This window comes from Slackia heliotrinireducens DSM 20476 (assembly GCF_000023885.1).
Classification (GTDB): Bacteria; Actinomycetota; Coriobacteriia; order Coriobacteriales; family Eggerthellaceae; genus Slackia; species Slackia heliotrinireducens.
On the sequence record NC_013165.1, the window covers coordinates 1 to 57,671 of the forward strand.

Consider the following 57,671-nt stretch of genomic DNA (forward strand, 5'->3'; position numbering starts at 1 on the left):
TTTTTCACTTCATACAGTGTGGATAGATATGGAAACCGAAGATGGATATTACCGACCTCTACGCAACGTGGAACAGCGTCTGTAACCAAATAAAGACATACGGCGATGTGAATCCGCATCAGGTAGATGCGTATTTCAGCAGGCTGCACCCCCAAGCGATTTCCGAGGGGTTCCTCGTGCTGACTGCCGATACCGCATTCTTCAAGATGCAGGTGGAAAAACGTTATCTGACCCATATCATCCAGGCGTTGAAGGACACCACCGGCATCGACTTCATGGTGGAAATCGAAGTGGACGAAACTGAACCGGCTCCGCAGCCCGTCGTGGTGCAGCAACCAGTCTTCGAACCCCAACAGGATGTCGGCTTGTTCCCAGGACAGCCCATTTCCACCCAGCTGGTTACGGAAACCGAGCCCCAACCCTCGTGTCTGACGGGTGAGGGAAGCGAAGCCATGATGGAAGAGGAAATCGCGCGAAGCAAGGCCGCAACCTTGGCCTCGTCGCTGACTTTCGAAAGTTTCGTCACGGGCAACTCTAACATGTTGGCTTACTCGTTGGCGGTAGCTGTTGCCGAAGCCCCAGGTCAGCCCAATACAAATCCGCTGTTCATCTACGGTAAGTCTGGTCTGGGCAAAACGCATTTGCTGCGCGCTATTCAGAATTATGTGATGGAAACCAATCCCACTATGGACGTCGTGTACATCGACTCCTCGGAGTTTCTGGCCGAGTACACCTCGGCGGTTACCGCCCACGAGCGCGACAGGAAGAGCTTCCAGAACTTCCAGAACCGTTTTTTGGACGCGGACATGCTTCTGATCGACGACGTTCAGTTCTTCCAAGGTAAATCCGCCACGCTGGATATTGTGTTCCAGCTGTTCAACCACCTGGTTGATGCCGGCAAGCAGGTGGTGCTGTCCGCCGACCGCGCCCCGAAGATGATCGACATCGACGAGCGTTACAAGAGCCGCTTCAACCAAGGCGCCACGGTCAACGTCGATCCACCCGAACTGGAAGTGAAGCTGGGCATCATCAAAAACTTCATCAACGAGTATGAAGCCACTTCGGAAAGCGGCCCGCTTAACATCCCCGACGACATCCAAATCTACATCGCGGAAATTTCCAGCTCCAACGTACGCGAGCTGAAGAGCGCCGTAACCAAAGTCATCTTCCAGATCCGCTATTCGGATTCGGGCGAAATAACCTTGTCCGAGGTGAAAACCCTGCTCGAAGACCATTTCTCATCTGGCATCACAAAGCGTTTGAACATCGGCATGATTCAACACGAAGTGGAGCAGTACTACAAGGTGACCCATGCCGAACTGATAGGCGTTAAACGGTCTAGAAACATCGTTTTCGCACGTCAGGTGGCAATTTATCTCTGCCGCAATATGCTTGACATCCCTTACGCCGCCATCGGCAAGAAGTTCGGACAGCGCGACCATTCCACCATCATGCACTCCGTCAAGCTCATCGAGGACCGCATGAGGTCGAGCCGCGAGATGCAGGAAGAGATCGAAATCATCACCAAGATGATTAGGGAAAGCTAGCGGAAAAGCGGTGGCAGCATTGGGGATTGATAATCTTTTCAATAAAAGCTGTGGAAAGCGCCTTACTGTTTCCAATGGAGATTCCACCGGTGTTTTTCGGCATCCATCAGGTGCGGCAATGGTTTTCCACCGTATACACCGTGCTTATTACTACTACTATTCATATTAATTATTAGAAGGGGAAGGGATTAGCTTGAAGTTCAGCATCAACAAGTCGGAATTCCTCAATGCGCTTAATGTTGTAGCCAAGGGGGCCTCCAGTCGTTCCACGCTGCCGGTTCTGGCAGGCGTGAAGATTACCGCACGCTCGGCGTCGCTCGTTCTCGAAACCACGGACTTGGACCGTTCCATTCGCTGCGTCGTAGCCGCGTTGGTTGAAGACGAAGGCATGTGCGTCATTCCTCAGAAGCTGCTGTCCGACATCGTCAAGAACCTTCCCGATGCAGCCATCACTGTGGACGTGGACGATTCGGAAGCCACCGTCTCCTGCGACAAGACGTCCTTCACGCTGCACACCCTGATTCCCGATGACTTCCCCAGCTTCCCCGAGGTGAACATCGACAATCAGATTACCGTTCCGTTCAAGCAGTTCAGCAGCGCCGTCAAGAAGGTGGCCAAAGCCGCGTCCAAGGATCAGTCCCGCGCCGTGCTGACGGGCGTTCTGCTGCGCACCACGCCCGAAGGCATGTCCATCGTGGCTACCGATTCCTATCGTTTGGCTGTGTGCAACCTGAAATTCGACTCCGCCGGCGAGGAATTCGAAGCCCTTGTGACCAGTTCATTCGTACTCGAAGTGGCGTCGTTGCCTGAGGTGCAGGAGACCATCGACATCTGCCTGAGCGCCAATCAGGTCATGTTCCGCTTCGGCGACACCGTGATGGTGAACCGCCGCATTGAGGGCAAATATCCCGCTTACGAGAAGCTGATCGCGGGCTCCTATACCACCAAGACCTGTTACACCACCTCGGCGCTGATCACTGCCGTCAAGCGTGTGGGCCTGATGAGCTCCGCTGCGTCGCCGATCAAGTTCGACATCAACGAAGCTACCAAGAATACGGTGCTTTCCACCAACTCCCAGGAAATCGGCACCGCATCCGAGGTCGTTTCCTGCGAGGTCAACGGCGAAAACGTGGAAATAGCCCTGAACCATCAGTATATCATCGACGGTCTGTCCTCCATTTCCACGGACCACGTGTTCTTCGAGACGCAGGGCTCCATGAAACCCGGCGTGTTCAGGTCCGGCGAGGGGGAAGACTTCCTGTATCTGCTGATGCCTGTCCGCCTGGCTTAGTATGGACATCCGGATCGAGTCGTTCCAGCTGCGGGACTTTCGCAATTACGAGACGTTCCGTCTGGATGGCATTGGGCCGCTGACTATTTTCATCGGTCCGAACGGAATAGGGAAGACAAACGTGCTGGAGGCAATCCAGCTGCTGACGGCCACGCCGTCGTTTCGTCATGCTCACACCCAGGAGCTGATCAGGTGGGATGCGGAAAATTCTTTGCTGAAGGCCCATATGGTGTCGGATGTTCGCGACCTGGAAATAGGCCTTGCCATCGGTCCGACCGGGAAAACCTATAGCATCAACGGCAAGAAACATTCGGGACAGGACGTTCAGACCACGCTGCCTTCCGTCGTGTTCTCGCCTGACGACATGCTGCTCCTGAAAGGCTCGCAGTCCTATCGCCGCGACGAGCTGGATGCGGTGGGATGCCAGCTGTCCAAAAACCACCGCATCCTGAAGCGGGACTACCTTAAACTGATGAAACATAAGAACGCCCTGCTCAAGGACGGGGTGACGGGACCTTACATCGAAAGTGTCAACGATCTGATCGTGCCGACGGCCACGCAGCTTTATCTATATAGAGTTGCGTTGTTTAAAAACATCGCGGCCCGCATGGCGGAGGTATATGCAACCATTTCCGCAGGTGGCGAACGTCTTGAGATGCGCTACATCCCATCGTGGCATCCGATGGAAGTATCGAAGGATGTTATCGAGGACGTCCCATTCGACCTGGGTAAACAGGAGATTTCAACCCGTCTTGAAGAGGCGCTGCACCAGCGTGCCGTCGAAGAGTACGAACGGGGCAGAGGGCTTGTCGGCCCCCATGCGGATAAGATCATGTTCTATCTGAACGGGCGCAACGCGTCTTTGTACGGCTCGCAGGGCCAGCAGCGGTCTATTTCCCTGGCATGGAAGATTGCCGAAGTGGGTCTGATTGAAGAGATCCTCGGCCAGAAACCCGTTCTGCTGCTGGACGATGTGGCCAGCGAATTGGACGCCGCGCGCCGCGGGGCGTTGGTCGAGCTTCTGCATCGTGATATCCAAACCTTCATCACCACTACGGATATCGGCACATTCGAAAGCGAAGTGGTTGACGAAGCCAGCGTGGTGAATATGCTTGAACTCAGGAATAAATAAGGTTCAGGTGAGGAAATGGCAAGGTTGCAACCGTTCAGTCAAACCATGGGAACCACTATGCGCGACCTCATTGGGTCCAGCGAGGCCGCCCGCAAGGCTGCCCGCGCAGCCCAGGTGAAGGAGATGTGGCGCGGTTTGGTGGAGCCGGTGTTCCTGGAGCATACCAATGCCGTTTACATCATCCAGGAGGAAAACGAAAAAGTCCTGGTCGTATACGTGGATTCCAGTATCTTCGCCGCAGAACTCAATGCCCGCCGCGAGCTGATAAAGATGGAACTGGCGGGCAAATACCATGAAGTGGTGGATGAGTTCCGCATCATAATTTCCCGCGGTCCTTATAAGAACAACCATCCTTTTATAGAAGAGAAACCCGAGCTTCCCACCGCCGACGTGGAACCGATTCCCTTGGATGAAACTCAGATCAAAGCAATAGAAAAACAAGCTTCGGTTATAGAAAACGCAAGGCTCAGACAAGCTTTGATTAAGGCCATGATTTCCGATTTAGAACTCAAAAACGGAATCAGGAATCAAAACAACTAAAAATACGGCCTTAAATCGCGTCTGTAGGCTTTATGCCGCTATTTTCAGAGTCGTTATTAAACCTTATTTTATGATAGAATGTACCGACTACAGAGGCGGCTATATTTCCATACCTATCTCTTTAGCAAACCACAACACACGTAGAGTCAAAGGAGCAAGTTAGTGGCAGAGAAGCAATCGAGCCATTACGACGCCGGCGACATTCAAGTCCTCGAAGGGCTCGAAGCGGTACGTAAGCGTCCTGGCATGTACATCGGCTCAACCGGCACGCGCGGCCTGCACCACCTCGTTTACGAGGTTGTCGACAACGCCGTTGACGAGGCTTTGGCCGGATACTGCACGAAAATCGACGTCATCATTCACGAAGACAACTCCATTACGGTCATCGACAACGGCCGCGGCATCCCCGTGGAGAAGCATCCCAAAGAGAAGATTCCTACGGTCGAGGTTGTTTTGACCATCCTGCATGCCGGCGGCAAGTTCGGCGGCGAGGGCTATAAGGTTTCCGGCGGCCTGCACGGCGTCGGCGTCTCCTGCGTGAACGCCCTGTCCACGCGCTTGGAGGTCGAAGTCTGCCGCGACGGCAAGAAATACGGCATCGCCTTCTCCCGCGGCAAGACCGTCGAGAAGCTGCATCAGATCGGCACGTCGAAGACCACCGGCACCACGGTCACCTTCTGGCCCGACCCGGAAATCTTCACGGACACGCTGGTCTACGACTACGAAACCCTGCAGGAGCGCTTCCGCGAGATGGCATTCCTGAACAAAGGTCTGCGCATCGAGCTCACCGACGAGCGCCAGCAGGACGAAGAGGGCAACTTCAAGCATGAGACCTTCAAGTACGACGGCGGCATCGTCGACTTCGTCAAATATTTGAACCAGGGTAAGGAAACTCTCAACAAGCCCATCTACTTCGAGGCGGAAAACGCCGACGGTACGGTGGAAGTCGTCATGCAGTGGTCCACGAGCTACGGCACTAACGGCATTATGGCCTTCGCCAACAACATCAACACCCATGAGGGCGGCACCCATCTGGACGGTTTCAAGAACGCGCTGACCCGTACCATTAACGATTACGCGCGCTCGAAGGGCCTGCTCAAGGAGAAGGATAAGAACCTGACCGGCGACGACGCCCGTGAAGGCCTGGCCGCCATCATCTCCGTCAAGCTGCATGACCCCCAGTTCGAGGGCCAGACGAAGACCAAGCTAGGCAACGTAGAAATCCGCGGCCTGGTGCAGGGCGCCGTCACCAAGGGCTTGTCCGAATATCTGGAAGAGAACCCGACGCCCGCCAAGCGCATCGTCGGCAAGGCTTCCCAGGCCTTGAAGGCCCGCGAAGCAGCCCGCAAGGCCCGCGAAATGACCCGCCGCAAGGGTGTTCTCGACAGCTTCAGCATGCCTGGCAAGCTGGCCGACTGCTCCAGCCGCGAACCGGCCCTGTCCGAAATGTTCATCGTCGAGGGTGACTCGGCAGGCGGCTCCGCCAAGCAGGCTCGCGACCGCAAATACCAGGCAATCCTGCCCCTGCGCGGCAAGATCCTGAACGTGGAGCGCGCCGGTTTGCACCGCGCCCTGTCGAGCGACACCATTTCCAGCCTGATCACGGCCATCGGTACGAACATCGGCGACGATTACAACGGCGACAACGCCCGCTACCATCGCATCATCATCATGACCGATGCTGACGTCGACGGCGCGCATATCCGCTGCCTGCTGCTCACGTTCTTCTACCGTTACATGCCCGACCTGATCAACCGCGGCTACATCTACATCGCGCAGCCGCCGTTGTACGGCCTGAAAAAGAAGAACTCCGCATCCGGCAAGATCCTTAAATACATCTACAACGATGAGGCAAAAGACCAGATCATGGCCCAGCTCGAGGATCCGGACAAGTATGACATCCAGCGCTACAAGGGTCTGGGCGAGATGGACCCCGAGCAGCTGTGGGAAACCACCATGGAGCCCGAAACCCGCACCCTCATCCAGGTGAGCATCGAGGACGCCGCCGCTGCCGAGCGCGCAGTGTCCGACCTGATGGGCGACGATGTGGAACCCCGTAAGGAATTCATCCAGAAGAACGCGCTCGACGTTCGCTTCCTGGACATTTAACGAAGGAGCTATCACGTGTCTGATAAAGAGATTCTAGAGGCGGCGGATTCCGGCAACACCGGTGTTCAGACCGCCGAACTCGGCCGCGAGATGCGCACCTCGTTCCTCGAGTATTCGATGAGCGTTATCGTCTCCCGCGCGCTGCCTGACGTCCGCGACGGCTTGAAGCCTGTTCACCGCCGCATCCTGTACGCCATGTACGACTCCGGCATCACGCCGAACAAGCCTCATAGCAAGTCTGCCCGTACCGTCGGCGACGTCATTGGTAAGTACCACCCGCACGGCGACTCCGCGGTGTACGACGCCATGGTGCGTCTGGCGCAGGACTTCAACATGCGCGTTCCTCTGGTTGACGGCCACGGCAACTTCGGTTCCATCGACGGCGACTCCGCTGCAGCCATGCGTTACACTGAGGCCCGTCTGGCCAAGCCGGCCATGGAGCTTTTGGCCGACCTGGGTAAGGAAACCGTCGATTGGGTTCCCAACTACGACGAAAGCCTGCAGGAACCTTCCGTTCTTCCGGCCCGTTTCCCGAACCTGCTGGTCAACGGCTCGAACGGCATCGCCGTCGGCATGGCTACCAACATTCCGCCCCACAACCTGGGCGAAGCCATCGACGCTACGTGCTTGATGCTCGACAACCCCGACGTGACCACCGAAGAGCTCATGGAGGTCATGCCTGGCCCCGACTTCCCCACGGGCGGCGTGATCCGCGGTCGCGAGGGCATTATCAGCGCGTACGAAACCGGCCGCGGCAGCTTGACCATCCAGTCTTCCTACAAGATTAAAGAAGGCAAGAACGGCAAGACCAGCATCATCATTACCGAGATTCCGTATCAGGTGAACCGTTCCAACCTCATGCAGAAGATCGGCGAGCTGGTCCGCGACAAGAAGCTGCCCGAGATTTCAAACGTGCACGACGGCGCCGACCGCAACAGCCCGGTGGACATCATCATCGAGCTGAAGCAGAACGCCATTCCTCAGGTCGTGCTGAACAAGCTGTTCAAGCACACGCAGCTGCAGGTGGGCTGGGGCGTCATCATGATCGCCCTGGTGGACGGCGTGCCCCGCACCCTTTCCCTTCGCGAGATCCTGCACTACTACATCTTGCATCAGGAAGACGTTATCCGCAGGCGCACCCAGTTCGACTTGGAAAAAGCCGAGGCCCGCGCCCATATCGTCGAAGGCTTGCTGATCGCGCTCGACCACATCGACGAGGTCATTGCCATCATCCGCGGCAGCCGCACCGATAAAGAAGCATCCGACAAACTGTCCGAGCGCTTCGGGCTGTCGGAAGCCCAGTGCACCGCCATCCTGCAGATGCAGCTGCGCCGCCTGACTGGCTTGGAGCGCGAGAAGCTCCAGGAGGAATTGGCCGAGCTGAAAGAGAAGATCGCCTACTACAAGCGAATTCTGGCCGACGAGCATCTCATGCGTCAGGTCATTAAGGAAGAGCTGCAGGAGATCAAGGGCCGTTTCAACACGCCGCGCCGCACCCGCATCGCCGGTCCCGCGAAGGACATCGACGTCGAAGATCTGATCGCCGACGAGGAAATGGTCGTTACCATGACCAACGCCGGCTACATCAAGCGTCTGCCCGTGACCACCTACCGCCAGCAAAAACGCGGCGGCAAGGGCATGCAGGGCGTGAACCTGAAAGAGAACGACTTCGTCGAGCATCTCTTTATTGCGTCCACCCATAACTACATGCTGTTCTTCAGTTCGGCAGGCAAGGTGTACCGCAAGAAGGTGTTCGAAATCCCCGAGGCCGGCCGCCATGCACGCGGTACCGCCGTGGTGAATCTGCTCAAGCTGGACAAAGGGGAATCCATCGTGGCCGCCATCGCCACCAAGGAGTTCCCCGAGGACGAGTTCCTGATGTTCGGCACCAAGGAGGGTATGGTCAAAAAGACCGCCATGTCGCTGTATGACCGCACCCGTCAGGACGGCCTGATTGCCATCAATCTGCGCGAAGGCGACGAGTTGATTGCCGTCAAGCGCGTAAAGCCTGGTGAGAAGGTCGCCATGGTATCCAGCGCCGGCAAGGCCATCTCTTGGGATGAAAGCGAAGTCCGCGCCATGGGCCGTGACACTATGGGTGTCCGCGGCATGACCGTGCCCGACGGCGTGCATGTGCTCGGCCTGGAAATCGCCAGCCCCGGCAAGGAAATCTTCGTGATTACCGAACGCGGCTACGGCAAACGTACCCCCGTTGAGGAGTATCCGCTGCACCACCGCGGCGGCCAGGGCGTGTTCACCATCACGATGACCGCCAAGAAGGGCCAGCTTGCAGCCATGAAGGTCGTGACTTCCGAAGATGCGCTCATGATCATTTCCGAAGAGGGCGTCGTCATGCGGACGAGCGTTTCCGACATCAGCCAGCTGGGCCGCGCGACCCAGGGCGTGAAGGTGATGAATGTCGACGGCAAGGACCGTGTGTCCGCCGTGGCCATCGCGCCGGACGGCAAACGCAAGAAGCGTCCCAAGGACAGCGGAGACATGGAAGTCTCCGAAGCCGATCTGGAAGATTAACTAGGAAGGCAGCCAATGCGGCTGCCTTCTTTCTATCTGAGCCGGGGATGCGGCGATATAGGCTCTTGACCTGCCACAATGCATCCCCTTCATGTTTCCTGCATGTTTGGGCGTTTGATGCGTATTCCTGAAATACCAGTTCAAACGTTGGATTCAAGCTGCATTTGTTAGAAATTTGCAGCAACCGGAAATATTTTCAAAAAACGTTTGACACTTGGTGGGGGCATGGGTATTATGAATGAGCTGCTTTTGACGTGCGCCGTTACCTCAGCTGGATAGAGGGTCTGACTACGAATCAGAACGTCGAGGGTTCGAATCCCCCACGGCGCACCACTTTAACAGCCCAGACGCGTCAGCGTCTTTTTTTATGCCTTGAGATGGGCCAGCCGGATATGTTCCTGCTGGCCCTTTTTGTTTGCACGGGATCTTCCGAAGGCAGCCTTCACGGTTTGACGGCAAGAGTATGCGTCAGGGCGCTTCGGCAGTTCGAGCGCCGCGGTCCCCTTGCGCCGCATCCGATTCTGAAGTTTGCGGAACGACTCCATTCCGGGTTATAGGCCAAAACGTGTTGATGATTTCACGTATCATCCCAGTTCACATACCCTAAAATGAACCCGAAAGTTCATGGCCCCCAACTTTACAGTCGGCCAAAACGTGTTGATGGTTTAGAGGGTAAGCCCAGTTCAAACCGCGTAAAAACGCCCTGAAAGTTCCCTATGCTTCAATTCTGGGCATGAATAATGTCAAATGCCCCGTGTGCGGGGGCAAGATGGTACGGAACGGCAGGACTGCTGCGGGGACGCAGCGATGGCTTTGCAAGTCCTGCAGGGCGACCGCGACGCACAGGATCGACAACGACGCAAAGCTGCTCAAGACCTTCCTGGGCTGGCTGTTCTCATCCAGGACCCAGGACGAGACGAGGTGGAGCGCCCGCACGTTCAGGCGCAAGTGCGCGAAGCTCTGGGAAGTCTGGCCGATACCCCAGCAGACCGGCGAGGTGCACCGCGCGGTGTTCGTCGACGGCCTGCACATCGCGAAGGGCGTCCACGTCCTCATCGCCAGCACCGAGGAGCACGTCATCGGCTGGTACCTGGCGAGATCCGAGAACTCCAGGGCGTGGGCCGCGCTCATGTCGCCGATCCCGCCACCGGACGGCGTCGTGACCGACGGCGGCAGCGGGTTCGGGAAGGCCCGCAAGAAGGTATGGCCCGAAACCAGGGTGCAGCGATGCGTGTTCCACGCCTTCAGCCAGGTCAAGAAGCAGACCACGACGAGGCCGAAGCTGCAGGCCGGCGTCGAGCTCTACGGGCTTGCGAAGGAGCTGCTGCACGCCAAGACGCCCTCGGCGGCGACCGCGTGGCTGCAGGCGTCCAACGACTGGTGCGAGCGCTGGGAGGACTTCCTGGCGGAGAGGACCCCGAACGAGGAGACGGGCAAGCGGGATTGGACGCACGAGCGCCTCGTCACCGCCAGGAACGGCCTGAACGCGCTGATCAGGCGCGGCCGCCTCTTCACGTTCCTCGACCCGGAGTTGACTGCGGAGGGCCCCGTGCCGAGCACCAACAACAGGCACGAGGGAGGCGTCAACGCCCCTCTGCGCGACATGCTGAGGCTGCACCGCGGCATGAGCACCCTGCGCCGCGTCAAGGCGGTGTTCTGGTGGTGCTGCATGCACTCGGATAACCCCCTCCCGGCGGCGGAGATTCTGGCCGCGATGCCGACCGACGAGGACATTGCCGCCCTCTGCAGGAGGATTGTTTACGAGCCGCAGAAGCGGGACGGCCCGGTTGAGTGGGGCGACGGACTGGTGTGGGCCGAATTACACCACTCGACGCCTTGGCGCATCGATTGGGATTGATCATCCATCAACACGTTTTGGCCTATAACCATCCATTCCCGCCTTCCATATCCCGATTTTCTTATCTATATATAGTAGGGCTGAAAATCCTAGACACATATGTTTGATTTCACTGTGGGAGCAAGTGTCTTTTGCTGCGCATATGGTTTCATCTAGGTGCGAATGGGCCTGCGGTGAGCCATCAGCATTCCTTACTCTTTCCCAACAAGAGCGGAGTCTCGTCACCACGGCATATCACGCGAAAAGAACCCGATATGAGCCGTTCGGGCTTCCGCTTTATTCGACTGATTATTCGTTGTATAGATAAATCGACCACTAATCGTCAACAAACGTGAAAAAATTGTTTAGATGCCAATGGGTTAGTCGTATTTTCTAATATCTATAACCACCAGCAATAATGGATAATGCCAGTTCAGCTCAGTGAAATTAAATACATGGGTATGGTTTTATACCAACGCAATACATACAAAATACTTGATAAATAAAAAACTATCTGCGAATATATATAGACTACTATAGGTGTATAGGCTGAAATTACCATGCCTTAATTCAAGCACCTGTAGGAGACGACGGGAAGTCTGTGGGTGTAAGGGAGATAGCGGATGTCGCTGGGTAGGGACATGCTGAAGAAGGGGTACTGCCGGTTTGGCAGTAGCTCTCCTTCGCCATGCTCCGACCAAACCTCTTTCAGGTACGCATCCCGAAAGCTCAAATATCCGCCAGGCTTCGAACGGCCGCCCCTTCGGTGGAGTCCTGGATTGGAGGCGAATTCCTCCTAGGACGAAGCCATTAGGCACGACTGATGCTGCAAACACTACGGCAGCGCAAGGGTACTTCAGTTCGACGGCACAATTAGAAATCAAACGCAGCAGAGTCGTCGACACCTTGAGCTGAGCGTTGAGATAGTTGATAAGAAACGGAAATTAAGGAGGAAGCAATGGTAGGGTTGCTATCCAAATTAAAGCTGAAGAAGAAAGCAGCTGCGATCACAGCAATGATTGCGCTTGCGGTCGCCACTTTGGGCGTCACAGCTTTCACAGCTTTCGGTGCTGCGGGTACTACGCCTCCGCACACGAAGAATCTTACAGACAATCACGATGGCACGTACACCATCTCTCTTGATGTGGTGGGCGAATCGGAGAGGAAGCCGAACCCCGTCAATGTCATCGTGATTCTGGATAACTCGGGATCCATGGATACGAGGACTGGCGGATACGGATCTCAAACGCGTATGGCTGCCGCACAAAACGCGGTTAACAACCTCGCGAGGTCGCTCTACGCATACAATACAACAGAGTTCCCGGACCTGGTTCAAATGGCGCTCGTGGGCTTCTCCACGACTGGCAGTGTTGTCCAAGGTCCGACAAATAGCTACAACACGTTCTCCGGTGCTGTGAACAGATTGGACGCCGACGGCGGCACCAACTGGGAGGACGCCCTCCAGGACGCTGCGGGAATCAACTTCAACGACGACGATCCCACCTACGTGATCTTCGTCTCCGACGGCAACCCTACGTTCCGCAACACGCGCGGCAACTATAACCCCATGGATAATTATTACTACAATACATGGGGTGTCTATGGTAATGGTAGCGATTCGCAGACGGTAGCGGGCATTGCGGCGGCCACGACCATCGCGCGTTGCTACGAGCATGCTGTCGATGATGCAGAGTCACTCGCAACGAGCGTTGGCGCAGACCACTTCTACACTATCGGTGCCTACGGCAACGTTGACCGCATGCGGAGTCTGACCACAGATGCCGGCGCGCCTGCGGGCAACTACTTCTCCGCTGCGAACACGACCGATCTCCAGAATGCTCTGGCTGCGATTCTCGCCCAGATCGAGAAGGCGGGCATCGGCTCCGTCGAGATTGAGGACGGCACCACTAACCAGGTGGCCACCTCCTCAGGTGTTGCCGAGCTGCTCGAGGTCGACACCTCCTCCTTCCAGTACTACAAGGACGGCGTCGAGTGGGCGGATGCCCCTGAGGCAGAGTTCGTGAACGGCGCGGTCGAGTGGGACCTCTCCTCGGTTGGTGTCCTCGACGACGGCGTGAAGTACACCGTCACCTTCGACTGCTATCCCAGCCAGTACACTTATGACACTATCGCCAGGCTGAAGAATGGCGACCTTCAATACTCCAAACTTGACCCTGAGGTCCAGAAATACATTGTTGATAACGGAAACGGCACTTATTCGCTTCGCACCAATACCACCGCGACGCTTGATTGGGACGACACTCGTACCGACGATGACGAAAAGGCGGTTACTTACGATAATCCCGATCCCGTTCGCACCGACTCCTCCACTCTGCCGGTGAACAAAGAGTGGGAGGGTGGCACCCCCGATGTTGATGAGCTCGACATCACCGTCATGATGGACGGGACCACGGAGTTCCACACCGCCACGATTTCCGACGACAACGGTTGGGCCACGAGCTCCTTCATCTCTCCCGGCATCATCAAGAACGGCAAGGTGCTGAGTGGCGCCGAGGGCCATGACTTCAATTTTGCCGAGCTTGGCGACGAGCAGTATCACTGGGAGCTCGATTCTCCGACCGTGCACCCGATGCTTATCAATGGCACGCTGACCATGCTCGTAAAGGTTGACGGTACACACCCCGCTCCTTCCGGTGCAACAACTTACGAGTTCAATAACGCCACCTACTACGTGGACAATGCAGCTGCCGGCCTGACGGCCACCAACCACCGTCGTTCCAACCTGAACCTGACTAAGGTTGTTACCGGCGAGGACGCCCCTGCAGACGCCACGTTCCCGTTCACGCTGACGGTCAACAACTCCAAGGCTCCCGCGACCGAGCCCACGGACGACCCCGACCACAACTCCGACTACTGGGTTTGGTTCTCGATCTACGACACCAAGGCTGGCGCCACCGTTACGGACGCCACTGTCTCCGGCTCGGGCGTTGTTGGTCCTAGTGCCAACGGCTACTACTATGCCCCCAGCGGCACTGCTATCTCCGTCCAGATGAAGGCCAATTGGAACCTCCGCTTCACCAACCTGCCTTCCGGCACCACGTACACCTTCGCGGAGGGCACTCTTGCCGACGGCTTCGCCTTCAACAAGGCCGAACTGACCCAAGGGACTGATACCACCTTCTCGGCAGGCCAGACCTCCACGGGCACCATCCAGAACACCAAGACGAGCTATACCGTCACCTACACCAACGACTACGCCCTCACCAACCTCGAGATCACCAAGGTTTGGGCCGACAACCATGACCAGGACGGCAAGCGCCTGAGCGCCGATGAACTCAAGGCCAAGCTGAAGCTTTCGCCCTCAGTTGAAGGCGCCGAGCCGACCGTTGTCGATAACGATGATGACACCTACACCATCACCTACACTGGCCTGCCGCGCTTCAACAATGGTGAAGAGGTCGAGTACACAGTGACCGAATCTGCCATCGATGGTTACACCACCACTGGCAGCCCTGCGAAGGACCACGGCACCATTACCAACACCCATACGCCTGAGACCACTGAGGTCACTGTCGTGAAGGTCTGGGACGACTCCGATGATATCGGCAAGATCCGTCCGGGCTCCATCAACGCTCAGCTGACCGCCGACGGCACCGCCTCCGGCGACCCCGTTGCGCTGAACGCTGACAACGAGTGGACCTACACTTGGGAGAACCTGCCCAAGTACAAGGACGGCAAGGCAATTGAGTACTCTGCCGACGAGACTGCAGTGCCCGCTGGCTACAAGAAGACTGGCCCCGTGAAGACCGAGACCGACACCGGTGTCACCTTCACCGTGACCAACACCTACAATCCGAAGCCCGTCTCTGTTGACCCGCCTGTCCAGAAGGTCATCACCGGCAAAGACGACCTCTACAACAAGGGTGACTTCACCTTCAAGATTGAGGCTGTGACCGAGGGTGCCCCGATGCCCGAGAACACGAGCATCACCAACAGCGCTGATTACGAGTTTGAGGGCAAGACTGGCTTCTACGAGTTTGGCGAGATTACCTTCACCAAGCCTGGCACCTACACCTATAAGGTGACCGAGTCCGGCGACGTCGACGGCGTTACCAACGACCCGGCTGCCGAGACCGGCAAGGAGCTCACCTTCACCGTGACCGACGACGGCACGGGCAAGCTGGTCGTGGACCCGACCACCGACCAGGTGCAGCTCTCCTTCACCAACGTCTACGATGCCGACGGCGAGGCGAGCATCGTCGTGAGCAAGGAGATTGCTGGCGCTGCCTGGCCTGCTGGCAAGACCCTGACGCTCACCATCGCTGGTGCCAATGGCGCTCCGATGCCCGATAACACCACCGCCACTCTTGATGCTGCTGGCAGTGTGACCTTCGGCCCCATCAAGTATGGTCTGTCTGACAAGGACAAGGAATACACCTACACCATCACCGAGGACAGCTTTGGTGCCGGCTGGTCTGGCGCGCCCGCTTCCGTCAAGGCTACCGTCAAGGTTTCCGATAACGGAGACGGCACCCTGAAGGCCGACGTTACCTACGACCCGACCGATGCTAAGTTCACCAACACCTATAAGGCAACTGGCAACGCTACCCTTGAGGTCGAGAAGAAGCTCGAGGGTGCTGCATGGCCCGAGGGCAAGACCCTGACTATGACGCTCGCCGGCCAGGATGGCGCTCCGATGCCCGCCGAGGGTGGCGAGACCGTTAAGCTGACCGCGGCAGGCAAGGCGACCTTCGGTGACATCACCTACACCGAGGCCGACATCAACAAGACCTACACCTACACCATTTCCGAGGATGGCTTCGGCAACGGTTGGACCGGCTCCGGCGACGTGACCGCCACAGTGAAGGTCACCGACAACGGCGACGGCACGCTGAAGACCGAGGTCACCTACAGCCCTGAAAATGACACCATCACCAACACCTACAAGGCAGCTGGTGAGATCGAGCTCTTCGCTGGCAAGAAGCTTGAAGTTGAAAGCGGAAACAATGCTCCCGACGTGACCGGCAAGTACACCCTGACTCTCGAAGCCCAGGATGGCGCCCCGATGCCTGAGGGTGCCACCGACGGCAAGGTCGAGATCAAGAACGCTGACGGCGACGGCACCATGACCACCTTTGGCAAGATTGCCTTCACCGAGGCCGACGCCGGCAAGACCTATACCTACAAGGTCACCGAGACCGGCACCGTTGACGGCGTCGTGAACGGTACCGCCGAGTACACCGTGACCGTCGAGGTTACTGACAACGGCAACGGCACCCTGACCGCAACCGCTACCCCGGATGCTGAGACGCTCTTCACTAATACATATGAGGTTGAGCCCACCACGGCCAGCTTCCCTGTGAAGAAGGTTGTTAGCGTGCCCGAAGGACAGACTGGTCCTGCCGAGTGGAGCTACGACATTGCAGTTGCCGCCAATGACGGCGCACCTGAGGTCGAGACCATGACCGGCACGGTCGATCAGGACAGCGACACCGCAAACTTCGGTCCGTTTACGTTCGATGCTCCTGGCACTTACACCTACACCGTTACCGAGACCGGTACCGTGGCTGGCATCACCAACGATGCCGACGCAACGACTGGCAAGATTGTCACCATCACCGTTGTTGACAACGGCGACGGCACCATGACTGCAACGGCTGACTCCACCGAGGAGAACCCCGTCACCTTCACCAACACCTACAGCGTGGAGCCTACGACCGCTGAGTTCCCGGTGAAGAAGATCATGTCCGTGCCCGAGGGCGTCGACGGTCCTTCTAAGTGGTCTTACACCATCGGTGTTGCTGCCGGCGAGGGTGCACCCGAGGCCGAGGCCATGACCGGCACGGTCGACCAGGACAACGACACTGCCACCTTCGGTCCGTTTGAGTTCACTGCTCCTGGCGAGTACACCTACACCGTGACCGAGACCGGCACCGTTGCAGGCGTCACCAACGACACCGCCGCATCTACCGGCAAGACCGTTACCGTGACCGTGGTTGACAACGGCGACGGCACCATGACTGCAACGGCTGACTCCACCGAGGAGAACCCCGTCTCCTTCACCAACACCTACAATGTCGACCCTGCAACGGTTGTAATCCCGGCAACGAAGGTTCTTGAGATTCCTGAAGGCTTGGATGGCCCGGAGAACGCTTCCTGGACGGTCAGCATTGCTGCCGCCTCCGACGGCGCCCCGATGCCTGAAACCACTGAGTACACCGTGGCCCCTGGCCAGACCGTGAGCTTCGGAGATATCTCCTTCGCAAAGCCTGGCGACTACCAGTACACAGTTACCGAGTCCGGTACCGTCCCTGGTGTTACCAACGGGCAGGAAAACTACACTGTCAAGGTTTCCGTTGTCGACAACGGCGATGGCACCCTGACTGCTACGGCTGACTACAACGAGGAGAACCCGGTCACCTTTACCAACAAGTACAACGCCGAACCGACCAAGGCTGCTCTCGAGGTGATGAAGGACCTCACCGGCACCCCGCTGACTGCTGGCGCCTTCGAGTTCGAACTCACCTTCGGTGACGAAGTGATCCAGACCAAGACCAATGATGCAAACGGCATCGTCAATTTCGACGAGATCACTTACGAAAAGCCCGGCACCTACACCTACACCATCTCCGAGAAGAACGGTGGCAAGGGTGGCTACAGCTACGATACCAACACCGTTACCGCTACCGTTACGGTGACCGACAATCGTGAGGGTGGCCTCGTGGCCGACGTTACGTACAGCGGCGACACCACGTTCAAGAATACCTATGAGGCTTCCGGCGATGTGGATCTGAGCGCTGCCAAGAAGCTCACCGGTCGTACGCTTGAGGCTGACCAGTTCTCCTTCGAGCTGCTGGATGCTGACGGCAACGTGATCGAGACCGTGACGAACAATGCTTCCGGTGCGGTTCAGTTCAGCACTTTGAACTACGACCAGACCATCTTCGATGATCAGGCAACCGATGAGGCTGCTGCCGATGATCAGGCAACCGGCGATGACGCCGTGACTGGCCTTGAGGATGTCGCAGCAACCGACGAGACTGCTACCGACGAAGCTGCCGCAACCGACGAGGGTGCCGCTGAAGAGACCGACGCTGAGGCTGCCGCAACCGACGAGGCTGCCGAAGGCGAAGCTGTCGAAGGCGAGGCTGTCGAAGGCGAGGCTGCTGCTGAGGAGACCGACGCTAAGGCTGCCGATGCTGCCGAGGCCGAGGTTGTCGAAACCGCAGCCGAAGCCGAAGCCGAACCGCGCACCAAGACCTTCAACTACACCATCCGTGAGGTTGCAGGCGATGCTGCAGGCTACATCTACGACACGCACGAAATCGGCGTGACCGTGACCGTGACCGACAACGACGACGGCACCCTGACCGCAGTTCCCGAATACAGCGGTGAGACCACCTTCGTCAACACCTATGAGGCATCTGGTGAGGCGCAGTTCAACGGCACCAAGACCGTCGAAGGCACCGAGCTTGCCGAAGGCCAGTTCACCTTCCAGCTGAAGGATGAAAAGGGCGCAGTGCTGAGCGAAGCCACCAACGATGCTGACGGCAACTTCAGCTTCGACGTGATCAACTACGCTCAGAACGCCGAGCAGACCGATGCCGACACGGGTACCTTCAAGTACACGATCGTCGAGGTCAACGACGGCCAGACTGGTTACACCTACGACAGCCATGTCTGCGATGTGACCGTGACCGTGACCGACAACGGCGACGGCACCCTGGGCCACCGAGGTCGAGTACTCCGACGGCGAAGCCGCTGCGTTCGTGAATCCGTACCAGCCGCTGGCTACCAGCATCAACCTGTACGGCACCAAGGTGCTCGAGGGCCGCGACCTTAAGGCCGGCGAGTTCTCCTTCACCCTGACGGACGACAAGGGCAACGTGCGCAAGACCGTGACCAACGCCGCTGACGGAAGCATCGACTTCGGCATGCTGCTCTTCGAGCACGAAGGCACCTACACCTACACCGTGGCTGAGGTCAAGGGCGACGACTCCACGATCACCTACGACGAATCTGTCAAGACCTTTACGGTCGAGGTTGTGGACGAGGGCGGCCAGCTGGTCGCAACCGCGAGCTGCGAGGACGGCGAGAAGGCAGTGTTCACCAACAAGTACACTGCTCCTGAGCCCGATCCGACTCCGGATCCGAAGCCCAAACCCGAGCCTGAGAAGCCTGTGATTCCGAAGACCGGCGACGACACCCCGATCACCGGCCTGGGCATCCTGGCTGTGGCAGCCGTCGCTGTGATTGGCGTGGCAGCCCGCCGCAAGAGCCAGCTGTAACACGCTGAGCGCATAGCGCACCTAAGAGGCGGTCCTTTGGGGCCGCCTCTTCTTTCCAGGTCGACGTGCGGCGGCATGGGACATCCGGCGGGACGACGGGCGGCGGGACAACGGGGACGGAGGGTATTGTCCCTTCGTTGACGTGTGTCAACGAAGGGACAATACCCTCCGTCCCCGTTGTCCCGCCCTCCGTCCCCGTTGTCCCGTCCCCGTTGTCCGCCCCCTTAAAGAGTGGAATGTGTGCAGCCCCTCGCGACGAAGCACCAGGTGGCGTATCATTTTGCTCCGCAAGAGAGGAGTCCGCATGCCAGGTTTGGGAACTATCATCAACGTCGTCGCCATTGTCGTGGGCGGCGTTTTGGGTACGTTGCTTTCCGACCGCTTCTCCAACGCCATGCAAGAGGCCCTTATGAAAGCCAGCGCGGTATGCGTGCTGTTCATTGGTCTTGCCGGCGCCTTGTCAGGCATGATTTCCATTCAGGACGGCGTGCTTGTGTCCGGGCGTTCCCTTCTCATTATCCTGAGTCTGATCCTCGGTACGATCATCGGTACCATTATCGACATCGACGGGGCCATCACGCGATTCGGCGACTGGCTCAAGCTGAAGACCGGCAACGCCAAAGAAGCCACCTTTACCGAGGCTTTCGTCACTGCATCCATAACCGTGTGCGTCGGTGCCATGGCGGTCGTCGGTGCCGTTGAGGATGCCTTGACCAGCGACATTTCCATCCTCGAGACCAAAGCCATTCTCGACTTCATCATCGTTATGGCCATGACCTGCTCCCTCGGCAAAGGCTGCGCGTTTTCCGCCATCCCTGTAGGCATCTTCCAAGGCTCCGTCACGGTGCTGGCGGTGCTGATCAAACCCCTGATGACCGCTGCAGCCATCGCCAATCTTTCCATGGTTGGTTCCATTCTCATCTTCTGTGTGGGCATCAATCTGATGTGGCCGCGTTCAGTCAATGTGGCGAACATGCTGCCCGCGGTTATCATCGCGCCCGCCCTTGCATTTCTTCCCGTAGTGCTGTAACAGTCTTCGACCTGCGGATTTATCCAGCCCGCGGATCCATGTCGATTATTCCGATTGGAGACCCCATGCAAGACATCACCCCAGGTCTATATCGTCATTTCAAAGGCAACATGTACGAGGTCATCGGTGTTGCGCGTCATTCCGAAACCGAGGAGCCTCTGGTGGTGTATCGTGCGCTTTATGGCGACCACGGTTTGTGGGCGCGGCCCTACGATATGTTCGCCAGCGAAGTCGATCACGACAAGTATCCCGAGGTCACCCAGCGGTACCGCTTCGAACGTGTAGACGAGGCATCGCGTTCGTAACGCCTGACGGGTAAGCCGCGGCCGTCAGGTATAATGGCACCTATGGAACCCGTATTCGAACAATCCGCAGACGAGAAACTCGAGGACGACGAGCGCTTCATGCGCGCAGCTATCGAGCAGGCGCATCTTGCCGAGTTGGACGGCGAGGTGCCGATCGGCGCCGTGGTCGTTTGCCAAGGTGAAATCATCGCCGAGGGACGCAATCATCGCGAGACCGACCAGGACCCTTCGGCCCATGCCGAGTTCAGCGCCATTATGCAGGCGTCCCGCGAGCTGGAGCGATGGCGTCTTCCCGACTGCACGGTCTATGTCACGCTGGAGCCCTGCATCATGTGCTCGGGGCTTATGCATCAGGCCCGTATCGGCCGCTGCGTCTACGGCGCCCCCGACCCCAAAGCCGGCGCGCTGGGCACGTTGTACCAGGTACACGCCGATGAGCGGCTTAACCACACCTTTGAGGTGACCTCAGGTGTGCTGCAAGACGAATGCGCCCGTCTGCTGAAAGATTTTTTCGCGCGCAAGCGCAGCCAGAAAAACATGAGCGGAAGGAAACTCCAATGAACCACGTGCGCGTGTTCTCGCCGGCCAAGGTGAATCTGCATCTTGATATCAGCGAGCGCCGGCCGGACGGCTACCATGGGGCTTATTCCATCATGCATGCGCTGTCGATGCACGACATGCTGACCATGCGCCGTGAGTTTGCGGCGCCGGGCTCGGGCTTGGTTGTGGATGTGCATTGCGCCACCCATGGCGATATTGCTGAGCTGAACATTCCCGCAGAATCGAACATCGCTTACAAGGCCGTCGTCCGTCTTGCCGAGGCTCTTGGACGGACTGGGGATGATTCCGTTCTGATAGGTATCGACAAGAACATTCCCCATGCGGCGGGGCTAGGCGGCGGTTCGTCAAACGCCGCTGCAGCGCTGCTGGGTGCCTGTGCGCTATGGGATATAGACTTGGCCGACACTGGTGTTCGCGCGATCGTGGAGCAGGTGGCATCAGGATTGGGTGCCGACGTGCCTTTCTTCCTGCACGGCGGGTGCGTGGCCCTTACCGATAAGGGCGACATATACGAGCGTGACCTGGTGCCTAGCAAACGCAACGTGGTCATTGTGCGGCCTGAGGAGGGTGTTTCCACCGGCGCTGCCTATGCGGCATTCGACGCGAATCCGCCTCTGTCCAGCGACGAGGTCAAAGCGGACGCCCGTGCGGCTGAATCCGCCGACGACCTGCATCTTTTCAACAACCTGGCTCCCGCTTCCGAAGGCCTGCTGCCGGTTCTGACCGATATTCGCGAGTGGTTGTCGGGCCATGCGGGCGTAGCGCATGATGCAACCACAGGTGCGCCCCAGGTCCTTCTGTGCGGCAGTGGTTCGTCCACCTTCGCCATCTGCGACGACTTCGATGCGGCCTACAAGCTTGTGGGTGACGCTCGATTGAACGGCTGGTGGGCCCGCAGCTGCAATTTCACCAGCGCAGGAGCGCGCGTGCTGCCCACGGCGGGTCAGGCCACCAACCTTGGTGCCGTGCAAAAGTCCTGGTAGTGCTCAAATACTCAAAGCCTGATCAAAAAGAGAGCAGCCCATGATGGCTGCTCTCTTCATGCGGCCGATCGATGCATGAAGCCTCCCACGTTGTGCTTCAAAAGGTGTTCGGGAGGCGGATTCGCCAACTCAAAACCTGTTTCAGCCTTTAAATCCGGATTACGCGAACGACAGGATATCCTCGACTTGATGGATGACCGCGCTGGCTCCCGTGTCCCAGAGGGTTTGCTCGTCTTCGTAACCCCAGGTCACACCCACACCGAAAATCTGCGCGTTGGCGGCGGTGCGCATATCGAAGTTCGAGTCCCCAAAATAAGCCACGCGCTCCAGCGGCACGCCCAGCTGTTCGGCCACATAACGGATGCCCGTAGGGTCGGGTTTGCGAGGCACCGGCCCCGAACCCAGCACTAAGTCGAATTTCCCTGGTAAGAACTGCTCGATAACCGCCTTGGCTCCGCCGTCGTATTTGTTCGACAGCACGGCGGTCTTCTTGCCGCGGGCATGCAGCTCGTCGAGCACCTCGGGAATACCTGCGTAGGGCCTGGTCGCTTCTCCAAGGTGGTCCACATACGTGGCTTTCCACAGCTCGAACATGGCGTCCAAGGTTTCGGGACTGGTGTCCTTTGGTGACGCCGTCTCCACCAGACGCCTCTGACCGTCGCCTACCAGCAGGCGGATGTCCTCTAGCGTGATGGTGGGGAAGCCGAACTGCTTCAGGCAGATGTTTGTCGTGGTCAGCAGGTCGGGCAGGGTATGCAGAAGCGTTCCGTCCAGATCGAAAACGAACGCGTCGTAGGTGTTGCGTGCTGTGGTCATGGTTCTCCTTTGCGGGTAGGCGACCATCGTACAACGCTGCGTGCTCGGTTCATGATCGGTTCACGCGGTTTCCACGCGCGGCGGCAAACGTTTCCACACTGGACGGCCGCGAAACAGTTTTTCGTTGCAGATGCCGGTTCCCATACGGTGCATCGCGACGCAGTGGCATAATCGCGGGACATGAAAAACACGACTGGAGAGGACCTGCCATGCAGATCATCGTCACCAAGGACGCCGAAGAGACCCGCGAAGCCGTCGCCGACGCCATTACGGATCAGATTGCCGAAAACCCGGGTTCGGTGCTGGCGCTGTCCGCGGCTCCCGAAGCCTTGGCGGTTTACGACGTGCTCGCTGATCGATATGAGTCCGAGGCATTGGACTTCTCCCGTCTGGCCGTCTTCAACCTGGGCGAATACTGCGGCGTGCAAGCAACCGACGCCGATAGCGTGTATACCGCCATGCGCCGCCACCTGTATGACCACGTCAACATGAACCCCGAGCATGCCTACGTGCCTGAAGGCATGAACGACGATGCCGCCGCCGTTTGCGACGGCTACGAGGCCCGCATCCACCTTGAAGGCGGTATCGACCTGGTCGCGCTGCCGTTGGGCTCCGCCGGCGAGCTGGGCCTGAACGTCGGCGGCACCGAGTTCTCCAAAGAGACCCTGCTGGTAGAGGAACCCCGTCCTGCGTACACCATGGGCGTCGGCTCGATTATGGAGGCCGACCAGGTGGTCGTGTTCGCCAACGGCTCCGACATGGCGGATATCGTGCGCGACGCGTTCTTCGGGCCGATCACCCCGGCGGTGCCGGCGTCTATTCTGCAATTCCACCCCGATACGACGGCCATCGTCGACGAGGCGGCCTTCGAATCCTGCTTCGACCTGGTCGAAGGCGACGACTGCGATTGCGGCTGCGACGATGACGAATGCTGCCACGGCGAGCATCACCGCAACGGCGAGTGCTGCGGTAAACAACACCACTAGTTTTCACGGCCGCGGGTTAGCGGTTGCGTCGAATTTAGTGGTGCATGAAGGGCCTCAACGCCTGTCCAGATGTCGGGTTAGCGCCCGTCCTACCAGATCTGCAAGGCCGATGAGGTAGGATAAGCGAGTTTTCTATATGCCCACCCTGTCCGAGGGCCTGTTCTGCCGTCGAAAACGCCTCATTAGTTGTACATATATTTTAAAACGTCAGCGAAAACCCGCCGAAACAGGCTCCGCCGTATAGAAAACTCGCCTATCCTACCTCATTGACCCTTCCGGCCTTGCATCGTTGCCTGTCGGCGCGAAGCCGCCTGCATCCGTCGGCACATCCGCACCCGTGATGCCTTGCATGCAGGGGCGGTTGCTGCCAACTGTGCCGTATCTCGGAGTAATATATTGCAGTTTCGACGCTTCAATAATGGTATCATGTTCACAATGTCTACAAATGCGTCCAACAGGGCGCAAAGGCATCTGAATTTTGCCTTCGACCTGCGAACATGTGGTAATACATATGCTCCCAGCAACGAAGGCAAAGCCGTTGGCCGGCGCCGCTCCGGCGCCTCAAGAGGGAAGGGGGTGCACCATGGAGCTATTCACCGATGTCGTCTTCCTGTCGCGATTGCAGTTTGCTTTGGTGGTCATTTTCCACTTCTGCTTCGTGCCGCTGTCGGTCGGTACCGGTTTGATCATGGCCATCATGGAAACCCGTTACTACAAGTCGCGCGACCCGAAGGACGCAGCCATCGCACGGTTCTGGGTGAAGATATTCACCACCTGCTTTGCGGTGGGCGTGGCATCCGGCATCACGATGGAGTTCAGCTTCGGCACCAACTGGGCCGACTACAGCCGTTTCGTCGGCGACATCTTCGGCGCGCCGCTGGCTGCCGAGGCCCTGTTCGCGTTCTTCCTGGAATCCACGTTCCTCGGCGTCGTCATTTTCGGCCGCGACAAGATCAGCCCGAAGTTCTACCTGGTCAGCGCCTGGCTGGTTGAGTTCGGAAGCTGCCTGTCCGCGCTGTGGATTCTGATCGCCAACTCTTGGATGCAAACCCCCGCAGGCGCCGAGCTGTCCGCCGACGGCTCCAAAGCGGTCATGACCAACTTCCTGCAGGCGGCGTTCAACCCCTCCACCGGCCCGCGCTTCTTCCACACCGTGACCGCCATCATGGTCGTGGGTTCCTTCGTCGCCATCGCCGTTGCCGCATGGTACATCCGCAAGGGAACCTTCAAGGACTTCGCCACCAAGACCCTCAAGGTCGGCGTCGTGTGCGCCCTGGTTTCCACCTGCGCGCTGCTGGTTTCCGCCCACTCCGCTGCTGTGACGGTCGCCGACGAGCAGCCCTCCAAAATTGCCATGATGGAAGGCCACTACGAATCCGGCACGCTGCCGCTCTATGCGGTCGGCGTGGTCGATACCGAAAACGAGCAGGTCATCGCCCCGTTGCAGCTGCCCGGTTTCACCAGCTTCCTGGCATCCAACAGTTTCGACACCGAATACCCCGGCTTGAACGACATCGCCGCCGAGAATGAGGACATCGTGGTCGAAGATATGCCCGTTCAACTGGTGTTTCAGACGTATCACCTGATGGTCGCCCTGTTCGGCGTCATCTGCGTGGTTCTGCTGCTGGGCCTCATCGCCGTCTTCAAGAAGGGCAGCACCCTGTCCTCCAAGAAGTGGTGGCAGTGGCTCATGATCATCTGCCCCGTGTTCCCGATGCTCGCCATCCAGTCCGGCTGGGCCGTCGCCGAAGTCGGCCGCCAGCCCTACGTCGTGTACCCGGCCACCAGCTCGCCCGAAGGCATCCAGCTGCTGACCAGCGAGGCCACCTCGTCGCTGACCTCCGGCGAACTCATCATCACACTGATCCTGTTCGCTGTCGTGTACGCGCTGATTGCCGTGGCGTTCGTCCGCCTGCTGAGCTTCATCATCAAGAAGGGCCCCGATATGGTGGATGATGTTGTTGAAGAAGAGGGGGTGAAGTAACCATGAGTATTTGGGCAATTATCTGGTATGTCCTGGTGTTCGTGCTCATCGCCGGATACTTCATTCTTGACGGTTTTGATCTGGGCGCGGGCGTCCTAAGTCCGTTTATCGCCAAAAACGACGAAGAGAAACTTACGCTCATGAAGGCCATCGGACCTGTGTGGGACGGTAACGAGGTGTGGCTGCTCACGGGCGGCGGCGCGCTGTTTGCCGCATTTGCCCCAGCGTACGCGACCACCTTCTCCGGGTTCTACCTGGCCATCATCCTGGTGCTGATGGGCCTGATCATTCGCGCGGTGTCCGTCGAGTTCGCAGCCCACGATCCCGCGTGGCGCAAGCTGTGGTTCGTGCTGTTCTTCATCGGATCGCTGCTGCCGGCTCTGCTCTACGGCGTGGCTGTCGGCAACATCTACGCCGGCATTCCCATGGACGCTGCCGGCAACTACATCGGTGTCCCGCTGATCGGGCTGGTCACCCCGTTCACGCTGCTTTGCGGCTTGCTGGGTCTGACCATGTGCATCCTGCAGGGTGCTTGCTGGCTGTCCGTCAAGGCCCCGCTGGAAGGCGAGCTTCTGGCTCGCGCCCGCGGCCTGCGCCGCCCCGTGGCCATCGTAGCCATCGTGCTGTTCGCCCTGGTTACCTTGTATGCGCTGTTCATCATTAAGCCTGAGCTGGCCGCTGGCCTGGGCGTCCTGCGCATCCTGTTCGCGCTGGTCGTCGTAGCGGCTCTGGTTTTCGTGTTGCTGAAGGCCGTACAGCCCGAGGCTTCCGACCTGACCATCTTCCTGGTTGCGTCCGTAGCATGCTTCGCGCTGGTTGGTCTGCTGGCATCCAGTATGTTCCCGACCTTTGTGGTGTCCGGCTCCGGCGACCCGCTGACCCCGTTCATGACCGCCACCGAAGGTGCTGCGATTACCGCCGCCGACGCGTCCGGCGACCTGACCCTGAAGTGGATGTTCGGCATCACCTGCGTGGCTCTGCCGCTGGTATTGCTGTATCACTTCCTGGTGTACCGCACCTTCGCCGGCCGCTTGGCAGACTAACGCTCCGACAGCACGCTGCCGTTGCTGGGCCGCTCCTTCGGGGGCGGCCCTTTTGCGTGCCGCGGTCGGACGCGAGTTGTATACTGGATGCATTCGACGAAAGGAGCTCAGATGCAATACGACGAACTGAAGGAACTGATTAAAGACGCCATGCGCGCGAAGGATAAGGTGCGCCTGTCCATCCTGCGCCAGCTTTCGGGCGAGATCAAGAACATCGAGGTGAACGAGCGTCGCGAGATCACCGAGGCCGACGTCGACGCCATGACGAAGCGCCTGATCAAGCAGACGAAAGAAACCCTGGAAGGTTCCGAAAAGGCCGGCACCGACCAGGAGCGCACCGACAATCTGCGCAGGCAAGTTGAGATTCTGGAAGAGCTGCTGCCCGAGCAGGTCTCTGGCGAGGCGCTGGACCAGCTGATTACGAAGACCCTGGCAGAGGTGGGCGCAACCACCAAGCGCGATATGGGCAAGGTCATGGGCGCGTTGACCAAGCAGACCGGCGGAAACTTCGACAAGTCCGCAGCCGCCGCCAAGATCGGCAAACTGCTGTCGTAGGTCGAAACCCCGATTCGGGCAGGTTCCGAAGCCGGGAAGGCAGAAAACCCCCGATTCGGGCGAACGTCGCGGGTGACGCGGTTGGAATAACGGGGGAGCGGCCAAACCGTTCCCCAACTGATAAAGGAGTTGCTTTGGCGGGGTCGAAATCGAAAAAGCGCAGCAAGAAGAGCCGCGGCACCGCATCGCGTCCGACGCCGCGCCGGCAGCAGCTTACGCCTGCGACCACGGTTGCCCACATCCCGCTGGAGCTTCCCGAACCCGCGCCCGACAACCCGCCGCTGAACGAATGGATCGTTCGATATCTGACCATCTACCAGGAGTATCTGATCGGAGCCGCAAACAAGGGCGTCGAATTCGGCGAGCCCTACCAGCATGACGACGCCTGCCGCGAGGTCAAGGAGCGCCTGCGTGAAAAGGGCGTCACCTTCCGCAACGGCGAAGCCAGCATCGTGCATGGCGACATCTCCACCGCATGCATCGCTTGCACCGGCGGCGACAGCCAGTCGTTCTTCTACTCATTGCGCTGCCCTAAGAACTGCTTCTTCTGTTTCAACCACAATCAGAATAACTACGCCGGTTACTTGGACGACGACCGCGATTGGCGAAGCGAACTTGCCGCCATTATGGAAGCGGGCCGACCCATGACGCATTTGGCCCTGACCGGCGGCGAGCCGCTCATGAGGCCCGACGAGGCGTGCGCTTTTTTCGAAATAGCCCGCGCGAACTGGCCCGATGCGCATCTGCGGCTGTACACGTCGGGCGAAGGTCTCACCCGCGAGATTATGGAGCGTCTGGTGGCGGCGGGCATGAACGAGATTCGCTTCAGCATCAAGCTGGATGTGGACACGATTCTTACTCCGCAGGACTTCGAGTTCATCCGCATGTCCTGCGAGTTCCCAGTCAGCACCATGGTGGAAATGCCCGTCATGCCTGGCACGTTCGACCAGATGACAGGCATTTTGCGCGAACTGGACGCCCTGGGCGCTTTCGGCATCAACCTGCTGGAATTCTGCTATGCCAAGCACAACTGGCCTGAGTTCGCCAAGCGTGGCTTCAAGGTGAAGAACCCGCCGTTCACGGTTCTTTACGACTGGGGTTATGCGGGGTCACACCCTATCGAGGGAAGTGACCTAGAGTGCCTGAGGTTGTTGGAATACGCCGCTGACCAAGGGCTGCGCCTAGGCGTGCACTACTGCTCGCTGGAAAACAAACACCGCGACCAGGTGTACCAGATGAACCACATGGCGCCGTTCTCGAACCCGTGCTTCGCCATGGACGACGGCGATTTCTATTGGAAGACATGCAAGGTGTTCGGCGCCGATGTGGCGCCCGTGCGCCGGCTGCTGGAATCCGTCGACGCCGCTGGCCGCCTGTGGAGCTACGACGCCGAAGATGATTGCCTGGCGTTCAACTCGCAGCTGCGCGACCGTGTGCTCGAGCTGCCCGTTCGCGTCATGACTTCGGCGAACATCCTGGTCAAATACCCCGAAGGTGTCATGCTTCGCGAACTTGGCCTTTTCGATTAACGCTTGCGGGACGGCGGGGACGGAGGGTATTGTCCCTTCGTTGACGCGCGTCAACGAAGGGACAATACCCTCCGTCCCCGTCGTCCCGCCCTGACCCGCTGCAGCTAGAAGCCGCGCTTGACGCGCTTGCGGACCTTGTGTTCGGGCTCCTCGCGGAAATCCAACTGCATCTGATGATCCAGCTGGGCATCTTTGGCGTTGGCCTTCTTGGTCTTCACCTCGTCGATGATCCAGGCCACAGCTTCGTTGCCGTAGGATTCCAGCATCTTCAGGCGTGCGTCGTGCATGTTGCCCTTCGACCCGGCGCGATGGGCACTTTCAAAATCGAACACGCCGGACACGGGTGTATCGCCGTTGGGGGAGCGGTAGTGCGCGGTGTAGGTGGCCATTACGCATCCACCTCCCCGGTGCTGCCTAGAATCTCACGTGCGATGGCAAGGTCGCTCTTGACCTCGGGAAACTCGTCACCGCGATGCTGGCGGGTTTCGTCGCCCTTGGCCAGAAGCGCCACCACGGCGCCGTTTTCAGCCTCAAACGCCATGTCGAAGGCGCGCTTGCACGCGGCCTCGCGGTCGCAGATCACCTCGGCGGAAGCGCCCGCGGGCGTGCTCGCCATCATCTCGGCGCAGATGTCTTCTACCCGCTCATAGGCGGGGTCTTCCTCGGTAAAGATCATATGGTCGGCAAACCCGGCCGCCACCCGGGGCAACGTCACACGCCGCTCCTGGGCCTTGTTGCCAGGCGCACCGAACACCGCAATCACCTTGCGGCCAGGGTATTCTTCCTTAACCGACGAGAAGAAGGTCTTGAACGACAGCTCGTTGTGGGCATAATCAACCAGCGCCACCACGCTGCCGTCGGCGGAGCGCACGACCTCCATACGGCCGGGCACGCGCACATGGGCCAAGCCTGCGCGGATATCGTCCCAGGTCACACCTAGCATACGGCTCATGACCACCGCAGCCAGGGCGTTTTCGACATTGAACAGACCCGCCATGCCCAGCACGATGCGCTCGCGCTCGCCTGTGGGCGTGCACACGGTAAACGCGATGCCCTGCGGCTCCACGGCCAAGTCCGCCGCGTTCCAGTCGGCATCATCGCGCCCCACGCCGAAAGTGACCAGCTGCTCGGAGGCCTTCGCGGCTTCCAGCACCTGGTCGGCCATGTCGGAATTCAGGTTGACCAGGGCCGTGCGGCTTTGGGCGAACAGCTTGAGCTTGGACTCGAAGTAGTCCTCGAAGGTGGGGTGCTCGACTGGCGAGATGTGGTCGCGCCCGATGTTGAGGAAGCACCCGATGGCAAAGCGAACGCCCAGCGTGCGGTCGTATTTCAAGCCGTGGCTAGACACCTCCATCACCATGCGGCTGCGGCCGGCTTCGACGGTGTTGGCCAGGTGGCGCCACAAATCCGGTGCCTCGGGAGTGGTGTTGTGGCTCTCGAAGTGTTCCACACCGTCGTCAGTGTCGATAGAGCCCAAAATAGAAGGCTCCTGACCTGCGGCGATAAGAATCGAGCGCATCATATATGCTGTGGTCGACTTGCCTTTGGTGCCCGTGATGCCTACCACGTCGATCTTGAGGTCGGGCCGGTCGAACACCACGGCGGCCAGAAGCGCCATGGCCCTGCGCACGTCGTCGGTCACGATGTGCGGCGCCTGCGGATAGGCCTGCGCCAAGGTGGCTTCGGCGGCTGCATCGCACAGGTACGCCGCAGCTCCGGCGTCAAGCGCTCCGCCCAGGTACTGGGGTTTGAACGCCGCGCCCTTACAAACGAACAAACAACCCGGCTCGGCCTTGCGGGAATCGATGGTCATGCCCTGTACGGTGGCTTCGCCCGTGGCCTGGGCTTGTACGCCGGCATCGGCCAACACAGCTACGAGCTGGGATAATGTAAATTCTGGCAGATTCATGCACGCTCCAAACATGCGGAAGTTCTCGTTCGGCCCCCTAGCATAGCAAAAGCCCGCGCCGCCGCCCAAGGCTTCGCTCAATCAACGCGAAACGGGCAGCAATCCCGTAACGGTTTTCGCCTATACATAAGAATCGACTATACTGAATTGCAATTATTCCTCTATGGCGCGACCGAAGGAGCATCTATGCGACCGCTGCCGACCAACCACCTCGATCCCCGCATGCGCACGGTGTGGCGCGCGACGACCGCCCTGCGCATTCTGATTGTGCTGCTGTGCGTTCTTGTGGGTATCGTCTTTCCTATATATGCAGTCGGCGGGGGAAGCCTCCCTCTGGCGCTTGTTGTCGCGCTGGTCGTGCTGTTCGGTATCGACCTGGTTGTTCAGGCGTTTATCGTGCCCGGCATGCGCTATGACCGTTGGCTGTTCGAGGTTGCGAAAACGAGCTGGACATTTCCCAAGGCATCATTTGGCGCAAGCGCACCATCATTCCCTTCGTGCGCGTGCAGAACACCGACACCAAGCAAGGTCCCATCCTGCGCTGGTTGGGTCTGGCATCCGTCACCGTGGCGACGGCGGCTGGCACCCACACCATTCCCGGTTTGGATCTGAACGAAGCAGATCGGCTGCGTGATGTGATTGCCGAGCAGGCCCGTCTGGCCCAAGAGGACGTGTAGCGAATGGATACGCCGCAGTTCAACAACCAGCAGAACGGCCCGCAGATGCCGCCAGCAGGATGGCCCCAATCCCAGGTCCAGCCGACGGGCCAGGCTCGGGTTCAGCCCCAGCTGCCTCAGCAGCCCGCCGCGCCCCAGCCCCAGGTTCAGCCGCAGCCCCAGGCACCCCAGCCTGTCGACTACCGCGAGACAGTCCCCGAGCCGCTGCGACCCGGCATGCACCAGGTTCATCACGCGTTCATTTGGATCAAAGGCATAGGCTCGGCCGTCGGTATCGTCTTCGCCATGGCCATCACGGCCTTCGGCAATCTCATGTCCGCGGGGCTCGGAGAGCTTGGCGCGTTCATCGTGTTCCTTATCTTGGGCCTGACCATCCTTGTTACGGTGGGTCTTGTATTTCTGTTCCGTTGGATCAGCTGGAAATACCTGTCGTACGCGCTGACCCCCACCGAGATCGAGGTGCATTCCGGTTGGCTCAACAAAAAGCGCGTCCACGTCCCCTACCAGCGCATTCAGTCCGTCAACCAAACCGCGACGCCGCTGCAGCGCGTCGTGGGCATATGCGACGTGAGCGTGGATACCGCGGGCGGTGCGTCCAATGAGTCCATTCAGCTGCAATGCCTGCGCACTTCCGACGTCGAGGCCTTGCGCGCCGAGCTGTTCCGCCGCAAGAAGGTGCTGCTGGACGGCGGCTCCATCGACGAGTGGGGCTCGGCCATGTTGGGCGGCGTGCAGTACCCGTCGACCTGGGCGCTCGCGTCCTACGGAATTAACCCCGCTACCTACGTGCAGCCTGCGATTCCGCAAGGCGCTGTTTCGAACCAATCGGCATCGTCCCAGGTCCAAGCGGCGCAAGAGGGCAATGCACTCTCCGGCGCAGCGGATTTTTCCGACCACTTCCGCGGCGTTTTCGGTGGGGAAAAGGTCGACACGGGCCAGGTGTCCTACGAGGTGCGCCTGAGCAACAAGGAGCTGTTCCTGGCGGGCATCTCCGGCTCCGGCGGCACCATGGGTCTGGTGGTTGCGGCGATTGCCGGTTTGGCAGGCGCCGTCATGGATGCGCTCGAGGATGTTTTCATAGTGCACCTCGATACGGCCGCGCGCGTTGCGGCCAGCACCTTCGATGTGGGCTCAGCCGTTGCGTTGGTGGCGGTGGTCCTGGTCGTTTTGCTTGTCATGTGGGTGATGTCGGCCCTCGGCACCATGGTGAACTACGGCGGATTTGCACTGCGCCGTCGCGGAACGCGTATCGAGGTTGAATCGGGCCTGCTCAGCCGTAAGTTCCAGGGCATCGACGTGGACCGCATCCAATCGGTTGAAATTCACGAAGCTCCTATCCGCCGTCTGTTCGGCTACTGCGAGCTGCGCGTGACGAAAATCGACGCCATCTTGCCCGGCACCGACTCCAGGTCGCTTAAAAACACCCAGCTCGGCGCCGTTCTGCACCCCTTTGTGAAGACCAGCCGCGTGCCTGAAATCCTGCGCGGTGTGCTTCCCGAGTTCGCCGAATACCCGCAGGCGACGCAAACTTTGCCGCCCGTGGCGCTGCGCCGGGGCATCGTGGGACACGGCCTGGTGCGCAACTTCGGATTCTGGTCTGCCATTGTGCTGTTGCTGGCGTATGCGTTTGCCCGATTGGCCGTATCTCCGAACATGGCGGGCTTCCTGTCCGGTGCGCTTGTCGTGCTCTTGGCCGTATGCGTGCTGATCATGGTGATTGGCGCCGTGGGCGGGCTGCTGTGGTTCCGCGGGTCGGCGCTTGGATACAACCGCGACTATATGACCATGGTCGTCTCAGGGTATACCCGTCGCATCATAGTCACGCCGCGCAAGAAGATTCAATTTGCAACGCTGCTCGCCAATCCGTTCCAACGTCGCGCGAAGGTGGCTTCCGTATGCGCCCGCACGGCGGCGGGCATCGACGGTACCACCGAAACGCTGTGGGATATGGCACTTGACCAGGCCGAAGCTTGGCAGGAATGGGTCCGTCCCCGCAAACGCGCCCAGCACGCTCAGCAGGCTTAGCGGCATCAAGCAACGCCTTCGTTCGTACAGCGGCCTGCTGGCCGTGCCGATCGAAACCCATCGCATCGCACGCCATCCGATGCTGGTAGCGAACGGTTTCGTAACGCTTTTCAACAGGTGTATGGCAGCTCGCGGAAAAATAAGCGCACGTGACATATGGCTCAGATGACGCATGCTAGAATCGAGCCATGGATATGAAGAATAACAAATACCACCGCGCCAGCCGCGTATCGCGAACCTCCACCGAGGCTGCGAAGCACGCTTGGCTGCCCTCACAGTTCGAGGATATTCGCAAACTCTCGCCGGCGGAAGCTGCCCGTAAAGCCAAAAGGGTCCTGCGACCCATTCGCGAGTACTCGCTTGGCGAAGAGATCTGCAACGCGCTCACCCACGGCCTTGGTGCCGTGTTGGCTATTGCGGCCCTGGTCATCGCGGTGGTGACGGCTGTTAGACACGGCGGCGGCGTGCGCATCGCCGCAGCGCTCATCTACACCATTTCCATGTTCGTGGAGTATCTCATGTCCACGCTGTACCACGCGCTGCCGGCCGAAGGGGCCAAGCGCGTGTTCAAGGTGCTGGACCACAGCGCCATCTACCTGTTCATCGCGGGTTCGTATACCCCGTTCTGCCTGCTCACGCTGGCGCCCGACGGGGGCTACCTGTTGTGCGGCGTCGTGTGGGGGCTGGCCATCGCCGGCATTGCGGCCGAAGCGTTCTGGACCTACCGCCCGCGCTGGGTCTCTGCGGTGTTGTACCTGCTCATGGGTTGGTGCGTCGTGTGGTTCCTGCCGCCTTTGGTGCATGCCCTGCCTACGCCGGGCCTCATCCTTCTGGTGGCCGGCGGCATCGCGTACTCCATCGGCGCAGCCTTCTACGTGTTGAAGAAGGTCCCGTACATGCACACCGTGTTCCACGTGCTGGTGGTTGTGGGCTCGGTTCTGCAGTTCCTGGCCATCGTGCTGTACGTTCTCTAGCACCTGCGCCGCGCACCGCCAACGAACATCCTGCCAACGAAACATCAACAGTTAGGGCGATTCGCGTGCATGTGGATGCCTCAGCTGCTTTAATGGCTACCGTATCTATGTTCCAATTGCAGAAACGGAGGGTCGCGTGGCGGAAACCGCAAAACATCTTGTGCGCTCGGACAACTCCGTTGTTGCCGGGGTCTGCGCCGGACTTGCGGAAACGCTGGACACCGATCCCATTGTCATGCGCGTGCTGGGCATCCTGCTTACCGTGCTTACCTTCGGCTGGGGCGTGATTGCCTACGTCATCCTGTGGGTTGTTTTGCCCAAGGGCCAGGCCTGCGCCGACTGCATCGACGTTTCTGCAGATAGCGAGGATCCCTGCGGATGCAGGGACGCCTCGGTCCATATGCCGAAAAGCGCCTATCTCGGCACGTCGGTGGGTGTCGTTCTGGTGTGTCTGATTTTCGCCGTGCTGTTGGATTACCTGGTGGTGGACGCCTCCTGGTATCAGTTCTGGCCAATCGTGTTTGTGGCGGCCGGCTTCACGGTCATGGTTATCCCCATCGATGAGGACCACCAGGTTTTCGAGATGGCCGTCGGTATGACGCTGGTGGGCGTCGGTGCCGTGCTCACGCTGTGTTCCGTCGGCTTCCTGTCGTGGCAAACCATCCCGCACGCGCTTCCGCGGGTGCTGCCGATCCTGTTGCTTGCGGCCGTGGTGGCCGTGCTTGCCCACCGTCGCCACAACCGGGTGCTTACGTTCTGCGCCGGCGCGCTGGTGCTTGTCGCATGCGCGCTCACCGTCACGGTGTTCGGAGTTCCGAACGAGATGGATTTCATCGTGTTGCAGAACCCCATGGGCGGTCCGAAGACCATTTTCTACCGCTAATCAGGCCGTCTGCCGTTTTTGAGGAGCCGTTCGCCGCGGCTGGTCTCGGTAAGCCGCGTCCGCCTTCGAAAAGACGCAGGTTACAGGTATGAAATTGCATCATAAGTCAAATACCACGTCTCTGACCTGGTGGTTTGTGGAATCTATTCCGTTACGCTAAAATATTCTGCTTACATACAGGATATACCTCTCGACAGCAACTCCTTTTTAAACACAGCCCGCTGTCATGCCCTTTTAGGAAGGGCTTTGGTAAACGATTGTTTGGAAGGGATGCATGGCGCAGCGCCGCGCACATACGAAGAAACGCTCGTTCACGCTGTTGAAGCTCGGCGTGGCCGCGCTGGCTGTTGCCGTCGTGGGCTTCGGTGTGTTTTCGTTCAGCACGCCCGCTGTGGCTTCCCGCTCCGTCGACCTGACCACCATCGGCATCGGCGACGATGTCAGCACTGTCAGCCCCGACGCGGTGGATCAGTCGGCAAGCCGTCTGCAAACCTCCGACGACCAGGGCGTTTCCGATACTCGTGATGCTTCGGCCGCCCGTTCCATCAACGTTGAGGACCCGGATCCCGTGGTCTACATCTCCGCAGTCGACACCGCAAACCCCCGTGCCGTCGAGGCCGCCGAAAGCATCGGCACCACTGACCCGCTGCCCACGGCACCCCGCGTCCTGCCCGACGTGACCGGCGAGGGCTGGCAGCAGGGCCTGGCTTCCGCCTACAGTTTCGCCGACAACGACGACGGCCACGGAAACTTCGGCACCTCCGTCACTGCATCCGGACGCCATATTTCCGACTACGGCCTGACCGTTGCCGTGCCCGCCAGCGAATCCTGGCGCATCGGCGAGCCGGTCGCCATCGTGTACGGCGAAACCGTCATCATCACCACCGTCACCGACACGGGCGGCTTCGCACCTTACGGCCGCGCGTTGGATCTGGCTCCCGGCACGTACCACGCACTGGGCGCAACCTCGTGCGATGATTGGGGAGTTCGCCTCGTCTACTACAAATTCCTGTAAGATGCGCTGTACAGCGCATCTTTTTTGATACGCTCCTGCGATGGGAAAACTGACCGCCGGCAACCGCTGCCCAAGGTCATGTTCGAAAGAAGCTCTTAGATGGCAAACGTAATCATCGTTGGCTGCGGGCGCGTGGGGTCGCAGCTCGCAAACATGCTTTCAAGCAACGACCGCAACGTATGCGTCGTGGACATCCAAGCCGAAGCCTTCGCCAACCTGGGTCGCTCGTTCAACGGCGCCACGTTGCAGGGTTTGGGGTATGACGAAGACGTCCTCATCCGTGCGGGCATCGAGGATTGCGACACCGTGGCTGCCGTCACCTCCAGCGACAACACCAATCTGATGGTGGTCGAGGTGGCCCGCCGCATCTACGGCGTGCCCCACGTGATCGCGCGCCTGTACAACTCGCGCCGCGAAGACGCCTACATGAAGCTGGGTTTGGACTACGTATGCGGAACCGCCCTGGTGGCAGAGGAAATCTTCTCCAAAATCATGGTCGGCCGCGGCAGTCATCTGGACAGCTTCGGCGATTTTGAGATCATGCGCTTCTCCATCAACCTTGAGCACGTGTCCAACCGTCAGATCCGCGTGGGCGAGCTGGAGCGCAACCACGGCGTGCGCATCGTGTGCTTCATCCGCGCCAAGGACGGCGACAGCTCCATCCCGTCGAAGGACAGCATCCTGTACGACGGCGACAGCGTGGTGGCCTGCATACGCCACGACCTGCTGCAATCCTTCGGCAAGTTCATTAAGAAGTAGGGGGCGCGTCATGTACATTGTCATCATGGGCGGCGGCAAGGTTGGCGAATACCTCGGCGGCGTTTTGCTGAGCAAAGGTCACGAGGTGGCCATCATCGAGCACAACCGCAAGACGGCGGACCGCCTGTCCATCACGCTCGAAGGCGAATACCTGATCATCAACGGCGACGGTTGCGACACCGCCTACCAGCAGGACGCGGGCATCCGCAAGGCCGACGTCTTCGTTGCGGTAACCGGCCGCGACGAAGACAACCTGGTGGCCTGCGAGCTGGCGACCCGCGTGTTCAACGTGCCGCGCTGCATCGCCCGCGTGAACAACCCCAAGAACCGCAATATCTTCCGCGCGGTCGGCATCGAAAACGTGTCGTCCACCATTCTGATCGCCAGCATGATTGAAGAGGAAGCCCTGATGGGCGGCATGGGCGTCGTGTCCTCGCTGGGGCGCGGCGACATCGCCCTGATTGAGGTTTCCATCCCGCGATCGCCCAGGCATTTCGACCCGAAAGAGGGCGTGCTTGCGCGGCGGATTCGCATGCCGGAGGGAAGCATCCTGGCGGCCGTCGACCGTAAAGAGGCAGGCGAGGCCGAGGTTATCGACAAGGAAACCGTGCTGTACCCCGGCGACAAAGCCGTAGTCCTGGCCGAAACCGATGCGGTCGACCAGGTGAAAGCGCTGTTCAAGAGTTTGTAGGATAGGAGCAAAGGCCCCGTGGGCGGAATGTGTCAGTAGGGACGTTTCCCATTGACACAAAAATGTGTCAGTAGGGACAGTTCTGCTGGCATTTCGTCCTCGAGCCTGAACGATACAAAAAGGAAGGTTGAACATGATTTCTCGTTACACGCTGCCCGAGATGGGTCACATCTGGGACCCTGAGAACAAATTCGCCATCTGGAAGGAAATCGAGCTGTGCGCCTGCGAAGCCCAGGCTGAACTGGGTGAATGCGGCATCACGAAGGAAGAGGCCGCGTGGATTCGCGAGCACGCCGACTTCCGCGTGGAGCGCATCGACGAAATCGAGGCCGTGACCAACCACGACGTCATCGCTTTCCTCACGTGCATGGCCGAATACATCGACGCCGACGTTCCCGAGGGTCAGGAGAAGCCCAGCCGCTGGGTTCACTACGGCATGACCTCGTCCGACCTGGGCGACACCGCGCTGTCTTACCAGATCACGCAGGCGTTGGACATCATTATCGCCGACACGAAGAAGCTGGGCGAAACCTGCAAGCGCCGTGCCTTTGAATTCCAGGAGACGCTGTGCGTGGGCCGCACCCATGGCATCCATGCGGAACCGATGACCTTCGGCATGAAGTTCGGCAGCTGGGCCTGGGCTTTGAAGCGCGCCCTGACCCGCTTGGAGCAGGCCCGCGAGGTGGCCGCCACTGGCGCCATCAGCGGCGCGGTCGGCACATATTCCAGCATCGACCCCTTCGTCGAGAAGTACGTGTGCGAGAAGATGGGCCTGACGCCCGACCCGCTGTCCACCCAGGTGTTGGCCCGCGACCGCCACGCCCAGGTCATGTCCACGTTGGCCGTGGTGGCTTCCACTCTGGAGAGCATCGCGCTGCAGGTGCGCCTGATGCAGGAAAGCGACGTCATCGAGGCAGAAGAACCGTTCAAGAAGGGCCAGAAGGGCTCGTCCGCCATGCCCCACAAGCGCAACCCGATTACGGCCGAGCGCGTGTGCGGCCTGTCGCGCATCGTCAAGGCGAATGCCCAGGTGGGCTTCGACGACGTGGCGCTGTGGTTCGAGCGCGACATCTCGCATTCCGGCGCCGAGCGCGTGGCGCTGGCAGACAGCTTCATCGCGCTGGACTACATGTTCTCCAAGATGCAGTGGATGCTGGACGGTCTGCAGACCTACCCGGACAAGATGCTGCACAACCTGAACCGCACCCGCGGCCTGATTTTCTCGTCGAAGGTGCTGTTGGCCCTGGTCAATACGGGTATCACGCGCGAGGATGCGTACGTCATCGTGCAGCGCAACGCCATGGCCGTGTGGCATGACATCCAGAACGCCGTCGATGGCCCCACGTACCGTGAGCGCCTCGAGGCCGATCCCGAGGCCAATCTGACCGCCGAGCAGTTGGACGAGATCTTCGATCCTTGGGCCTTCCTGGGTCACAAGGACGAGGCCTTCGTCAAGCTCGAGGCCTTGGAGTTCTAACTCCGGTTTACACGTTTGTGGCGAGCCGATGCCTTCGGGCCTCGGCTCGTTTTCTTTTATCCGCGGTGGTGCAAAGGACCGCACCAGGGCCTATCGCTTGTCGCAAAGGGATGCCTACAAAAAACACGTCTGCTGCTTTTGGCATGCTCGGTATGCAGATTTCGTTGCGGCTGGTGCATATCGACAGTCCCACCTGCGAAAACACATGGCAGCTTGCTAGAATGCGCGAAATGGAGCCATTTAGGAGGAACGCATGCGCAAGCATCTGATGATATTGATGGCGGCTTTGGCCGTTGTGGCGGCGATGGGGCTGCTCCCTGCAACCGCGTTGGCGGTGGATGACTATCCAGCCGATCTCAAGAGCGCCGCCAAGGATACCAAGCTGGATCCCTGGCGTTTCTACAACCGTAACTGCACGTCGTTCGTGGCATGGCGTCTCAACCACAACAACGGCATCGACTTCGATTGCTTTTATGAATGTCCCGACGGTCTGAAGTGGGAAAACGCCAATTCGTGGGCCCTCGTCGCCCGCCAGCTGGGCTACAAGGTGGACTCGACGCCCGCGCCCGGCGCCATCGCCTGGTGGAACACGGGTTCGTATGGGCACGTGGCCTGGGTCGAGTCCGTGGACGGTGACCAGGTGACCATCGAAGAGTACAACTACGACCGCGACGGCCATTACCACCGCCGCACCTTGAACGCGTCGAAGGTGGAGGCGTTCATCCACCTGGCCGACCTGCCCGACGACATCGGCTGGGTGAAGGAATCCGGCCTGTGGTACTACCTCGACAAAGAGGGCACGCCGAAAACCGGTTGGCAGAAGGTCGCACGCAAGTGGTACTACCTGGATGCCGACGGCGTGATGCTGCGCGGCTGGCAGAAAATCGGCGGTTCGTGGTACTACCTGACCAGCTCAGGGGCCATGAAGACCGGCTGGCTCAAAGACAACGGCAAGTGGTATTACCTGCAGAGTTCCGGCCGGATGGCCAAAGGTTGGGTGAAAGTGGGCAGCTACTGGTACTACTGCAACGGCTCGGGCGTGATGCAGACCGGCTGGCAGAAGATCGGCGGCAGCTGGTATTACCTGTACGAAAGCGGGCGCATGGCCTCCAACTGCTACGTCGACGGATACTGGCTCACAAGCTCGGGTCGCATGGTCTAGATGCCGGGCGCGCCTCGGCGCGCTAGAGGGGGCGCCAGGTGCGCAGGAGGGTGTACTCCTGGTCGTTGGTGGAGATGTGCACGTAGGTGGCAATGCGGTCGCAGGTGCCGGACGATGCGAGGTAATCGCCGAAGGTGTCGCAGTGGCTGGGGCAATCCAGCGCGAACATGGTGCGGTCCTCCAAGTTGACGCCGCTGACCGAGCGCGTGGATTTCACAATCAGCCAATCGCCTGACCAGGCCGGCGCTGCGGACGGGTTGCGCCCGAACAGGAACCAGGTAGCGTTTTTCGTGCTGTTGCCTTTGCTGATGGGCGCGTAGGTGCCCAGCGACGAAAGCCCGTCGCCGTAATCGTAAATGGCGTCGAACGCGAAGGAGAATCGTCCGCCCACGTAGGCGGCTTCTAGCGGAGCCATGGCCGACGGCATGGTCAGCTCGTCGAGAACGTCGAACGTGGTGTCGTTGACCAGGGTCAACTTGTAATGCACACTGCTTGAGTCCGCACGGGGCGTGACCACGACGCCTTCGGTGGCGGCGTAGGGGCGCGTGCACATGCGGCCGCGCGAGCTGAGCGCCATCACGGAATCCTCAGACCCGAACTCGGCGGACTTCAGAACGGAATCGGGCGGGTTGAGGGTGCTCGAAACGGGAAGGACCTGCCAAAACGCACGGTTGCCCACGGCGGCCACCGACGGGATGTCGAATTCGCGGTCGCCCTGCTCGGCCAGCGTAGGCTCGCCCATGCTGGTGCCGGATAGGGTGGCGTGGTACACGTTCCAACGGCCGCTGTAGGAATTGGCCTCCACCCAGACGATGCCCGAGTCGCTGCAGCGCACGTCGAGGATGTCGTAGCCGCGCGCGTCGATGGATACTGGGCCCTCCAGCACCGTGACCAGCTCCAATTCGGAAGCGGACAGGTCGACCAGGCCAACCTTGGTGATGGGGGATGAGGTTTCGGTGGGGGTGAGGCACACAGCCAGGTTGCCCGGCCCTGCCCAAACCAGCGAATGGAACGGAAGCGCCAGCTCGGCGATTTGCTCCATGCAATCGGCGGCATCCAGGGTTTCGAACTCGTCCAGGGTTACGACCTGGTCGGCGGCGACCTCCAAAACGTTCGCGTTTTCCTCTTCGGCCTCGTGATCCTCCGCAATGCTGCTGCCCACGGCCGCCGCGGCAACCGCGGCCACGCCTGCTGCGCCAAGAATCAGCTGGCGGCGGGTCAGGCTCACGTTGGTTCCGGGGATGGCGAGGCGACGCTGCGGCTCGGCGGAAACGCGGCGCGCGGTGGGCGTTCCCACGCGTGCGGATGAGCGGTTCTGCCGGACGCGGGCGGTGCCCCCGCGAGTGGACGCGTGATGCGCGTAGTTGCCCGACCGCCTTGCCGATGACGAAGAGCGGTGCGTGCCAGCTGCGCCTCGCGATGCGGAGGTGCGTCGTGTTGTGCGTCTTTGTGCCATGGCGGCTATTATGTCATTTTCGCAGGAGGGCTGACCAGAGCAGGAGAAATCGTTACAATATTCTTAAATGTGCCCAACATGGTATACGTCTCTAAACGATGAGTGAGGAGTATTCAATATGAACAACACCAACAGCGAAACCCGTCGAATCCTCCTGGTTGAGGATGAGAAGGCGATCCGCGACGCCGTGGCTGCCTATCTCGAGCGCGAAAACTACTGGGTCACAGCAGTGGGCGACGGCCAGGACGCCTTGGAGGAGTTCTCGAAGCATCACTTCGACCTGGTCATTCTGGACCTCATGCTCCCACGCGTCCCGGGCGAGCGCGTCTGCCGCGCCATTCGCGACAACTCCGATGTGCCTATCATCATGCTGACCGCCAAGGGCGAGGTCGAGGACCGCATCATTGGCCTGGAGCTCGGCGCCGACGACTACCTGGTCAAGCCTTTCAGCCCCCGCGAGCTGGTGGCCCGCGTGCGCGCCCTGCTGCGCCGCGTCCACGCCGACTCCGAACCCCAGCGCGAGGTGCTGGAATTCGGCGAGCTGACCATCGACGTGTCCGGCCACAAGGTGCTGGTCGGCGGTAAGGAAGTCGACCTGACCGCATCCGAGTTCAAGCTGCTCACCACGCTGTCCCGCTACCCCGGCCGCGTGTACTCGCGTATGGAGCTGGTGGAGAAGGTCCTGGGCTACGACTTCGAAGGCTACGAGCGCACTATCGACTCCCATGTAAAGAACCTTCGCGCCAAGATCGGCGACAACCCGCGCAACCCCAAGTGGCTGCATACCGTACACGGCGTGGGATACCGCTTCGAAGATCCCACCAAGCAGCCCCAGCAGTAGTCGCGCGCGCCGCGCCGTATCGTAGCTATGGGGAATAAGAAAAACGGCCCGCTGAAGACCCTCCGTAATTTTTACGGGGGGTCTTACGCCACTCGAGTAGCCGTAAACTTCGCATTGATCGCACTGCTTACCGCCATGGTCGCCATGGGGGTGCTTTCCTTTGTGTGGGAACAGCATTTCTCCACCTACACCAGGGAAAACATCCAAGCGTTGGCCGACGTCACCGCGACTACCATCGCGCAGGACTACAGCCGCAACCATGAGAACGCCATCGCTGCCGTCGACGAAACAGGTGAAGGCCAATATCCGAACCTGTCCGTCGTCGACGTGTCGGCGGCCGCTTCCGCCCACCAGCTCAAGCAGAGCATGGGCGTGGTGGTCACCAATGCCGACGGAAGCGTCATCTACGACACCACCACGTTGGACAAGGACGGCAATCGGATAACCGATTCCGAAAGCCTGTCCGTGGCGCCGCGCCTCGACGGCGGCGCCACGGCCACCCAGGCCGACATCATTGTGGAAGGCACCCGCGTGGGCACGGTCCGCATGTGGATCTACGGCTCCGACGTGCTGCTTTCCAAGGCCGACATGGAGTTTCGGTCCAAGAGCTACGAGGCCATGGTGCTGGCCACAGTGTTTTCCGTCCTGCTGGCGTCCTGCTTGGGCGTCATGTTCTCCCGCGGCCTGACGCGCCCGATAGAGCGCATCACGCAGGCGGCGGCCGCCATTAAAGAAGGCGACTGGTCCGCCCGGAGCCAGGTCAACGGCGCCGATGAGATCGCCGAGCTGTCGAAAACCTTCGACTCCATGGCTGAAAGCATCGAGAACGACCGCGACCTGCAGCACCGGTTGACCACCGACGTGGCCCACGAGCTGCGCACGCCGCTGATGGCCATCCAATCCACGGTCGAAGCCATCGTGGACGGGGTGTTCGAACCCACCGCAGAGCGCCTGGCCACCATCAGCGACGAGGTCGGACGCCTGCGCCGCCTGGTCGACGCCCTGCTCAGGCTGTCGCGTCTGGAGAACCGGGCCACGCCCATGAAGCAGGAGGTCGTCAATGTAGGCGAGCTCATCCGCACCATCACCACGTCCCACGAGGCCTACGTGGCCGACGCGGGGCTCAAGCTGGAATACGACCCCGAGGACGAGGTCATGGTGTACGGCGATCCGGACATGATTCGCCAGGCTACGGCCAACCTGATCTCCAACGCGGTGCGCTACACGCCCGCGCCGGGCACCATTTGGGTGCGCGTCCGCAAAGACGACGAGGCGGGCGAAGCCACCATCGCCGTGCAGGATACGGGCATCGGTCTGACGCCCGAGGAATGCCGCATGGTGTTCAGCCGCTTCTGGCGTGCCGAGGGCAGCCGCAAGCGCGAAACCGGCGGCCTGGGCATCGGCCTTACGGTGGTGAAGGAAATCATCGACCGCCATCACGGGTGGGTCGAGGTCCAAGGCGAAAAAGACGTGGGCGCCACGTTCACGCTGCACATTCCGCTGTATGATTACGACCGCATCAAGGCGCAGACCGAAAAACGTGAAGGCAAGGGCTCCGAGGCGGACCGCCCGTCCATAACGGAACGTCTGCCGAAGCTGACAGGAAGGAACAACTGATGAACCCCATCACCATCAAGCCGGACGCGCAGGGCAAGGTGCGCGACCTGTACGACCTGGGCGACAAGCTGTTGCTGGTCGCAACCGACCGTATTTCCGCATTCGACTACATCCTGCCCGACGAAATCCCGTGCAAGGGCCAGGTGCTGACCCAGATCAGCTGCTTCTGGTTCGAGTTGCTGGACGGCGTGGTGGAGAATCACCTGATTTCCGCCGACGTGGCCGACCTGCCCGAACAGTTCAAGCCCTGGTCCGAATACCTGCGCGGCCGCTTCATGCTGGTCAACAAGGCGAACATGTTCCCCATCGAGTGCATCGTCCGCGGCTACCTGACCGGCTCGGGCTTCAAGGACTATCTGAAGACCGGTTCGGTGTGCGGCATCCAGCTGCCCGAGGGTCTGCAGAATTCGGCGAAGCTGCCTGAAACGCTGTTCACGCCTTCCACCAAGGCCGAAATCGGCGACCACGACGAGAACATCTCCTACGAGCGCATGGTCGACATCATCGGCCAGACCGACGCCGCCGCCCTGCGCGACCTGTCGCTTAAGGTGTACACCACCGCCGCCGACCACGCTCGCGAGCGCGGCATCATCATCGCGGACACCAAGTTCGAGTTCGGCGTGCTGAACGGCCAGATCATCCTGGGCGACGAGGTTCTGACCCCGGACAGCTCCCGCTTCTGGTCCGCCGACGACTACGAGGTGGGCCGCGAGCAGGCCAGCTTCGACAAGCAGTTCGTCCGCAACTGGCTCAACGACAACTGGGACCGCACCGGCGAGTCGCCCCACCTGCCGCAGGACGTCATCGAGAAGACCTCCGAGAAGTACATCCAGGCATACGAGAAACTGACGGGACGCGTGTTCGAGCGTTAATCGCCCGCACGCCTAAGGATGCGCGTTTGCGCGCTATGAGCAACTAGAAGGATACCGACGTGTCACAACGTAACCCCATGAACGACCGCTATCAGCAGGAGAACCTCGGCCAGACCCGCAAGTCGGCCGCGTCGTTGAAACCCAAGAGCAAGGCTGCTGCCAGCGTTCGCATTGCCGACAACAAGAAGACCGACAAGCAGAAGCGCGAGGCCGCCAAGGCCCGCCGTGCCGAAGCTGCCGAACGCGAGCGCGCGTTCTACAATCCGCCCACCGAGCGCTTCCATAAGCTGCGCCGCCTGTGGCTGATCTGTATCTTCGGCGCCATCCTCTTGACTATCATCGGCTCCTTCTTCATCGCGCGCGCCGACGAGACTGCGGTGTACTCGTGGATCTTCCTGGTTCCGGCCTACATAGCCATCGGTTTCGCCATGTGGCTGGACATGTCCAAGATCCGCAAGGTGCGCATCGCCTATCAAGAGGAAATGGTTAAGAAGTACGGCGCCAAGAAGGCCGCTGAAAAGGCCGCGGAAGAAGTTGCCGCCTGGGAGGTCGAGCATCCGCGCTGGACGCTCTCGTCCCTGTTCGGCGGTAAGAAGAAGGCCGATGCGGCTGCCGCCGAAGAAGAGACCACCGACGCGAAGTAGGTGAGATCGTGAATCCGGTACTGCTGATTCCGACGTACGTGTCGGCGCGTTCGCGCATGCAGGCGCGGGGCGTCACCACTACGTATGACCATATGACTGCGCTTTCGGCACCGGGCGAGCTGCCCCGTTGCCTGGAATCGCTGCGCAAAGTGCGCGGTTTGGGCGAAATCATCATCCTGGTGGTGGCCGAGCCCGCCGTGGAGAACCAGGCCGCGGAGAAGATCCGCAAGCTGGCGGCGGAGTATGACGACCTGAGCATCTCCGTCATCGGCGCGCCCGAGATGGGCGTCATCAACCAGCGCATGGCCCAGCTGGGCATCAACGTGAACAAGGAAATCGGCCTGCAAGGTTATGGCGCCGTGCGCAACCTGGGGTTGCTTTTGGCTAACGCCCTGGGTTTCGACGCGGCCGTGTTCGTGGACGACGACGAAATCGTGGACGACGAGGACTTCCTGGAGCGCGCCATGTACGGCCTGGGCAAACTGACCCGCCGCGGCGTGCCTATTCTGGCCAAAACCGGCTACTACCTCAACGAGCAGGAAAGCTTCCTTTCGCAAAGCCAGGACCGCTGGTACAACCACTTCTGGGAGCAGGGCAAAACCTTCAACCAGTGGATCATGAAAGCCATGAAGGGACCGCGCCTGTCCCGTTCGAACCACGTGTGCGGCGGCTGTCTGGCCCTGCACAAGGAGGCTTTCAAGCGCGTGGCCTTCGACCCGTGGATTGCCCGCGGCGAGGATCTGGATTACATGCTGAACCTGCGCATGTACGGTTCGGACATCTGGTTCGACAACAAGTGGGTGCTGCACCATCTGCCGCCCGCGACCAAGTCCGAAGGCATGCGCTTCCGCCAGGACATCTTCCGCTGGCTGTATGAATTCCGCAAGGTGGAATACGCCCGCACGCAGATCGACCTGATGCAGATCAAGCCTCAGTCCCTTGAGCCCTATCCGGGACCGTTTTTGGAGCCTGGCCTGCAGAAACGTGTGAAACGAACAGCGCTGTTGCGCTCCATCGGCCGCTCCGACGGCAAGGGCTACCGCAAGGCCGCTCACTCGGCGTCCACCGATGCGGCCAAGTACGCCGAGGACAACTGCGCCAAGTATTTCAAGTTCCAGTACACCTGGCCCACCATCATGGCGCGCCTGGAGGACGACGCCATTTTGAAGAGCGTGCTGGGGCAGTCGGCCAACCAGGGCCAGGCCCGCTTCGAGGAGCAGGTGGCCAAGGGTTGGAGCGGCGGCGTTGATCCCGGCATGACCAGCGAGATTCGCCTGAACATCGGGTCGGAGGAATAGCCGTCCCATGGAGATGTTCGTCATCGCCGTGCTGGCCGGGTTGCTTGTCGGCGTACTGTCAGGATTATTCGGAATAGGAGGCGGTACCATCATGGTACCGCTCTTCCGTTTGGCGTTTGGATTGCCGCCCATCGGGGCTACGGCAACATCGCTGTTCACGGTCATCCCCACGTCGCTTTCGGGGCTGGTCAAGCACGTCAAGAACAAGACCACCATCCCCAAGCTGGGCATAGCCGCAGGTCTGGCGGGTGCCGTCATGTCGCCCATGGGCGTGCTTGCGGCGTCGAAGTCGCCTGGCTGGGCCATTATGGGCGCCACGGCGGCGGTGCTCTGCTATTCGTCCTGCACCATGTTCTCTAAGGGCGTCCGCAAGTTGCGCTCCGACCGCGCCCAGGCGGCCGGCTGCCCGACGCCTGAGAACACGAAGCTGACCTGCACCGAAGGTGTGGTCGCCGAAACCTTCGGCTTGACGAAGGATGTGGTGTGGAAAGTGACCTTGATCGGGGCTTTCGCAGGGCTCGTCGGCGGATACGTCGGCGTGGGCGGCGGCTTCGTGATGGTGCCCATGTTCATCTCCGTTTTGGGAATCTCCATGCGGCTGGCGTCGGGCACGTCGCTTATCGCCGTGTGCATTCTGGCCCTGCCCGGCGCCATCGAGCAGGCCGTTTTAGGCAACATCCACTACACCATCGGCCTGGCCATGATCGTGGGCAGCATGCCCGGGTCCTACCTGGGCGCGACGCTTGTCAAACGTGTTCCCGAGGCGGTGCTGCGCATTATGTTCGCCTGCTTCCTGATGGTTGTCGCCGTCATTCTTATAGTGAACGAAGTCCTTGTTTAGGAGCCTGGCATGACCCCGAAGTCCAACTATTCGCGTTTTCTCGAACTGATTCTGCTGATTATGGCCGCAACGGCTGCGGGCGGCCTGATTTACGCCCTGGGTAAACCTAACCAGTCGACGGCCATGACCTTCGCCTCAGGCCTTCTGTTCACCATGTCGCTTATGGCGTTCATCTACGTGCAGCTGAATCCCGACGCGGTGCGCGCCCGCCAATCCGACACCACGCTCAAGCTGGCTTCCGAAATGCTGTCCTACGTGCAGGACGGCATGAGTGCCGAATCGGCGCAGGCCATTTGCGGGCTGCTGCTGCCGGCGACCAATGCGAAGGCCGTGGCCATTACCAATCGCGAGGTCATTTTAGGATACGTGGGTGAGGAAGAGGGTCAGAACGAAAGCGGTTCGCCCGTGCGCACGAAGGCGACCCATGCCACGCTGACCGACGGCAAGACCCGCGTGCTCACCTCGGCGGAGGAGATCGGCTTCCCTCCGACGGTGAAGAATCTGAGCGCCGGCATCGTGGTGCCCCTGCACCGCGGCGAGATTATCGTGGGCACGCTGAAGTTCTACTACCGCCGAGCGTCGTCGATCAACGAGACCCAGCTGGCGCTGGCCGAGGGCCTGGCCGAGCTTCTGTCCACCCAGATTGCCGCCGTCGAGATGGAAAACCAGCGCAAGTTGGCCACCACCATGGAGCTCAAGGCGCTGCAATCCCAGATCAACCCGCATTTCCTGTTCAACACCATCAACACCATCGCGGCGCTCACCCGAACCGATCCCGCTCGGGCGCGCGTGCTGCTGCGCGAGTTCGCCGTGTTCTACCGTCGAACGTTGGAAAACTCCGATGACTTGCTGGAGGTTACCCGCGAGCTCGACCAGACCCAGCGTTACTTCCTGTTCGAGGTGGCGCGCTTCGGGGAGGACCGGCTGTCGCTGGACGTGGAGATTGAGGACGGCCTGGAAGACATCCTGGTGCCGTCGTTTTTGGTTCAGCCCCTGGTCGAAAACGCGGTCAAACACGCCATGCCGCAGGAGGGCATGCTCAACATCGAAGTGGACGTGTACAGCGAAGGCGACGACGTCATCATCTCCGTCAAGGACGACGGCATCGGCATGGACGAAAGCCAGAAGCGCAAGATGCTCGAGGCGCCTGAGGTGAAAGGCACGGGCATCGCCATGGGTAACATCAGGGACCGTCTGCGCGGCTACTACGGCGAAGACGCCCACATGGAAGTGGAATCGTCGGGCGGTACCGGCACCACCGTGCGTCTCGTGCTGAGCGGAGCCGCCGACGACGGCGAGATCTAGCGCGGGCGATTCGCTTTGCAACTATAGGAAAACTTGATAATTGGTGCCGTAAAAGTTACATTCATGATGTGATGAAGAACCTCAAAGCTGTTTTGTTCGTTGTATTTGAGGTAATATTTGTCGCACCTATTCATATTCACAGGCAGGCAACTTGGGGGTAGGTCCTTTTGCTTAAGGCGATTATCGTAGATGACGAGGCTCCGGCACGGTCCGAATTGCGGTACCTGCTGGATGAAATCGGCAATGTGGATGTCGTTGCCGAGGCAGCAAGCGTACGCGAAGCCATCGAGAAAATGAAGAGCTTCCCGATCGACGCGCTCTTTCTTGACGTGAATATGCCCGAGGCCAACGGCCTGCAGTTCGCGGATGCCCTGCAGCACCTGACCAACCCGCCGGCGGTCATCTTCGTTACGGCCTACAGCGAGCACGCCCTCGAAGGTTTCAACGTGAACGCCGTGGATTACCTGGTCAAACCCGTGGAAACCGATCGTTTGCGCCAAGCTGTCGGCCGCGCCAACGAGTATGTGATGCTCCACATGAAGGCCAACCAGGCCGAGCGCATCCCGGTGGAAAAGGGTGGCAAGAAGATTCTCATCCACATCGACTCGATCCGCTTCGTCATGGCTCGCGATGACTATGCCTACCTGCAGACCGATACCGACCGTTACTTCTCCACAGTGTCTCTGGCCCAGTTGGAAAAGCGCCTCGACGGCCACGGGTTCTTCCGCGTGCACCGCGGTTACCTGGTCAATCTTGACATGGTGAAGGAAGTCGAGCCTGTTTCAGGCGGCACTCTGCTGCTCACGCTGGACGGCACCGACGAGAAGATTCCCGTTTCCCGCCGCCGCGTTTCTGCTTTGAAGAAGGCTTTGGGCCTATAGCCCCAACCCGCTGCATTTCGAAACCCGCACCTCACGGTGCGGGTTTTTTGCTTTGGGCACCGTATGGTGTTGCATAGCGACGGTTGTCTGGCTGTAGTCGCACGCTGAGGCTGATTGGCCCAGGGGCTCCCGTCACGGGCCTTTTCGCTGCGGTAAACCAGCGATCACAGTGTGACGAAGACCTTATGGCGTCACGCGATGGGTGTGGGCGTCGGTTGTCGACGGCTCGCGCCTGACGCCATCGAGCCGATACGCCCGCCGTGCAACGAAAAACCAATCTCGGGAGCACTTGAGGGGATAATCCGCGTGCAAGACCTCTTGGTGTCCCCGTTGAAGTTGAATGATGCAGTAAATACGCCACAAAAACTATGAAATTGTATATTAAATCACCAATACAGCCATAGGAAAACGCGACCGATGGCCGGCGCAGCGCGGATTATCCCCTCAAGTGCTCCACGAAACCGATTTTCGTTGCACGAAGCGCCCGGGGACGCCTCCGGACGGGAACTGCGGCGGGTCCGCTTGACTGCAAAACGGATTCGGCTGCACGAAGGCGACGGAATCACGCTTCGTTCCCAGGCAGGCGCCGCTGATGTTCGTCCTGCGTTGCGCAGGCCGCAGGATAGGGGTGCACGCCTCGACCATCAGGCGGAAGTGTCTCCAAAGCGACCCGGGCGGCAGTTCAAACCTCAACAACTCAGTCACTGGTGGGCAATTTCTGAACTTTTGAGTAAAAGTTTACCTAAGCCAGTGGAAAGTTGGACATATTCTTAGTAGACTATGAGTGCTATACGACATATGTCGGTATTATTTATTGGAATACAGTCAAGCTGCTTTGCTGAACAGACCAAACGCAAGAAAGATGCTGAGCGGTGATGATCGGGTTGCAACAGTGCATCCCACGTGGCATGTGCATACAGCCAGCCCAGTTGTCATCGACATCGACGGCGTTCGGTCAGGCAAGGTAAGACGGCCGATCGATGTGGGTAACGGGATTCTGACGAGCAGATAGCGATGTCCGAACGGCAACAACATCCATTTCGAAAAGTCGACAAGGTGGTAAGAGCGCCTCTTGCGCAAGCGCTGTGCAATTGGCGAACGGCCCAAGGCCAGGCGAAGTCAGTCGTCGGGTCGGCGAGAGAGGTGTACGAAGACGAGCGGGCCCCTGGTTGGGGTCGGGCGCATGCAGAAACACACCTCGGCGATAAGGTTGGTTATGGTGAGAAACGGACATAGAAGCGCATCGCAAAGCAGACGGCATCACGCGACGGTGGAGTCGGCCGGAAAGCACGCCCCGAAGAGAAGCGCCAAGGTTCTGGCGTGTGTCATGGCATTCGTGCTGGCCCTCAGCCAGGTGCTTGTGGCTCCGATTGCTGGCGGTGTCGCCGTTGCCGGCGACGAGCCGGCGGATGTCGTTCTGGAGCAGAACGTGGAAACTCCTGAACAGGCCGTGGTCGCAGAGACCCCTGATGCTGTGGTTGGGGAGGAGTCCGATGCGGCCGAATTCGGCAATTCCGAAGCGACCGAGCCTGAAGCCCAGACCGCAACTGATGAAGAAGCCCTCGAGCAGCCGGCCGAAGAGGTAACCGTCGATAGCGAAACCGATACAGCCGACGAGGTTGCCTATCCTGCCCAGACTATTTCGGCTACGGCCGATGACGAGAAGACCGTCGTTACCGTAACGGCGGACGAAGGCGTGCTTCCCGAAGGCGCCACCGTCCAGGCCAAGGTTGTTGACGACCAGGCCGTTCTGGATGCGGTTGCCAACGAAGTAGAAAACGATGGCGGCAAGCCCGGTCTCGTGAAGGCGTACGACGTCGTCATTCTGGATGCAAATGGGAATGAAGTACAGCCCCAAGGACTGCTTACCGTGATGTTCGCCAACGCGAACATGGAGACGGATAGCGTGTCCGTCTATCACGTGAAGGACGTGTCGGACGAATCCGAGCCGCCGATGTACGAGGCCGAAGGCGTGGTCGCCATGAAGGCCGAAGCCAACGAGCAGGTCTTCGAAACCGACCACTTCTCCATTTATGCAGTGGCCGAAGACAACAAGATCCGTTTGAAGGTGCAGTTCTTTGGCAAGGATCAGAATGCCGAAGTGGCCTCGATGCTGCTGAAGAAATCCGAAACGGCTGCCGATATCGAGAAAATCGTTTACGACCCGGGTGCGGGCGAATTGGCCGAAGGCGAATTGTTCCGCGGCTGGACTACGGATCCGAACTATAACGCCGATACCCAACCCATGGACATCGAAGCCGTGCGCAATCTGGCTGCGCAGCGTGCCGCTGCGCTGGGCGAGGATAACACCGAGCTGAAGTTGTACGCCATGATTATGAAGAGCGCGACCGTTACCTATGTGGATGAGAACGGCATCGCGCTGGGTTCGACCACCAAGGAACAGCGTTACGACGACAGCACCCCCATGGATTACACCGTGAACATGGCCTACACGCCGCCGACGTCCGAGCAGGACTTCGAAGGCTGGAACGTGTTGAGCGGTGAATCGAACATCGTGGGCCATACGGATGGCAAGGTGTATGAGAACGGCACGAACATCAAGGTGACCGGAGACGTGACGTTCTCGGTGAACGCACCCACGGGCCGTTGGCTGGTGTTCGACGAAAACGGCAAAGGCGCCACGTACAATTCACCCCAGTTCGTGAAGTCGGGCGAGGTTACGGAAGAACCGCCGCTTGAGATGCATCGTACCGGCTACGAGTTCAAAGGCTGGTACACCGATGCAGCATGTACGGCTGGTAACGAGTTCACCTTCGGACAGACGCTGACAAACAACACGACCATTTATGCTAAGTGGACGCCGGTCTCTAACGCGCAGTACACGGTCATCATTTGGAAACAGAACGTAGCCGGCGACGGATACGACTTCGAAGAGTCCATCCAGCTGACTGGCAACGCCAACGCTAATGTGAATGCGGTTGTATCGCATGGTACTGGCAACAACGCATATGTGACCGTAGATGGGGACGCTAAGTCATATACGGGCTTCCACCTGAAAGAGTTCGATCAGAATGTAACCATCGCTCCCGAAGGCAATACGGTCGTAAACGTCTACTACGACCGTACGGAGTACACGTTTACGTTCCAGGTCCGACAGTCTGGATGGGTCGTAGCGACCGATAATGAAGGAACCCAGTATCGTAACCGAAATTGGGATCGCGTCTATTTCAACGAAGACGATGGAAAGTGGTATCGAGACCGAAGCTGGGTTGGTGGATACTATTCGGGGCATTGGGTCTATTCTAACGAATATACGGGCACTCGCTATAAATACCTCGATAACGATTGGACAACCATCCATACCGTGACACGGCCGTATGGGGCTGACATCGGCGACATTTGGAACTTTACCGGCTCGAATGGCGTTACATACCCTCAAGAAGACCCGGTAACCTCGTGGCAGCCTACGAACTCCAGCACATATACGGCACGTATCACTCATATGGAGGTCATGCCTGCGGAGAGTATAACGTTCAGGCATACAACGACGAGCAATACGAAGCGATACTTCCACTATTACGTCGAGGCTTTGCCTGGTGCGCAGGATACGCGCACCTTTAATGGCAAGCAGTATTCCCTGTATGTGGATTTGCCTAACGATTTCAACATCGTTTATTACAACGACGACTTCTGGGAGCTCAGGGGATTCACTCGCCAAGCAATTACAAAGAGCGGTAATCAGGCCGTGGATCTCGCACCCGGAGGTAATATTTCTTGGGACGCTTTGAACTACTATTACGGCGGCCAAGATAACCACCTGTATTTCTACTATACGCGCGACAAATACCGCATCCACTATATGGATGGCGTGTATGTTGACGGCGATGGCAGGCCGCAGGATGAGCCTGGTCAAGGAGACTTTGGCACATCCGATGAAATCCTATACGGTGCTGACATCAGCTCGTATAACCAGGGTGGCAGCAACTACTTCGCTCCTGAATACCCTGAGTACACGTTCGCGGGCTGGTACATCGACGACGCTTGCACGCAGCCGTACACCTTCGAAAAGATGCCGCAAGGCGGCGTAACGGTCTATGCCAAGTGGACCAAGAATCAGTATCGCGTGTTCTTGCATCCGAACGCTGGTACCGATCCGACGTTGGATTGGGGTTCCGATAACCAGCAGATGAACTTCCGCGTGTCGTCGGGCGAAAAGGTGAGCACGCCTACGGGCCTGCGCAGCGAATACGAGCTGGTGGGTTGGTATCTGGATGAGGCATGCACGCAGCCGTATCCGGCTAGCTTCGTTCTGAATGACTCATCCGTTACCACGCCGTACGACAAGACCACGGACATGACGGATGTTATGGACAAGTGGGGCAACGGCGCCACGACCAATGCCGACGCCAATCGTCCGTGGATTACCAAGAAGCTTGACCTGTACGCCAAGTGGCGCGCAAAGATCGAAGGCGCGAAGGGAATCGGAGTCGTGTACGACGCGAACGGCGGCACGAACGGGCCTACCGACCCGCTGCTGTATTTGGACAACTCCGACGCCATCGCCCAGGCGGCGTCGACCGCACCTGAGGGCAAGCAGTTCAAGTACTGGGTTGTCCAGACGTGGGATGAAGCCGCTGGAGAATACGTGGACACCGAGACACATGTTTACCCAGGTGATGCGTTTACCGTGCTGAAGGCGAATGCCAAGGTTGAAAATGTCAGCTCGCAAGACCCTGAGGTTTGGAAGGCGTACACGGTCCAGTTGCGCGCCGAATATGTGGACAAGGGGTCTCCGGAAACCACGGCGGTGTTGTTCGACGCGAACGGCGGAACGCTTTCCGATGGTAAGACCACCGACGAGCGTGTGCTTGAGGTTAACGGGGACGTCGAGTTCCCCACGCCCGATCCGACGCGCGAGGGGTACACGTTCCTTGGTTGGAGCCCGGAGAAGGTTGACCCTGTGACTGATCCTTCAGAGGTTAGTACCATTCTCGACACGTCCAAGGAATATGCTGCCGACAACCTGGCGGGCCTGGCCTGGAACGCCACTGAGGGGAAGAACATCCTGTATGCCGTGTGGAAGAAGACCCCGGTCAAGCTGGTCATCCAGAAAGAACTTGAAGGCGACATGGCAGACCTGACGAAGGGCTTCACGTTCACCGTGACGCGCTCGGGCGATGGTGCCACGGCTACGACCGATGCGCTGCATGACGCACAAGGCCCGGCTGCTGCTGGCGAGACGGCAACGGTTGAAAACCTGACGCTCGACTCGAAGGAAGTGCCTTTGTACTGGGGCGACAGCGTTGTGATTACCGAAACCGACACCACGGGCTACACCACCACGTACACGGTGCAGCTTGACAGCACGACGGCAAGCGCATCTGCGGCGTACGGCAACGGCGCCAAGGTCAAGCTCGACGCCGACGTGACGACGGTTGTCTTCACCAACACGAAGGAACCCGTCGTGATTACCGGAGTTAAGGCGGCTGTTAAATCGCCTATCTCATATGTCCTGCTTATCGGCTCGCTAATTGCTCTGCAGAGCGTCGTGCTCACGCGGACAAGGCGCAGGCGATGGCAGGAGTAGCGCCCTGGCGCGGCGCGCCGCAAGGCTCCGCGGGAGCTGCACGTGCGGCGGACCTGGCCAAACAGGTTCCGCCTGTGTACCAGCCCGCGGAAGACTTCGACGTGTCCGGCCGCCCGACCCCGGCCGCGCAGCAGGCAGAAGCCGCGCATGCTCGTGCACCTCGGAAGGAAGGGTCCCCCAAATCCGAGGATCGCACGGACGAGCCGTCGCTCATCGGCGAGCTGATATTGCTCCTGGTGAAGATCGCGTTCGTGGCTGGGTTTGCGGGCATGGTGCTGGTGTTCCTGTTCGGCCTGATGCAGACGGCCGACGAGAGCATGAGCCCGGCGGTGCGCGAAGGGGACTTGGTAGTGTACTACCGCTTGCAGAAGGACTATTCCGCAGGCGATTTGGTAGTCGTTAACAACGGCGAACGAAAGGAGGTTAGGCGGGTCATCGCCGTGGCTGGCGATGAGGTGAGCTTCGACGAGGACGGGTTGGTGATCAACGGCTACCACCAGTCCGAGGAGCGCATCTTTACCGAGACGCTGCCTTACGCGGACGGCATCACGTATCCGGTGGTGCTTGCGGATGGCCAGGTGTTCGTGATGGGCGACAACCGCACCCAAGCGAACGACAGCAGGATGTACGGTCCTGTGGATGTCGAATCTGGAACGGAAGGCGAGGTCATGACGGTGATTCGTAGAAGGAACTTCTGATTCGAGCCGTAGGAAATACATGGTGAACATGCGGGTGGGGAATCCCGCAGAAGGAAAGGAACAGATATGAAATTTAGGAAGATCGCAGCAACGCTCGCGCTGTCGGCAGCGCTGGCACTCGGTTTCGCGCTGCCCGCGTTCGCAGCCGATGCGGATTATGGGGTTGGCGACGAGACGGACAAGACCGTTACCGCCGACGCTGCCGCGGTGACGAAAGTCCTGCACTCCAACGAGGGCTCCACGGTGACGGCCACGTTCAGTTTCACCGCAACGGGCACTACGGTGGCTATTGACGATGAGGGCACTGTCTCCGAACCCACTGATGGCCTCGGTGTAACCATTGCGTCTGTTGAGCTGACTACTGCTGGAGACGGCGAGGATGTTTCTGGCACGGGCAAAATCACGTTTCCGGCTTACACGCACGCGGGTGTGTATGCTTACATGATTGAAGAGGCTCAGCAGGCAACGATTGTCAATGACGATGGTTCTGAGGGGACGATGACCTACAGCACCGATAAGTATCTCATGCGTGTTTATGTCGAAAACGAGGATACAGGTGTTGCCATCAAGGCAGTCACGTTTGAGAAGAACCCGAGCGCAACCTCCAATGGCGAGAAGGTTGATGGCGGAGACGTCAAGTTTGAAAATACCTTTGTTGAGAAGACCGATGACAGCAGCAAGCTTACTATCGACAAGCAGGTGACGGGCGGCTCTGGCGACAAGACGAAAGAATGGGAGTTCACCGTTACTTTCGCGGCCCCGGAGTATGTCCCCACTGGTTGGACGGTTAATGACATCGTCATGGTCGGCGATGCAACCGGAACCGTCGCTGATGGCAAGGTAACCTTCAAGCTGACGCATGGCCAGTCCGTCAACTTCACGAACGTCGTGGCTGGTACGACTTACACCGTAACCGAGACCGAGTCTGGCAAAGACGGCTATACCACGACTGGTGAAGTCACGACTGCCACTGTAGTTTCCGACAAGGGCCCCAACACTGCAACCATCACCAACAACAAAGAGCCCATCACCCCGACCGGTCTGGTGCTGAACAACGCTCCGTTCATCC

At 59.5% G+C, this 57,671-nt stretch carries 42 protein-coding genes and 1 tRNA gene (1 of these 43 running past the window's edge); 39 read left to right on the top strand and 4 right to left on the bottom strand.

Features of this window, described 5'->3' with window-relative positions:
- Positions 1-41: 41 nt before the first annotated feature.
- The 14 genes from dnaA (at position 42) to SHEL_RS00075 (ending at position 22,116) form a co-directional block, all read left to right on the top strand.
- Entirely contained in the window at positions 42-1,547 is a 1,506-nt protein-coding gene (gene dnaA, locus SHEL_RS00010; RefSeq protein WP_012797189.1) for a chromosomal replication initiator protein DnaA, read from the top strand.
- A gap of 193 nt (positions 1,548-1,740) precedes the next feature.
- Positions 1,741-2,838: a DNA polymerase III subunit beta gene (dnaN, locus tag SHEL_RS00015; protein ID WP_012797190.1), complete on the top strand. Its 1,098-nt coding sequence runs from the start codon at positions 1,741-1,743 to the stop codon at positions 2,836-2,838.
- Position 2,839: 1 nt separating this feature from the next.
- Positions 2,840-3,970 (top strand): DNA replication/repair protein RecF, encoded by a 1,131-nt coding sequence (gene recF, locus SHEL_RS00020; protein WP_012797191.1) that lies wholly within the window; start codon positions 2,840-2,842, stop codon positions 3,968-3,970.
- A gap of 15 nt (positions 3,971-3,985) precedes the next feature.
- Entirely contained in the window at positions 3,986-4,510 is a 525-nt protein-coding gene (locus SHEL_RS00025; RefSeq protein WP_012797192.1) for a DciA family protein, read from the top strand.
- A 162-nt stretch (positions 4,511-4,672) separates the two neighbouring features.
- Positions 4,673-6,619: a DNA topoisomerase (ATP-hydrolyzing) subunit B gene (gyrB, locus tag SHEL_RS00030; RefSeq protein WP_012797193.1), complete on the top strand. Its 1,947-nt coding sequence runs from the start codon at positions 4,673-4,675 to the stop codon at positions 6,617-6,619.
- Between the two features lie 15 nt (positions 6,620-6,634).
- Complete coding sequence (gene gyrA / locus SHEL_RS00035) at positions 6,635-9,151, top strand: DNA gyrase subunit A (RefSeq protein WP_012797194.1); 2,517 nt, start codon at positions 6,635-6,637, stop codon at positions 9,149-9,151.
- Between the two features lie 256 nt (positions 9,152-9,407).
- A tRNA-Arg gene (locus tag SHEL_RS00040) sits at positions 9,408-9,484 on the top strand.
- A 400-nt stretch (positions 9,485-9,884) separates the two neighbouring features.
- Positions 9,885-11,009: an IS256-like element ISSlgl1 family transposase gene (locus SHEL_RS00045; RefSeq protein ID WP_041422422.1), complete on the top strand. Its 1,125-nt coding sequence runs from the start codon at positions 9,885-9,887 to the stop codon at positions 11,007-11,009.
- A gap of 937 nt (positions 11,010-11,946) precedes the next feature.
- Complete coding sequence (locus SHEL_RS00050) at positions 11,947-18,792, top strand: Spy0128 family protein (RefSeq protein WP_012797196.1); 6,846 nt, start codon at positions 11,947-11,949, stop codon at positions 18,790-18,792.
- A complete protein-coding gene (locus tag SHEL_RS00055) occupies positions 18,719-19,237 on the top strand; it encodes a Spy0128 family protein (protein WP_012797197.1) in 519 nt (172 codons plus the stop codon). Before SHEL_RS00050 ends, SHEL_RS00055 begins: the two co-directional genes overlap by 74 nt.
- A 304-nt stretch (positions 19,238-19,541) precedes the next feature.
- Positions 19,542-20,267 carry a DUF554 domain-containing protein gene (locus SHEL_RS00060; protein ID WP_012797198.1) on the top strand — a complete coding sequence of 242 codons (726 nt, stop codon included), beginning with the start codon at positions 19,542-19,544 and terminating at the stop codon, positions 20,265-20,267.
- Between the two features lie 65 nt (positions 20,268-20,332).
- Positions 20,333-20,572, top strand: a complete 240-nt coding sequence (locus SHEL_RS00065) for a DUF1653 domain-containing protein (protein ID WP_012797199.1) — start codon at positions 20,333-20,335, stop codon at positions 20,570-20,572.
- A gap of 42 nt (positions 20,573-20,614) precedes the next feature.
- On the top strand, positions 20,615-21,133 hold the full coding sequence (tadA, locus tag SHEL_RS00070; protein ID WP_012797200.1) for a tRNA adenosine(34) deaminase TadA: 519 nt from the start codon (positions 20,615-20,617) through the stop codon (positions 21,131-21,133).
- Entirely contained in the window at positions 21,130-22,116 is a 987-nt protein-coding gene (locus tag SHEL_RS00075) for a 4-(cytidine 5'-diphospho)-2-C-methyl-D-erythritol kinase (protein WP_012797201.1), read from the top strand. The genes tadA and SHEL_RS00075 overlap by 4 nt, the downstream gene beginning before the upstream one ends.
- Before the next feature lie 159 nt (positions 22,117-22,275).
- Here the strand turns inward: SHEL_RS00075 and SHEL_RS00080 are convergent, their stop codons facing one another.
- Complete coding sequence (locus SHEL_RS00080; protein ID WP_012797202.1) at positions 22,276-22,932, bottom strand: HAD family hydrolase; 657 nt, start codon at positions 22,930-22,932, stop codon at positions 22,276-22,278.
- 209 nt (positions 22,933-23,141) lie between these two features.
- Between SHEL_RS00080 and SHEL_RS00085 the strand changes: the two genes are divergently transcribed.
- The 5 genes from SHEL_RS00085 (at position 23,142) to SHEL_RS00105 (ending at position 29,029) form a co-directional block, all read left to right on the top strand.
- Positions 23,142-23,918 carry a 6-phosphogluconolactonase gene (locus SHEL_RS00085; RefSeq protein ID WP_012797203.1) on the top strand — a complete coding sequence of 259 codons (777 nt, stop codon included), beginning with the start codon at positions 23,142-23,144 and terminating at the stop codon, positions 23,916-23,918.
- A gap of 583 nt (positions 23,919-24,501) precedes the next feature.
- Positions 24,502-25,902, top strand: a complete 1,401-nt coding sequence (locus tag SHEL_RS00090; RefSeq protein WP_012797204.1) for a cytochrome ubiquinol oxidase subunit I — start codon at positions 24,502-24,504, stop codon at positions 25,900-25,902.
- 2 nt (positions 25,903-25,904) lie between these two features.
- A complete protein-coding gene (cydB, locus tag SHEL_RS00095) occupies positions 25,905-26,945 on the top strand; it encodes a cytochrome d ubiquinol oxidase subunit II (protein ID WP_012797205.1) in 1,041 nt (346 codons plus the stop codon).
- Between the two features lie 111 nt (positions 26,946-27,056).
- The gene (locus SHEL_RS00100; RefSeq protein ID WP_012797206.1) at positions 27,057-27,500 is read left to right on the top strand and encodes a GatB/YqeY domain-containing protein; all 444 of its coding nucleotides are present in this window, start codon (positions 27,057-27,059) and stop codon (positions 27,498-27,500) included.
- A gap of 134 nt (positions 27,501-27,634) precedes the next feature.
- Entirely contained in the window at positions 27,635-29,029 is a 1,395-nt protein-coding gene (locus tag SHEL_RS00105; protein WP_012797207.1) for a radical SAM protein, read from the top strand.
- Between the two features lie 104 nt (positions 29,030-29,133).
- Here the strand turns inward: SHEL_RS00105 and SHEL_RS00110 are convergent, their stop codons facing one another.
- Positions 29,134-29,418 carry a hypothetical protein gene (locus tag SHEL_RS00110; protein WP_012797208.1) on the bottom strand — a complete coding sequence of 95 codons (285 nt, stop codon included), beginning with the start codon at positions 29,416-29,418 and terminating at the stop codon, positions 29,134-29,136.
- A complete protein-coding gene (locus SHEL_RS00115) occupies positions 29,418-30,938 on the bottom strand; it encodes a Mur ligase family protein (RefSeq protein ID WP_083762400.1) in 1,521 nt (506 codons plus the stop codon). The genes SHEL_RS00110 and SHEL_RS00115 overlap by 1 nt, the downstream gene beginning before the upstream one ends.
- A gap of 419 nt (positions 30,939-31,357) precedes the next feature.
- Here SHEL_RS00115 and SHEL_RS15515 point away from each other — a divergent pair, with 419 nt between their 5' ends.
- From SHEL_RS15515 to SHEL_RS00160, 9 genes are all read left to right on the top strand, one after another.
- Positions 31,358-31,615: a PH domain-containing protein gene (locus SHEL_RS15515; protein ID WP_232001608.1), complete on the top strand. Its 258-nt coding sequence runs from the start codon at positions 31,358-31,360 to the stop codon at positions 31,613-31,615.
- Between the two features lie 3 nt (positions 31,616-31,618).
- Positions 31,619-33,640 (top strand): PH domain-containing protein, encoded by a 2,022-nt coding sequence (locus SHEL_RS00125; protein ID WP_012797210.1) that lies wholly within the window; start codon positions 31,619-31,621, stop codon positions 33,638-33,640.
- A gap of 194 nt (positions 33,641-33,834) precedes the next feature.
- A complete protein-coding gene (trhA, locus tag SHEL_RS00130) occupies positions 33,835-34,614 on the top strand; it encodes a PAQR family membrane homeostasis protein TrhA (RefSeq protein WP_012797211.1) in 780 nt (259 codons plus the stop codon).
- Between the two features lie 136 nt (positions 34,615-34,750).
- On the top strand, positions 34,751-35,497 hold the full coding sequence (locus SHEL_RS14660) for a PspC domain-containing protein (protein ID WP_012797212.1): 747 nt from the start codon (positions 34,751-34,753) through the stop codon (positions 35,495-35,497).
- Positions 35,498-35,771: 274 nt separating this feature from the next.
- Complete coding sequence (locus SHEL_RS00140) at positions 35,772-36,512, top strand: hypothetical protein (protein WP_012797213.1); 741 nt, start codon at positions 35,772-35,774, stop codon at positions 36,510-36,512.
- A gap of 99 nt (positions 36,513-36,611) precedes the next feature.
- Positions 36,612-37,271: a potassium channel family protein gene (locus SHEL_RS00145; RefSeq protein WP_012797214.1), complete on the top strand. Its 660-nt coding sequence runs from the start codon at positions 36,612-36,614 to the stop codon at positions 37,269-37,271.
- Between the two features lie 10 nt (positions 37,272-37,281).
- The gene (locus SHEL_RS00150; protein ID WP_012797215.1) at positions 37,282-37,962 is read left to right on the top strand and encodes a potassium channel family protein; all 681 of its coding nucleotides are present in this window, start codon (positions 37,282-37,284) and stop codon (positions 37,960-37,962) included.
- A 133-nt stretch (positions 37,963-38,095) separates the two neighbouring features.
- Positions 38,096-39,439 (top strand): adenylosuccinate lyase, encoded by a 1,344-nt coding sequence (gene purB / locus SHEL_RS00155; RefSeq protein WP_012797216.1) that lies wholly within the window; start codon positions 38,096-38,098, stop codon positions 39,437-39,439.
- A gap of 253 nt (positions 39,440-39,692) precedes the next feature.
- The gene (locus tag SHEL_RS00160) at positions 39,693-40,601 is read left to right on the top strand and encodes a CHAP domain-containing protein (protein WP_012797217.1); all 909 of its coding nucleotides are present in this window, start codon (positions 39,693-39,695) and stop codon (positions 40,599-40,601) included.
- A gap of 22 nt (positions 40,602-40,623) precedes the next feature.
- Here SHEL_RS00160 and SHEL_RS00165 read toward each other — a convergent pair whose 3' ends face one another.
- Positions 40,624-41,898, bottom strand: a complete 1,275-nt coding sequence (locus SHEL_RS00165; RefSeq protein WP_012797218.1) for a hypothetical protein — start codon at positions 41,896-41,898, stop codon at positions 40,624-40,626.
- A 277-nt stretch (positions 41,899-42,175) separates the two neighbouring features.
- Here SHEL_RS00165 and SHEL_RS00170 point away from each other — a divergent pair, with 277 nt between their 5' ends.
- From SHEL_RS00170 to SHEL_RS00220, 11 genes are all read left to right on the top strand, one after another.
- Complete coding sequence (locus tag SHEL_RS00170; protein WP_012797219.1) at positions 42,176-42,898, top strand: response regulator transcription factor; 723 nt, start codon at positions 42,176-42,178, stop codon at positions 42,896-42,898.
- A 114-nt stretch (positions 42,899-43,012) separates the two neighbouring features.
- Entirely contained in the window at positions 43,013-44,515 is a 1,503-nt protein-coding gene (locus SHEL_RS00175) for an ATP-binding protein (protein WP_012797220.1), read from the top strand.
- Positions 44,515-45,387, top strand: a complete 873-nt coding sequence (locus SHEL_RS00180) for a phosphoribosylaminoimidazolesuccinocarboxamide synthase (protein ID WP_012797221.1) — start codon at positions 44,515-44,517, stop codon at positions 45,385-45,387. The genes SHEL_RS00175 and SHEL_RS00180 overlap by 1 nt, the downstream gene beginning before the upstream one ends.
- Positions 45,388-45,446: 59 nt before the next feature.
- Positions 45,447-46,031, top strand: a complete 585-nt coding sequence (locus SHEL_RS00185) for a hypothetical protein (protein WP_012797222.1) — start codon at positions 45,447-45,449, stop codon at positions 46,029-46,031.
- Between the two features lie 8 nt (positions 46,032-46,039).
- Positions 46,040-47,329, top strand: coding sequence for a glycosyltransferase family 2 protein (locus SHEL_RS00190; RefSeq protein WP_012797223.1), 1,290 nt, complete (start codon positions 46,040-46,042; stop codon positions 47,327-47,329).
- A gap of 7 nt (positions 47,330-47,336) precedes the next feature.
- Positions 47,337-48,170 carry a sulfite exporter TauE/SafE family protein gene (locus SHEL_RS00195; protein WP_012797224.1) on the top strand — a complete coding sequence of 278 codons (834 nt, stop codon included), beginning with the start codon at positions 47,337-47,339 and terminating at the stop codon, positions 48,168-48,170.
- 9 nt (positions 48,171-48,179) lie between these two features.
- Positions 48,180-49,475, top strand: a complete 1,296-nt coding sequence (locus SHEL_RS00200; protein WP_012797225.1) for a histidine kinase — start codon at positions 48,180-48,182, stop codon at positions 49,473-49,475.
- A 167-nt stretch (positions 49,476-49,642) separates the two neighbouring features.
- Complete coding sequence (locus SHEL_RS00205; protein ID WP_012797226.1) at positions 49,643-50,356, top strand: LytR/AlgR family response regulator transcription factor; 714 nt, start codon at positions 49,643-49,645, stop codon at positions 50,354-50,356.
- Positions 50,357-51,683: 1,327 nt separating this feature from the next.
- Positions 51,684-55,904 carry an InlB B-repeat-containing protein gene (locus SHEL_RS00210; protein WP_012797227.1) on the top strand — a complete coding sequence of 1,407 codons (4,221 nt, stop codon included), beginning with the start codon at positions 51,684-51,686 and terminating at the stop codon, positions 55,902-55,904.
- Entirely contained in the window at positions 55,892-56,602 is a 711-nt protein-coding gene (gene lepB, locus SHEL_RS00215; protein ID WP_126513850.1) for a signal peptidase I, read from the top strand. The genes SHEL_RS00210 and lepB overlap by 13 nt, the downstream gene beginning before the upstream one ends.
- A 66-nt stretch (positions 56,603-56,668) precedes the next feature.
- On the top strand, positions 56,669-57,671 hold the 5' portion of the coding sequence (locus SHEL_RS00220; RefSeq protein WP_012797229.1) for a QVPTGV class sortase B protein-sorting domain-containing protein. It continues 68 nt past the right edge of the window; only the first 1,003 of its 1,071 coding nucleotides appear in the window; it begins with the start codon at positions 56,669-56,671; the stop codon falls past the right edge of the window.

What these genes read in the sequence shown, in the direction of transcription:
- dnaA (WP_012797189.1), top strand. Translation starts at nt 42, where the DNA reads ATGGATATTACCGACCTCTACGCAACGTGGAACAGCGTCTGTAACCAA.
- recF (WP_012797191.1), top strand. Translation starts at nt 2,840, where the DNA reads ATGGACATCCGGATCGAGTCGTTCCAGCTGCGGGACTTTCGCAATTAC.
- SHEL_RS00025 (WP_012797192.1), top strand. Translation starts at nt 3,986, where the DNA reads ATGGCAAGGTTGCAACCGTTCAGTCAAACCATGGGAACCACTATGCGC.
- SHEL_RS00045 (WP_041422422.1), top strand. Translation starts at nt 9,885, where the DNA reads ATGAATAATGTCAAATGCCCCGTGTGCGGGGGCAAGATGGTACGGAAC.
- SHEL_RS00050 (WP_012797196.1), top strand. Translation starts at nt 11,947, where the DNA reads ATGGTAGGGTTGCTATCCAAATTAAAGCTGAAGAAGAAAGCAGCTGCG.
- SHEL_RS00060 (WP_012797198.1), top strand. Translation starts at nt 19,542, where the DNA reads ATGCCAGGTTTGGGAACTATCATCAACGTCGTCGCCATTGTCGTGGGC.
- SHEL_RS00065 (WP_012797199.1), top strand. Translation starts at nt 20,333, where the DNA reads ATGCAAGACATCACCCCAGGTCTATATCGTCATTTCAAAGGCAACATG.
- tadA (WP_012797200.1), top strand. Translation starts at nt 20,615, where the DNA reads ATGGAACCCGTATTCGAACAATCCGCAGACGAGAAACTCGAGGACGAC.
- SHEL_RS00075 (WP_012797201.1), top strand. Translation starts at nt 21,130, where the DNA reads ATGAACCACGTGCGCGTGTTCTCGCCGGCCAAGGTGAATCTGCATCTT.
- SHEL_RS00080 (WP_012797202.1), bottom strand. Translation starts at nt 22,932, where the DNA reads ATGACCACAGCACGCAACACCTACGACGCGTTCGTTTTCGATCTGGAC.
- SHEL_RS00085 (WP_012797203.1), top strand. Translation starts at nt 23,142, where the DNA reads ATGCAGATCATCGTCACCAAGGACGCCGAAGAGACCCGCGAAGCCGTC.
- SHEL_RS00090 (WP_012797204.1), top strand. Translation starts at nt 24,502, where the DNA reads ATGGAGCTATTCACCGATGTCGTCTTCCTGTCGCGATTGCAGTTTGCT.
- cydB (WP_012797205.1), top strand. Translation starts at nt 25,905, where the DNA reads ATGAGTATTTGGGCAATTATCTGGTATGTCCTGGTGTTCGTGCTCATC.
- SHEL_RS00100 (WP_012797206.1), top strand. Translation starts at nt 27,057, where the DNA reads ATGCAATACGACGAACTGAAGGAACTGATTAAAGACGCCATGCGCGCG.
- SHEL_RS00110 (WP_012797208.1), bottom strand. Translation starts at nt 29,418, where the DNA reads ATGGCCACCTACACCGCGCACTACCGCTCCCCCAACGGCGATACACCC.
- SHEL_RS00115 (WP_083762400.1), bottom strand. Translation starts at nt 30,938, where the DNA reads ATGAATCTGCCAGAATTTACATTATCCCAGCTCGTAGCTGTGTTGGCC.
- SHEL_RS00125 (WP_012797210.1), top strand. Translation starts at nt 31,619, where the DNA reads ATGGATACGCCGCAGTTCAACAACCAGCAGAACGGCCCGCAGATGCCG.
- trhA (WP_012797211.1), top strand. Translation starts at nt 33,835, where the DNA reads ATGAAGAATAACAAATACCACCGCGCCAGCCGCGTATCGCGAACCTCC.
- SHEL_RS00140 (WP_012797213.1), top strand. Translation starts at nt 35,772, where the DNA reads ATGGCGCAGCGCCGCGCACATACGAAGAAACGCTCGTTCACGCTGTTG.
- SHEL_RS00145 (WP_012797214.1), top strand. Translation starts at nt 36,612, where the DNA reads ATGGCAAACGTAATCATCGTTGGCTGCGGGCGCGTGGGGTCGCAGCTC.
- SHEL_RS00150 (WP_012797215.1), top strand. Translation starts at nt 37,282, where the DNA reads ATGTACATTGTCATCATGGGCGGCGGCAAGGTTGGCGAATACCTCGGC.
- purB (WP_012797216.1), top strand. Translation starts at nt 38,096, where the DNA reads ATGATTTCTCGTTACACGCTGCCCGAGATGGGTCACATCTGGGACCCT.
- SHEL_RS00160 (WP_012797217.1), top strand. Translation starts at nt 39,693, where the DNA reads ATGCGCAAGCATCTGATGATATTGATGGCGGCTTTGGCCGTTGTGGCG.
- SHEL_RS00170 (WP_012797219.1), top strand. Translation starts at nt 42,176, where the DNA reads ATGAACAACACCAACAGCGAAACCCGTCGAATCCTCCTGGTTGAGGAT.
- SHEL_RS00180 (WP_012797221.1), top strand. Translation starts at nt 44,515, where the DNA reads ATGAACCCCATCACCATCAAGCCGGACGCGCAGGGCAAGGTGCGCGAC.
- SHEL_RS00195 (WP_012797224.1), top strand. Translation starts at nt 47,337, where the DNA reads ATGGAGATGTTCGTCATCGCCGTGCTGGCCGGGTTGCTTGTCGGCGTA.
- SHEL_RS00200 (WP_012797225.1), top strand. Translation starts at nt 48,180, where the DNA reads ATGACCCCGAAGTCCAACTATTCGCGTTTTCTCGAACTGATTCTGCTG.
- SHEL_RS00210 (WP_012797227.1), top strand. Translation starts at nt 51,684, where the DNA reads ATGGCATTCGTGCTGGCCCTCAGCCAGGTGCTTGTGGCTCCGATTGCT.
- lepB (WP_126513850.1), top strand. Translation starts at nt 55,892, where the DNA reads ATGGCAGGAGTAGCGCCCTGGCGCGGCGCGCCGCAAGGCTCCGCGGGA.